The sequence below is a fragment of the Spirosoma endophyticum genome (assembly GCF_900112365.1).
In the GTDB taxonomy this organism is placed as follows: Bacteria; Bacteroidota; Bacteroidia; order Cytophagales; family Spirosomataceae; genus Spirosoma; species Spirosoma endophyticum.
The window spans coordinates 1-55,918 of the sequence record NZ_FOLQ01000016.1; the positions used below are offsets into that span (position 1 = coordinate 1).

Annotated in this window: 62 protein-coding genes (1 of these 62 cut by a window edge); 22 read left to right on the top strand and 40 right to left on the bottom strand. The window is 49.3% G+C overall.

Features of this window, described 5'->3' with window-relative positions; genetic code table 11:
• From BM202_RS26930 to BM202_RS37405, 7 genes are all read right to left on the bottom strand, one after another.
• On the bottom strand, positions 1-256 hold a 256-nt coding region (locus tag BM202_RS26930; protein ID WP_245776798.1), incomplete at its 3' end, for a transposase.
• Positions 257-282: 26 nt separating this feature from the next.
• On the bottom strand, positions 283-993 hold the full coding sequence (locus BM202_RS26935; RefSeq protein ID WP_093832056.1) for a sensor histidine kinase: 711 nt from the start codon (positions 991-993) through the stop codon (positions 283-285).
• A gap of 215 nt (positions 994-1,208) precedes the next feature.
• Positions 1,209-1,331 carry a hypothetical protein gene (locus tag BM202_RS38780; RefSeq protein WP_262507711.1) on the bottom strand — a complete coding sequence of 41 codons (123 nt, stop codon included), beginning with the start codon at positions 1,329-1,331 and terminating at the stop codon, positions 1,209-1,211.
• A 12-nt stretch (positions 1,332-1,343) separates the two neighbouring features.
• On the bottom strand, positions 1,344-1,532 hold the full coding sequence (locus BM202_RS36780) for a hypothetical protein (protein ID WP_143100766.1): 189 nt from the start codon (positions 1,530-1,532) through the stop codon (positions 1,344-1,346).
• 29 nt (positions 1,533-1,561) lie between these two features.
• Positions 1,562-1,768 carry a hypothetical protein gene (locus BM202_RS26940; protein ID WP_093832058.1) on the bottom strand — a complete coding sequence of 69 codons (207 nt, stop codon included), beginning with the start codon at positions 1,766-1,768 and terminating at the stop codon, positions 1,562-1,564.
• A complete protein-coding gene (locus BM202_RS26945) occupies positions 1,765-2,322 on the bottom strand; it encodes a hypothetical protein (RefSeq protein ID WP_093832060.1) in 558 nt (185 codons plus the stop codon). Before BM202_RS26945 ends, BM202_RS26940 begins: the two co-directional genes overlap by 4 nt.
• A gap of 426 nt (positions 2,323-2,748) precedes the next feature.
• Positions 2,749-2,925, bottom strand: coding sequence for a hypothetical protein (locus BM202_RS37405; RefSeq protein WP_177236694.1), 177 nt, complete (start codon positions 2,923-2,925; stop codon positions 2,749-2,751).
• Between the two features lie 339 nt (positions 2,926-3,264).
• Here BM202_RS37405 and BM202_RS26950 point away from each other — a divergent pair, with 339 nt between their 5' ends.
• Together BM202_RS26950 and BM202_RS26955 are read left to right on the top strand one after the other, a co-directional pair.
• Complete coding sequence (locus BM202_RS26950; RefSeq protein WP_093832062.1) at positions 3,265-3,852, top strand: Crp/Fnr family transcriptional regulator; 588 nt, start codon at positions 3,265-3,267, stop codon at positions 3,850-3,852.
• A 133-nt stretch (positions 3,853-3,985) separates the two neighbouring features.
• Positions 3,986-4,888 (top strand): pirin family protein, encoded by a 903-nt coding sequence (locus BM202_RS26955; protein ID WP_093832064.1) that lies wholly within the window; start codon positions 3,986-3,988, stop codon positions 4,886-4,888.
• A 6-nt stretch (positions 4,889-4,894) separates the two neighbouring features.
• Here BM202_RS26955 and BM202_RS26960 read toward each other — a convergent pair whose 3' ends face one another.
• Both BM202_RS26960 and BM202_RS26965 read right to left on the bottom strand, forming a co-directional pair.
• Entirely contained in the window at positions 4,895-5,749 is an 855-nt protein-coding gene (locus tag BM202_RS26960) for an NmrA/HSCARG family protein (protein WP_093832066.1), read from the bottom strand.
• 57 nt (positions 5,750-5,806) lie between these two features.
• Entirely contained in the window at positions 5,807-6,166 is a 360-nt protein-coding gene (locus BM202_RS26965; RefSeq protein ID WP_093832256.1) for a nuclear transport factor 2 family protein, read from the bottom strand.
• Positions 6,167-6,457: 291 nt separating this feature from the next.
• On the opposite strand from BM202_RS26965, the gene BM202_RS26970 reads away from it, so the two are divergent.
• Both BM202_RS26970 and BM202_RS26975 read left to right on the top strand, forming a co-directional pair.
• The gene (locus tag BM202_RS26970) at positions 6,458-7,060 is read left to right on the top strand and encodes a DUF305 domain-containing protein (RefSeq protein WP_093832068.1); all 603 of its coding nucleotides are present in this window, start codon (positions 6,458-6,460) and stop codon (positions 7,058-7,060) included.
• Between the two features lie 4 nt (positions 7,061-7,064).
• Complete coding sequence (locus tag BM202_RS26975; protein WP_093832070.1) at positions 7,065-8,468, top strand: YncE family protein; 1,404 nt, start codon at positions 7,065-7,067, stop codon at positions 8,466-8,468.
• Positions 8,469-8,561: 93 nt separating this feature from the next.
• On the opposite strand, the gene BM202_RS26980 is transcribed toward BM202_RS26975, so the two are convergent.
• The 8 genes from BM202_RS26980 to BM202_RS27015 form a co-directional block, all read right to left on the bottom strand.
• Complete coding sequence (locus tag BM202_RS26980) at positions 8,562-9,308, bottom strand: SDR family NAD(P)-dependent oxidoreductase (protein ID WP_093832072.1); 747 nt, start codon at positions 9,306-9,308, stop codon at positions 8,562-8,564.
• Between the two features lie 97 nt (positions 9,309-9,405).
• Positions 9,406-10,398: an alpha/beta hydrolase gene (locus BM202_RS26985; RefSeq protein ID WP_093832073.1), complete on the bottom strand. Its 993-nt coding sequence runs from the start codon at positions 10,396-10,398 to the stop codon at positions 9,406-9,408.
• 188 nt (positions 10,399-10,586) lie between these two features.
• A complete protein-coding gene (locus BM202_RS26990) occupies positions 10,587-10,802 on the bottom strand; it encodes a (4Fe-4S)-binding protein (protein WP_093832075.1) in 216 nt (71 codons plus the stop codon).
• Between the two features lie 5 nt (positions 10,803-10,807).
• Positions 10,808-11,704, bottom strand: coding sequence for an oxidoreductase (locus BM202_RS26995; protein ID WP_093832077.1), 897 nt, complete (start codon positions 11,702-11,704; stop codon positions 10,808-10,810).
• 8 nt (positions 11,705-11,712) lie between these two features.
• Positions 11,713-11,997, bottom strand: coding sequence for a GNAT family N-acetyltransferase (locus BM202_RS27000; protein WP_093832079.1), 285 nt, complete (start codon positions 11,995-11,997; stop codon positions 11,713-11,715).
• Positions 11,998-12,061: 64 nt separating this feature from the next.
• Entirely contained in the window at positions 12,062-12,673 is a 612-nt protein-coding gene (locus tag BM202_RS27005; protein WP_093832081.1) for an NADPH-dependent F420 reductase, read from the bottom strand.
• Between the two features lie 18 nt (positions 12,674-12,691).
• Entirely contained in the window at positions 12,692-13,555 is an 864-nt protein-coding gene (locus BM202_RS27010) for a pirin family protein (protein WP_093832083.1), read from the bottom strand.
• 499 nt (positions 13,556-14,054) lie between these two features.
• Positions 14,055-14,264, bottom strand: a complete 210-nt coding sequence (locus BM202_RS27015) for a hypothetical protein (protein ID WP_093832085.1) — start codon at positions 14,262-14,264, stop codon at positions 14,055-14,057.
• Positions 14,265-14,430: 166 nt separating this feature from the next.
• On the opposite strand from BM202_RS27015, the gene BM202_RS36785 reads away from it, so the two are divergent.
• Positions 14,431-14,592, top strand: a complete 162-nt coding sequence (locus tag BM202_RS36785) for a lmo0937 family membrane protein (protein WP_143100767.1) — start codon at positions 14,431-14,433, stop codon at positions 14,590-14,592.
• Between the two features lie 105 nt (positions 14,593-14,697).
• Here BM202_RS36785 and BM202_RS27020 read toward each other — a convergent pair whose 3' ends face one another.
• The 5 genes from BM202_RS27020 to BM202_RS27040 all read right to left on the bottom strand — a co-directional run bounded on the left by BM202_RS27020 (position 14,698) and on the right by BM202_RS27040 (position 17,793).
• On the bottom strand, positions 14,698-15,159 hold the full coding sequence (locus tag BM202_RS27020; protein WP_093832087.1) for a pPIWI_RE_Z domain-containing protein: 462 nt from the start codon (positions 15,157-15,159) through the stop codon (positions 14,698-14,700).
• Positions 15,160-15,339: 180 nt separating this feature from the next.
• The gene (locus BM202_RS27025) at positions 15,340-15,588 is read right to left on the bottom strand and encodes a hypothetical protein (RefSeq protein WP_093832089.1); all 249 of its coding nucleotides are present in this window, start codon (positions 15,586-15,588) and stop codon (positions 15,340-15,342) included.
• Position 15,589: 1 nt separating this feature from the next.
• Positions 15,590-16,954, bottom strand: coding sequence for a WGR domain-containing protein (locus BM202_RS27030; protein WP_093832091.1), 1,365 nt, complete (start codon positions 16,952-16,954; stop codon positions 15,590-15,592).
• Between the two features lie 112 nt (positions 16,955-17,066).
• Complete coding sequence (locus BM202_RS27035) at positions 17,067-17,315, bottom strand: hypothetical protein (protein WP_093832093.1); 249 nt, start codon at positions 17,313-17,315, stop codon at positions 17,067-17,069.
• 55 nt (positions 17,316-17,370) lie between these two features.
• Complete coding sequence (locus BM202_RS27040; RefSeq protein ID WP_093832095.1) at positions 17,371-17,793, bottom strand: pPIWI_RE_Z domain-containing protein; 423 nt, start codon at positions 17,791-17,793, stop codon at positions 17,371-17,373.
• 208 nt (positions 17,794-18,001) lie between these two features.
• Here BM202_RS27040 and BM202_RS27045 point away from each other — a divergent pair, with 208 nt between their 5' ends.
• On the top strand, positions 18,002-19,003 hold the full coding sequence (locus BM202_RS27045) for a helix-turn-helix transcriptional regulator (protein WP_093832097.1): 1,002 nt from the start codon (positions 18,002-18,004) through the stop codon (positions 19,001-19,003).
• A 21-nt stretch (positions 19,004-19,024) separates the two neighbouring features.
• Complete coding sequence (locus BM202_RS27050) at positions 19,025-19,564, top strand: YdeI/OmpD-associated family protein (RefSeq protein ID WP_093832099.1); 540 nt, start codon at positions 19,025-19,027, stop codon at positions 19,562-19,564.
• Positions 19,565-19,685: 121 nt separating this feature from the next.
• Here BM202_RS27050 and BM202_RS27055 read toward each other — a convergent pair whose 3' ends face one another.
• Positions 19,686-22,160: a TonB-dependent receptor gene (locus BM202_RS27055; protein ID WP_093832101.1), complete on the bottom strand. Its 2,475-nt coding sequence runs from the start codon at positions 22,158-22,160 to the stop codon at positions 19,686-19,688.
• 117 nt (positions 22,161-22,277) lie between these two features.
• Positions 22,278-22,646, bottom strand: a complete 369-nt coding sequence (locus BM202_RS27060) for a hypothetical protein (RefSeq protein WP_093832103.1) — start codon at positions 22,644-22,646, stop codon at positions 22,278-22,280.
• Between the two features lie 334 nt (positions 22,647-22,980).
• Here BM202_RS27060 and BM202_RS27065 point away from each other — a divergent pair, with 334 nt between their 5' ends.
• Entirely contained in the window at positions 22,981-23,700 is a 720-nt protein-coding gene (locus tag BM202_RS27065; protein WP_093832105.1) for an SDR family oxidoreductase, read from the top strand.
• Positions 23,701-23,736: 36 nt separating this feature from the next.
• On the opposite strand, the gene BM202_RS27070 is transcribed toward BM202_RS27065, so the two are convergent.
• From BM202_RS27070 to BM202_RS27090, 5 genes are all read right to left on the bottom strand, one after another.
• Complete coding sequence (locus BM202_RS27070; protein ID WP_093832107.1) at positions 23,737-25,926, bottom strand: TonB-dependent receptor; 2,190 nt, start codon at positions 25,924-25,926, stop codon at positions 23,737-23,739.
• A 108-nt stretch (positions 25,927-26,034) separates the two neighbouring features.
• Positions 26,035-27,321: a sensor histidine kinase gene (locus BM202_RS27075; protein WP_093832109.1), complete on the bottom strand. Its 1,287-nt coding sequence runs from the start codon at positions 27,319-27,321 to the stop codon at positions 26,035-26,037.
• Entirely contained in the window at positions 27,318-28,001 is a 684-nt protein-coding gene (locus BM202_RS27080) for a response regulator transcription factor (protein ID WP_093832111.1), read from the bottom strand. The genes BM202_RS27075 and BM202_RS27080 overlap by 4 nt, the downstream gene beginning before the upstream one ends.
• Before the next feature lie 132 nt (positions 28,002-28,133).
• On the bottom strand, positions 28,134-29,105 hold the full coding sequence (locus tag BM202_RS27085) for an aldo/keto reductase (protein WP_093832113.1): 972 nt from the start codon (positions 29,103-29,105) through the stop codon (positions 28,134-28,136).
• A gap of 75 nt (positions 29,106-29,180) precedes the next feature.
• A complete protein-coding gene (locus BM202_RS27090) occupies positions 29,181-29,576 on the bottom strand; it encodes a GxxExxY protein (RefSeq protein WP_093832258.1) in 396 nt (131 codons plus the stop codon).
• Positions 29,577-29,771: 195 nt separating this feature from the next.
• On the opposite strand from BM202_RS27090, the gene BM202_RS27095 reads away from it, so the two are divergent.
• A complete protein-coding gene (locus tag BM202_RS27095; RefSeq protein WP_093832115.1) occupies positions 29,772-33,338 on the top strand; it encodes a carboxypeptidase regulatory-like domain-containing protein in 3,567 nt (1,188 codons plus the stop codon).
• 6 nt (positions 33,339-33,344) lie between these two features.
• Here BM202_RS27095 and BM202_RS27100 read toward each other — a convergent pair whose 3' ends face one another.
• From BM202_RS27100 to BM202_RS27115, 4 genes are all read right to left on the bottom strand, one after another.
• Positions 33,345-33,884: a putative metallopeptidase gene (locus tag BM202_RS27100; RefSeq protein WP_093832117.1), complete on the bottom strand. Its 540-nt coding sequence runs from the start codon at positions 33,882-33,884 to the stop codon at positions 33,345-33,347.
• 30 nt (positions 33,885-33,914) lie between these two features.
• Positions 33,915-35,162, bottom strand: a complete 1,248-nt coding sequence (locus tag BM202_RS27105; RefSeq protein WP_093832119.1) for an MFS transporter — start codon at positions 35,160-35,162, stop codon at positions 33,915-33,917.
• A 67-nt stretch (positions 35,163-35,229) separates the two neighbouring features.
• Entirely contained in the window at positions 35,230-35,739 is a 510-nt protein-coding gene (locus tag BM202_RS27110) for a GNAT family N-acetyltransferase (RefSeq protein ID WP_093832121.1), read from the bottom strand.
• A 59-nt stretch (positions 35,740-35,798) separates the two neighbouring features.
• Positions 35,799-37,610: a discoidin domain-containing protein gene (locus BM202_RS27115; RefSeq protein WP_394333807.1), complete on the bottom strand. Its 1,812-nt coding sequence runs from the start codon at positions 37,608-37,610 to the stop codon at positions 35,799-35,801.
• A gap of 69 nt (positions 37,611-37,679) precedes the next feature.
• Here BM202_RS27115 and BM202_RS27120 point away from each other — a divergent pair, with 69 nt between their 5' ends.
• Positions 37,680-38,135, top strand: a complete 456-nt coding sequence (locus BM202_RS27120) for a hypothetical protein (RefSeq protein ID WP_093832125.1) — start codon at positions 37,680-37,682, stop codon at positions 38,133-38,135.
• Positions 38,136-38,323: 188 nt separating this feature from the next.
• On the opposite strand, the gene BM202_RS27125 is transcribed toward BM202_RS27120, so the two are convergent.
• The 4 genes from BM202_RS27125 to BM202_RS27140 all read right to left on the bottom strand — a co-directional run bounded on the left by BM202_RS27125 (position 38,324) and on the right by BM202_RS27140 (position 42,509).
• Entirely contained in the window at positions 38,324-39,262 is a 939-nt protein-coding gene (locus BM202_RS27125) for an NAD(P)/FAD-dependent oxidoreductase (protein WP_093832127.1), read from the bottom strand.
• Positions 39,263-39,365: 103 nt separating this feature from the next.
• On the bottom strand, positions 39,366-41,084 hold the full coding sequence (locus BM202_RS27130; RefSeq protein WP_093832129.1) for a GMC oxidoreductase: 1,719 nt from the start codon (positions 41,082-41,084) through the stop codon (positions 39,366-39,368).
• 109 nt (positions 41,085-41,193) lie between these two features.
• Complete coding sequence (locus BM202_RS27135) at positions 41,194-41,907, bottom strand: gluconate 2-dehydrogenase subunit 3 family protein (RefSeq protein ID WP_093832131.1); 714 nt, start codon at positions 41,905-41,907, stop codon at positions 41,194-41,196.
• 206 nt (positions 41,908-42,113) lie between these two features.
• On the bottom strand, positions 42,114-42,509 hold the full coding sequence (locus tag BM202_RS27140; protein ID WP_093832133.1) for a winged helix-turn-helix transcriptional regulator: 396 nt from the start codon (positions 42,507-42,509) through the stop codon (positions 42,114-42,116).
• A gap of 124 nt (positions 42,510-42,633) precedes the next feature.
• Between BM202_RS27140 and BM202_RS27145 the strand changes: the two genes are divergently transcribed.
• Positions 42,634-43,014 (top strand): DoxX family protein, encoded by a 381-nt coding sequence (locus tag BM202_RS27145; protein ID WP_093832135.1) that lies wholly within the window; start codon positions 42,634-42,636, stop codon positions 43,012-43,014.
• A gap of 97 nt (positions 43,015-43,111) precedes the next feature.
• Here BM202_RS27145 and BM202_RS27150 read toward each other — a convergent pair whose 3' ends face one another.
• Both BM202_RS27150 and BM202_RS27155 read right to left on the bottom strand, forming a co-directional pair.
• Positions 43,112-43,405: a putative quinol monooxygenase gene (locus BM202_RS27150; protein WP_093832137.1), complete on the bottom strand. Its 294-nt coding sequence runs from the start codon at positions 43,403-43,405 to the stop codon at positions 43,112-43,114.
• A gap of 118 nt (positions 43,406-43,523) precedes the next feature.
• On the bottom strand, positions 43,524-44,459 hold the full coding sequence (locus BM202_RS27155; protein WP_093832139.1) for a cation diffusion facilitator family transporter: 936 nt from the start codon (positions 44,457-44,459) through the stop codon (positions 43,524-43,526).
• 512 nt (positions 44,460-44,971) lie between these two features.
• Between BM202_RS27155 and BM202_RS27160 the strand changes: the two genes are divergently transcribed.
• From BM202_RS27160 to BM202_RS27210, 11 genes are all read left to right on the top strand, one after another.
• Positions 44,972-45,496: a PAS domain-containing protein gene (locus BM202_RS27160; protein WP_093832141.1), complete on the top strand. Its 525-nt coding sequence runs from the start codon at positions 44,972-44,974 to the stop codon at positions 45,494-45,496.
• Positions 45,474-45,722 (top strand): cysteine-rich CWC family protein, encoded by a 249-nt coding sequence (locus BM202_RS27165; protein WP_093832143.1) that lies wholly within the window; start codon positions 45,474-45,476, stop codon positions 45,720-45,722. Before BM202_RS27160 ends, BM202_RS27165 begins: the two co-directional genes overlap by 23 nt.
• On the top strand, positions 45,712-46,113 hold the full coding sequence (locus tag BM202_RS27170) for an acyl-CoA thioesterase (RefSeq protein WP_093832145.1): 402 nt from the start codon (positions 45,712-45,714) through the stop codon (positions 46,111-46,113). The genes BM202_RS27165 and BM202_RS27170 overlap by 11 nt, the downstream gene beginning before the upstream one ends.
• Before the next feature lie 86 nt (positions 46,114-46,199).
• Entirely contained in the window at positions 46,200-46,577 is a 378-nt protein-coding gene (locus tag BM202_RS27175) for a hypothetical protein (RefSeq protein WP_093832147.1), read from the top strand.
• Positions 46,578-46,686: 109 nt separating this feature from the next.
• Entirely contained in the window at positions 46,687-49,047 is a 2,361-nt protein-coding gene (locus tag BM202_RS27180; RefSeq protein WP_093832149.1) for a TonB-dependent receptor, read from the top strand.
• Between the two features lie 4 nt (positions 49,048-49,051).
• Positions 49,052-49,492, top strand: coding sequence for a hypothetical protein (locus tag BM202_RS27185; RefSeq protein WP_093832151.1), 441 nt, complete (start codon positions 49,052-49,054; stop codon positions 49,490-49,492).
• A 41-nt stretch (positions 49,493-49,533) separates the two neighbouring features.
• Positions 49,534-50,748 (top strand): sialidase family protein, encoded by a 1,215-nt coding sequence (locus BM202_RS27190; protein ID WP_093832153.1) that lies wholly within the window; start codon positions 49,534-49,536, stop codon positions 50,746-50,748.
• A gap of 168 nt (positions 50,749-50,916) precedes the next feature.
• On the top strand, positions 50,917-51,600 hold the full coding sequence (locus tag BM202_RS27195; protein ID WP_093832155.1) for a response regulator transcription factor: 684 nt from the start codon (positions 50,917-50,919) through the stop codon (positions 51,598-51,600).
• Between the two features lie 4 nt (positions 51,601-51,604).
• On the top strand, positions 51,605-52,972 hold the full coding sequence (locus BM202_RS27200) for a sensor histidine kinase (protein WP_093832157.1): 1,368 nt from the start codon (positions 51,605-51,607) through the stop codon (positions 52,970-52,972).
• A 127-nt stretch (positions 52,973-53,099) separates the two neighbouring features.
• Complete coding sequence (locus BM202_RS27205) at positions 53,100-53,399, top strand: hypothetical protein (protein ID WP_143100768.1); 300 nt, start codon at positions 53,100-53,102, stop codon at positions 53,397-53,399.
• A gap of 100 nt (positions 53,400-53,499) precedes the next feature.
• Positions 53,500-55,137, top strand: a complete 1,638-nt coding sequence (locus BM202_RS27210; RefSeq protein WP_093832161.1) for a SulP family inorganic anion transporter — start codon at positions 53,500-53,502, stop codon at positions 55,135-55,137.
• 286 nt (positions 55,138-55,423) lie between these two features.
• Here the strand turns inward: BM202_RS27210 and BM202_RS27215 are convergent, their stop codons facing one another.
• Positions 55,424-55,918 carry the 3' portion of an aldo/keto reductase gene (locus tag BM202_RS27215; RefSeq protein WP_093832163.1) on the bottom strand. The gene runs 474 nt beyond the window's last position, so the window shows 495 of its 969 coding nt (coding positions 475-969); its start codon lies beyond the right edge, outside the window; its stop codon occupies positions 55,424-55,426.

Genomic DNA, 55,918 nt, shown 5'->3' on the forward strand with positions numbered 1-55,918 from the left:
TACCCGCTTCCAGGAACTCCTTACTCCAACGGTAATAAATGTTAGTATTGAGCCCTTCTCGCCGACAGATCTCGGCTACTGACTGTTCGCCTTGTAAGCCTTCCAGGACAATGCGAATTTTTTCTTCCGCGGTGTACTGTCGTCTGGTTTGTCGCTGGATGTCTTTGATAATGGATAAAGCAGGTTTACGCTCGGCAGATGTGGGGGTTGGAGAAGCTGCACGTTTGCCTTTGGAAGTTTTGGTTGAATTGGACATAATCAAGGAGGTTTGAGTGAAACAATTTACTGAATTGTCTCTTCCCATTCCCAACCCTTTTGTCCACTTTTACTTGACGACGTACAGTCAGCCGCGATGCCGATGCCAGTGTCCGCGACAGTGAGCGTAAGACAAGGAGTGGCCTGGATGGAAATGGTAATGCGCCCGCCATTGTGGGTAAATTTTAGTGCGTTGGAGAGCAGGTTAACCAGAATCTGTTTGAGTTTGTCGGCATCAAACCAGTAGTCGCCCTGGAGCTGGCCGTTAACAGTCAGGGTGATAGTACGGCTGTCAGCTTGCCCTTGAAAGATGCCAATTACGGTACGGATAAACTCGTTCAGGTTGCCGACCGAGGTATGTCTTGGCATCATCCCGGCCTCTAGTTTGGTCAGGTCCATTAACTGATTAATTAGACCCAGTGACTGACGGGCATGGGTTTCGATCCCCGATAGCCGTCCCTGAATAGCTGTGGACTGCCCTTCCTGTAACAGTTGCTCGAAAGGGTCCAGAATCAGGGTTAGGGGCGTTCGGAATTTGTGGGTGATGTTGGTAGAAAACCGACTTTTCATCTCGTCTAACTGCCGGAGATTATAGGCCTCTATCTGCCATTGAACAAGCTGCTGGCGTAATTTATACCTACTGCGTAATGATCGATACAGTAACAGCAGATTACTGATTACGATTAAGGCCAACAACGCAAAGAACCAGCCAGTTTTCCACAAAGGAGGTTGTACCATCAGCCTGAATGTAGACTGTCGTGTCTCCCATTGTCCCGCTTTCAGCGCTCGATTAACGATAAAAGTGTAGGTGCCTGCCAGCAACTGATAATTAGCAGTAGCATCGACGCCCTCATCTACATTCCATTGCTGGTCGTAGCTCTGTAGCTGAAAGGGAAAGTCGAGGAATGCCAGTTCGAGTAGGGTGAAAGGCGGATACTCAGTTGATCGTCCTCCTAGATGGTCAAGGTAGTTCGTCCCAGACTGTCCCGCTCCAGGTGCCGGTCGTTCGAGTTGATTTCTAACCGGGTGCCGTTAATCACTACGTCCAGCAGATCCAGCGGAGGTAAGGAATGCATCTGGCCCAGATCCTACTCGTACACTGTCCGGCCCGCCGTCACCCATAGTCGATTGGTGGAACTGGGAAAGCAATCGGACGGTAGTTGCATGGGTTGATGCCCTTCAATGCGCTCAATAACGCCCCGCCTGGTATACCGACAGAGGGTTGTCTCAGTCGGAAAGTAAGTATTCCCCTGCGGATCATCGAAGCAGTCAAACACGATTTGATGGGGAAAGCGAGTGGAAGGAATCAGGTGTAACCGCCGGATCTCTGTCCGATAGCTGGGTTCAAGATATCCATTTCGTTATCCAGGCCGATCAGGATGGTGCCATCCGAGCGGATGGGCAAGCCGTATGTAAGCAGACTGCCTAGTGAGGTATCCGAATGCTGTGGGTCCAGCTTTGTTTCTGATAGGTAAACGTACTCTTTATTAGGTCGATCGATAATACAGCTCACCAGGTAATGGCTTTCAATCGTACGCCCTGTGGATTTTCAGCATCCGATAGTTTGATAGCCACCATAGCCGGTTCGACTTTATAATTCATCTGCTCAAGTTTCAACTCAGTCGGTTTGGCATCGCGGTTGATATTGCTTTTGGGTGCACAGGCATAAAAACCCCGATATCTTCCAATGGTGGGTTGAATGGAGAAGGAGTGGTTGGCTTCGTTCACGGTTACGATGCCCTTAAAATAGGTGTAGGCTTCCGTACGACAGTTGTAGCTGGTGGTTGAATTGATCACATATTCTTCGTACGTGCCATCCGCATGAAAATCAAAAACCAATGCCTGCTCGTAGGCATTGCCCGCATAGGTACCGTTGTAATTCCAGAAGTTGGTCGGCGAGAAGGTGCCATATGACCATTTGCCCACTAATTCAGCCGGAATTTTAGCGGGCGAGGCTGGCATATCGATAGGGGGTGTGGTGGTTGGATCAATTCCATTCGATCCCTCTTTTTTGCAGGCTGCCGATAGCATTCCTAGGGATAATAGGGTAATAAATAACTTTTTCATTGACCTGAGCGGCAGTGTTTACTTAGCCTTATATTTTGATTTGATACAAAACAAAGCAAGCCCACCCCTTTCCACTAGATGGATCTACATCAAAACGCCAAACGGGTGATTGAAATGCTAAAAGTAAGCGTTGAACTGGGATGAATTATTCCCTACATGAATGCGTCATTGGGTCGTTTTGTGGATCAGTGGATAATGTTATCAAGCGTCAGATTATTGAAGGGTTTTCGTGAACGAATAAAGCTGAACTGCTTTTACACTAAAGCAATAAATAGATCCGCATTGAGCCTCAAAAAATTCATTGTTAAAATGTCATATTTCTCAGATTACGCTTATTGACTCTGACGGGTCAATACGGTAAGCGATCTTAAGGTTGTATCCAGTAAAAGGTAGAGAGTCCACAATTTCTGTGATCTCAATTTTCGACTAGTCGCCATTCACATACGCGAATTGTTCGTAGAAATCACCCAAAACCCGTTGGTGCTGGTGTTGAATGTGAAGTTTAGTTAGCAAAATATGGCCTACCAGTTCGCCGGTATCCGTTTGGGCTACCAGTGAAAGTTGGGGGATGAACGCATCGGATTTTCGTAATCTGTCCACCATCAGTTGCTCTTTTTTGTCCCTGTAAGACAACTGGACATAGCTGTCTGGATCAGTGCCGAAACGTCGGCGTAGTCGGCTGGGGTTTCTTGTCTAACATGCATGTTCATTTGTTTGGGTTATGCGGCTGATCGCGTTTGATTACCTGGTAAAACTGACTGGTCAGCATGTTCTGCAATTTATTCTCAGCCAGGGTTTTATGAGGCCAGTCATGGCGGTTTTTACCTTCTCTTTTCCCAGTAAACGCTGTCGAGCCAGCCATTATCTTTACAAAGCCAAACGCTTGAAACGGACGTATCAGGTAAGTACTTTTGTACTATTCTGTTTTACAACCCCGTTTCGATGTTCACTTCGCTAATACACTATATACAGGAACGATCATCTATTCCCTTATCCGAAGCAGATATCAGTCTGATCGAGGAAGCGTTCATTCCCAGAAAATTAAGGAAAAGACAGTTTCTGTTACAGGAAGGCGAAGTCTGCAAATACATCGCCTTTATTGTTAAGGGAGCTACACGCCAATACACTGTCGACCATAAAGGGTATGAGCATGTACTTAATCTATGCATCGAAAACTGGTGGACCTCCGACCGCGAGAGCTTTCATAAAGAAATACCATCTATTTACAATATAGATGCCTGGGAAGAAACCGAGTTGCTGTTATTGCCAAAGGCAAATGGCTATTACGAACGAGTCAATACTATTCCTGCCTTCAACGAAATGCGAATAAAGCTTGATGATAATCAGCACATGGCTGCTCAAAAACGCTTGAATATGGCCCAAAACTATACGGCTGATTATCGCTATGAAGAATTGATCAAGCTATATCCTGAATTCTTGCAGCGTTTCCCTCAACATATTATCGCGTCTTACCTGGGAATAACCAAAGAAACACTAAGCCGCATTCGCCATCAGTACATAAAAAAATAAGTTGATTACGTATGTGTAAAAGCGTTGATGTACATCAACGCTTTTTTTTGCGCCATATCATCGTTCTGCCAATCGGCGTAGTGCAATTTTGTATTGATAAATGAATAATACACGACCCTAAATATGAAGAAGCATGTCGCCGAACGTCAGAAATAAAATTCAGTTCGTTTCGCAGGGGAAACGAGCCGATATTGGTTTATATAAAATTGACCGGTTATTGCCTAATCGGTACGTCGAGGCTATTGGCCCTTTTGTGTTTCTCGATCACCTGTTACCGGCTAAACACGACAAACAGAGTCTTCAGCAGAAAGTAGAAGGGACAGGACCACATCCCCACCGGGGCATTGCTACGTTAACGTACGTGTTAAATGGGGAAGCCGAGCATTACGACAGCAAAGGGCACCACGCCAACGTTCGTTCGGGTGGGGTACAATGGATGAAAGCGGGGAACGGCATTATCCATGATGAAAGTATGAAAGCCGATGATTTATCCGATGAACTGATAACGCACAGCTTTCAATTCTGGATTAATCTGCCCGCTAAAAATAAAGCCGAAGAGGCCGACTATTTACCCCTACAAGCGTATGAAATACCCCGGAAAGAACTGCCCAACGGAAGCGGCTGGATCAAGGTTATTGCCGGCGACTATGAAGAACTAACATCAAAAATTCCATCGTATACCAGTCAATTTATTTATCACCTGCATCTGGAAGGGGGCCACTTTTTTACATTGAAAACCAGCGATCTGGTAGAATACGCTGCTTTTCTTCCCCAACAAGACGCTGTCGTTAATGATACTGATTATCAAACGGGAGAGTTACTTGTCTTTGACCGGGCCAGCGGTGAAATCGATATAAAGAACGTTTCACTACGCCCCATCGACGTTATTTTATTTGGCGGGGAGCCTTATACCGAACCCATTGTTGCGGCCGGGCCATTTGTGATGAATACGGAGTATGAAATTTCACTGGCCTACAACGATTATTACAAAGGCAACTATGGGAAGATCGAGTATGATGAAAAAAATCTGCCCTAGACCCCATCAGTTAGTACCCCAATTTTGGGCTAGATACCTATCAACAGATGAGAGCGGGAAGAACATCGTTTCCAATTCCGTTAAATCGGCACTGTAGCCAACCGTTTCAAACCAGGTAAACATTCGGGCTGTTTCTTCACCGGCCTGTTCGCGAAAGCTATCAAACGAAATTTGCCGATACTGTACGGGCTTATTGGCTACATGGCTGAAACTTTCAGCCAGTTCTGTCATCGATATATCAACACTGGCAACGTCGATCTCTTTTCCTAAAAATCGGTCTCTGTCGGCGAATACAGCAGCCACCATGTTGCCATAATCCTGCTCGGACAGTTGCTGTAATGTTGTTTGGGGGCTTAGTGGTAGCTCAATAATGCCTTGATTAATCATATCCCGCATACCCCTGTAGTTATACATAAAGTAGACAGGCCGCAAAATGGTATAAGGCAAATCAATCCCTCGGATATGCCCTTCTATGGTATGCTTACTCTCAAAATGCGGAATACCCGTCTGGCGATTGGCACTGCCGACCGACGAATAGACGAAGTGATTGACGCCCGCTTTTTTAGCCAGGTCAGCCACTGTTTTCCCCTGTTTAACTTCCGTATCGACACCTCGGGCAAAGTCCTGCATGGAAAAGACACCATGGACGCCCTGTAGCGCATTATCCAACGATTTAATATTCTCAAAATCACCTTCTACCAGCTCGGCGCCCAGTGTTTCCAGCGTTTTTGCTTTCTCACCCGCCCTATCTCTGACCAGCGTACGAACCGTAAATGTTCCTTGTCCTACCAAGCTTTTCGTTACAGCACTACCCTGATTGCCGGTAGCCCCCGTAACCAGAATAACGGGCTTCACAGTCATATTGTCGATGTGTTTTGATGACGGGAAAATGGCTTTGCGCTAGCCTGTTGTAACCCTTTACTGAGCATCCATAAAAACATACAGATGCGCTACTTTTTCATTTTCTACAACGAAAAAATCCATGCCGGTCAAGACATTCGGCTGGGGACCGGTCCGAATATCCCAGTATAGCCGGGCTCCATGTTGTGTACTTTCCATGGGTTTTGTTGGCGAAAAGGTAAAATTGGCATCACCCGCAAACAGCTTGTCAATAAAGTCAGAAACGGCGGTAGTGCCGGTAAGGATAAAATCCTTGTCGTACATTTTTATATCGTCGGCATAGATGGTTTGCATCAGTGCATCACGCGTTGTACGGTCTTTTTCATTCCAGACAGCGGTATGTGTTTGCTGGAGAGTATGCATTGACTGGGCATCCATAGATAGACTGATTAGTTTGTTTCCTAAAACGATACGATTTTGCTGCCCAAAAGTAAGCCTCGCCTTTGGTGCCAAACGTTGATGTATATCAATAAAGATGACTGGCTGCTGCCAGTTGCTAACTGTCAAGCTAGTACTCCGAATGTACATTGTGCCTGGTAAGACGCTTAGTTATCATATATCAACAAGTGGCTGCGACGCCCACATTACTTTTGTAGGAGCAATGAGTTGCCACAGCACTGTTCAGTTTGAGAACACTTGACGCATCGTGAAACGCAATGATACGTACGAATGAAAAAATACAGGTTTCTTATCGCCTTCCTGGTGTATGCGCCACGTTTACAGGCGCAACACCCTCATCACGTAACGCCAGAGCAGACCCCGAAACAGGTTTACCTGACCATGATGGATACGATGATGGTACGCATGGCAGACGCACCGGTTGGCAACAGTCCGGCCACTATTTTTCTGAACCAAATGATCCTTCATCATCAGGGCGCTATTGCCATGGCGAACTACGAAATTATTCATGGCAAAAATGGGGAGATGATTCAGCTAGCCAAAAGCATCCGGGTCGAACAAAAAAGCGAAATAGAACAGATGCAGCTCTGGCTGAAACAAGCCAGTGCCAACGGAACGCCCATTCCCCTTATGTTCCAACCGGCAATGGACCAAACGATGAACGTTATGATGAAAACGATGCCGCTAACTAATGCGCTGACGGACATCGACAAAGCATTTGCTGCCGTCATGAAGCCACACCATCAGGCGGCTATTGATATGGCTAAGGTATTATTGCAATACAGCGGTAATGGGTCTGTAAACGCGTATGCCAGACAACTCATGGCCAACCAGCAAATTGACATTGACCAGATGTCAGATTTTTTAAAGTAATACCATGTACCAGAAACGTTTTCTTATAAGCCTACTGCTGGTAGGCAGCATTACTGCTCGCGCCCAATCACGCTACGCGCACGACCGGGTATATACGGCCAATCAGGTATCCAACACGGTATCGGTTGTGGACCCCTCGACCAATGCCTTTTTGGGCGAAATCGACTTGGGCAAACCATACCCCAACGTACTGTCGCCCTTGTACCGGGGGCAGGCGCTGGTACATGGCCTGCGCTATCTGCCTGCCAGAAAGCTACTGGCGGTGGTATCCATCGGCTCCAACGCTGTTACGTTTATTTCTACCGAAACTAACAAGGTGCTGAAAACGGTCTATGTTGGGCGCTCACCCCACGAGCCGACCTTCACACCCGACGGCAAACATCTGTGGGTCTCGGTGCGGGGCGAAGCCTATATTAGTGTGATCGACGTAGCCACCATGACCGAAGTAAAGCAAGTACCAGTGGCTGACGGTCCGGGAATGGTGTCTTTTTCGCCCGATGGTAAGCTGGCCTACGTGTGTTCCAGTTTCACGCCCGAACTCGACATAATCAATACTACTACGTATAAGCCCGTCAAAAAGATACCTGTGGTAAGTCCGTTTTCACCCAATATCTTCACCAGCCCCAAAGGCGAATGGGTTGCTTTTACACACAAAGATGTCGGGAAGGTAACGGTATTGAATACTAGCACCCAGACCATCGCTAATGTGCTGAACACGGGGGCCATCACCAATCATGTAACGTTTACGTACGTCGACAAAAAACTGCTGATGCTGGCAACGGTGGGTGGCGAAAATAAAGTACGTGTGTTTGACCCGGCGCAGAATTTTAAACAAACCGATTCGGTCACAGTGGGTACCTTGCCGCATGGCATCTGGGCGGCACCTGATGGGAAGCTCGCGTACGTGGGGTTGGAGTATGCCGACGAAGTACAAGGCATTAACCTGGAAACCATGCAGCCGCTGCCGCCGGTGAAAATTGGGCAAAGTCCGCAGGCGTTGGTGTATGCCGACAATGCCGTAACCGATGCCCGGACCAAGGCCAACCTGACAGCACTAAGCGATTCGGCCGCTACCCAGCTTATCATGCTTGCCCCGGCAGGCAATAACGACCATGGACTGGGCAGGCTGGCTGTGCGCCCGGTTGGCTTGGCCGATCTGGTGGAACAGATTTTTTCAAACCTGCAACCCAATGGCTCATACACGCTGGCGTTTACGCGCTCTAAAACAGCCCCTTACGCGGTCGATTATGAGGTCAACCAATTCAAGGCGGATGATAAAGGGAAATACATGGGCCAGTCTACCGGCCTGGTACGGTCAACCGGAAAAAAGGCAACTACGAACGAATATACCCACATCATCTTGGTTGACAATACAACCCAGGAAGTGGTTTTGGTTGATAAACGCTGATTAAAAAATAGACTATAAACTAAAAGAGCACCTTAGCTAGGTGCTCTTTTAGTTTATATAATCGGTTGTGCCTTCAGAAGTAACGCGCTTGCCTTATGTAGTCTGCCCGCCATCTACATTCAGCGTTACACCGGTAATGTATTGCGCGTCATCACTAGCCAGGAACGCCACCGCAGCGCCGATGTCGGTCGGGTTTCCATACCGACCCAGGGCAACAGATTGCAGCATGGCCGAACTATGCAGACCATCAGCCGGGTTCATGTCGGTGTCAATCAGCCCCGGCTGTATAATATTTGCGGTTATGTTTTTGCTTCCCAGATCTCTGGCCCAGCTTCGGGTGTAGGCGGCAAGAGTCGCTTTAGTAGCCGCATAATCGCCAATACCCGGATAAGGCGAGTGACTGCCGCCCGTAGAGCCAATGCTGATGATCCGGCCACCGGTACCCATGTAGGGCAAGGCCGTTCGAACGGTATGAACCACACCATGCACATTGACCTCCCACTGTTTTTTAAAGGCGACCAAATCGGTATCGGAGGCATCGATGGTTCCGGTGATAAATAAGCCCGCGCTGTTGACAATAATGTCGATACGACCAAACGTCTGCACTACTACTTGGATGGCCCTATCGATCTCCTCGTCGCTTCCGGTATCCGCTTTGATCGCCAGCGCCTTGACGGCCAGGTTTTCAAGCTTACTGACCAGTTTTTCCGCCTTTTCGCCAGAACTGACGTATGTAAAGGCGACACTAGCTCCGTCTTCGGCTAATCGTTGAACGATGCCCGCACCAATTCCCCGGCTACCGCCGGTAACAAAAGCGACCTTCCCCTGAAGTTTGGCCATTATAATTTGTTCTTATCTATTATGAATGGATCAGTTGACGATTACCCGTTGTCTATTCCGGGATGAGCCGTAACGAACCGGTTGTTTTTTGAGACGGTTAGGCCTTTAAAGCCGCTTTGATTACCGCAGCCGCCTGCAACAGGGCCGTTTGTACCGCCGGTACATTGGCAATGGGGTTTAGCAGCCCGTAGTCGTGAATCAGACCGCTGTACCGGGTGTGGGTTACGGGTACACCCGCTTCGTTCAGCTTCCGGGCGTAGGCTTCGCCTTCATCCCGCAATACATCATTTTCGGCGGTCTGCACCAGCGCCGGGGGTAAGCCTTTCAACTCATCAAGGGTAGCCTGTAGGGGCGATGCATAAATATCGTTCCGCTTGCTGGTGTCAGGCAGGTAGTTATCCCAAAACCACGTCATCATGTTTTTGGTGAGAAACCGGCCGCTGGCAAACAAGTTATAGGAGTCGGTATTAAAATCAGCATTCGTGACGGGCCACAGCAACACCTGTAGCTTGAGTTTGGGACCGTTGTTATGTTTAGCCATCAAGGATACAACCGCCGACATGTTACCACCGACGCTATTACCCACAATCGCCAGATTGCGGCCATCCACACCTATTTCGCTGCCATTTTTGGCTACCCATTGCAGCGTTGCATAAATTTCGTTGATGGCCGTTGGGTATTGCGCTTCGGGCGAAGGCGTATAATCGGGAAAGACGGCCACGGCCCCACTGTTCACCACCAGATCACGCACGAGTCGACGGTGCGTGGGGTAGTCGCCCAGCACCCAGCCACCCCCGTGGATGAAGAGGAATGCCGGTGCCCCATCCTGGATATGTTCGGGTTTTACGATGTGGATGTTTACGCGATAGCCGTTTTGCGAAATTGTCTTTTCAGTTTCGGTAATACCGGAATAATCGACTTCAACCGATTGCTGGGCGCCGGTCAATACCTGTCGGGCATCGGCGGGGCTTAATGCTTCTACGGGCTTGCCATCGCCTGCGTTTAGGGCCTGCAAAAACGTTCTAACCTCCGAAAATATTTGTGGGTCCTCCTCGCCTTTGAAGGGACGCTCCTGTGCCGTGCTGCTCATGAGTAAAGCCGTTAAGTTTTAAAGTGATAAATCCTGAGTGTTCCTTCAGGGACGAGACAAAACTAGCGTTCAGGAAATCGGAAGGCATTGAGGTATGATAAAAAACACCGTTGATGTACATCAACGAAACTTGGCAATGTAGCCCGGATTCACGGATTCGAAACCAAGGGCAACTACCTTGACTGACCTTAGTTGGCTGTATTGACCCGGTAACTAAGTGCACCGGATGGGCACTGATTGATCTGGTCGACAAGCTGCTGGGTGGTGGCGTTTTCGGGTTTAACCCACGGTGCTTCTTTGGGGTGATACACGTCGGGCAACAGTCGTACGCAATTGGCGGAATGAATGCATTTTTCCGCCTGCCATATGATGGTTATTTCGCCGTTGCTGTATTCTTTTGTCATGTGTGTTATTCGTTTTCGAAAGAAACTCCGGTTTCTTTTTCGGCGTAGGCCCACAACGTTTCGGCTTCCGCTCTATTGGCAGCCGTTTCGTTGATGAAGGCAGGGGCCGGATACCCCGTCAGTTCTTTTTCGCCATCGGGACCGTAATATCCCCCTTTGACAGCCTCGGGCGACGTAGCGGCAAACAGGGCTGGTAAAGCGCCCTGCCAGGGTTCCATTACGTCATTGTAGGTGTTCAGGGCTGTGGCGTCAATATGCCGCTGCAATCCTGTCCGAACAATACCCGGATGAGCCGCCAGAGAATACAGATCTGCGCCGACATGGTCCATTTTTCGTTGCAGCTCCAGCGCAAACAACATATCCGCCAGTTTACTGATCCCGTATTCACGAACGGGGTCGTACGATTTTTTAGAACGCAGATTGTCGTAGTCAATGCCCGTTGCCCATTTGTAGGCACCGCTGCTCAGGGTGACTACCCGGGCGCCTTTCGTCTGTTTCAGCAACGTATAGAGATGCCCCGTCAAGGCAAAATGCCCTAAAAAATTAGTGCCAAATTGCAGCTCATACCCATCATCGGTAAGGCTTTGTGGCGGCATCATCACCCCGGCATTATTGATCAGGATATCCAGACGGGCATGCGTGCTGATGTAATCTTGCGCAAACTGCTTCACCTGCGCCAGATTGGCCAGGTTCAGGACCGCCGTTTCTATAGTGCCTTTGTCCGCCACCTCCTTTATTGCTTTGGCAGCCTGGCTTAGCTTCCGGTCATCACGTCCGGCAATGGTCACGGTGGCCCCGGCCTTGTACAAAGCTAGCCCCATTTCGTAGCCTATACCCGAATTGCCGCCGGTTACCAAGACCTGTTTCCCGTCCAGATCAGGAATGTTTTGGGTTGTCCACATGGTTTCGATTAATAAAAGAGCACGTCCTGGTAATCAGGCACTTTATTAAATACCGCTCTGGCGAAAGGGCAAAGCGGCAGTATTTTGAGTTGTTTTTCGCGGGCAAAAAGGACAGCAGCATGCACCAGTTGTTTGCCAACATTCCGACCTTTTAGGGCTTCACTTACGCCGGTGTGGTCGATGATGATTCGTTGGTCACCTGACCAGACGTAGGTCATTTCGGCTTCTGTTTTACCGTCTACCGCTACATAAAAAAGCCCTTTTTGTCCGTTGTCTTTATGCTGAATGTCCATGTACGATTCGTGTTCGTCTGCGCGTTACAAGTGGCAATGGGCTACGCAGAAAGTAGCCCAACACTTACCGATTTACCTTAATAAGTTCAATTCCGGACAATGCCCCGCCTACATCCTGAAGGTGGCCGCCCTGCCTGAATGTGCCAATGTCAATCGGCTCGAACCCCATGGCTCTCGTGATGTCGGCTACTTCTTTTTTTGCTTCGGCATCATCACCACTGATGATAATGACCGAATTGCCCAGGCTGGTTTGCGATGGCTGGACAAGGGTAGCAGCCGCGAGCGTATTAAACGCTTTGACTACCCGCTGCCCCGGGAATAGGGCCGCTACGTACTCACCCGTTGGTTTGCCTCCTGTATCGGCCAGTTGGAAAGGGCTGACCGAGACAATATTGTTGGTAGCATCGACAAGGATCTTCCCGTTATACCCCTGTAATTGGTTGGCCAGATCTGGTACTTGTGCCCAGGGAACGGCGATAAATAAAACGTCGGCCTGGGCAATGGTTTGGCTAAAGTCAGCGGCCTGTAACGATCCGCCAATGGAAGCTACCAGGTCTGTCAATGAGGCTGGGCCCCGGCTGTTGGTGATCAATACCGGATACGTTGTTTTGGCCAGATGTGTAGCCAATCCACGGCCAATATGGCCTGAACCGATAATACCGATTGTGTAACTCATGCTCGTTCTGTTTAGAAGTTAATAGGTCAGTTTTTGGGCTTCAGGGGCGGTAGCGATGTGTTTCATCGTTCCGCTTCTGTATTGTTTGTACAAGTCGGCAATCTCTGCCTGGGTGTCGGCAATGAAAGGCCCGTAGGAAACGATGTTTTCGTGGGTTGGCTTGGCCGCATACAGCACGAAGCGCACACCGTTTTCGCCCGCCTGCATCGTCAGGTTGCTGTCTTCTTCGGTGTCGAATACATCCAGCCAGGCTACCTGATCCTGGTGTATATCTTTACCAGCGATTTGGACCGAACCGCTGATGATATACAGAAACGCGTTGAAACTGGCCGGAAACTGAACGTTGGTGTCAACGCCTGCTTTCATGGTGAACTCGGCGGCAATCAGGGGTGTGTAATTTTTTACCGGTGAGTGAAGGCCGGCCAGTGTCCCGCTGTACAGCCGCATGTTGACACCCTCTTTGTTTAATACCGGTACCTGTTCGGCTGGCAACAGCTGAATCCGGGGAGTAACCCAGCGATCCTTCCGGGGGAGGTTCAACCACATTTGGAATAAACGCCCTTTGGTAGGACCATCAATGGTTTCGGTGTGAACCGTACCGCTACCGGCCGTCATGAGCTGGAAGTCGCCCTTTTTCATAGACTCCAGCTGCTCCTTTATTTCCCCATCGACCAGAAGAGAGACCGTCTCAAAGCCTGCATGAGGATGAGGCCCACCGGCGGGTTCGTTATCTTTTTTGTCTAGTATATCGTCCATCAGGAAAATGAACGGATCTGTTTTTTTGAAGCCACCTGTTAAAACGGTACGTGCCACATGACCAGCGCCCAGAAAGCCCTGTTCGTTGTGCGGTGTATATAGACTGGAAACAGTTCGTTGTCTCATCACATTTGCTCTTTTTATTCAGGAGCAAATTTACTAGTACCTGACACGACAACCTGATGAGGTATGGTAACTAAAAGTGTTGATGTAGATCAATTTGTTACGCTATACGAGTATGTATTGCAGAGTGCTTTTAGGTAAAACTGATTTAATTCGACTAGCTCTCTACCTCTGGTACGGCAGATTATTTCGTTTAATAAAAGGTAGGATGCCGGGCTTTAATGAACTTCGTAAAATCCTGTCAATGAGTGAATATCATCAAGATTATGCATTAGCCATTGAAGTCCTTATGACCAGAGTAATAACGAGAGCAGTGCCGAACGTTTAGCCCTTCTTCTGAGAGCCATTCTACCCCTCGTTTGTCTAATTCATCATTATCCAATGAAGCATTCACTGTATCCTACTTGGATAGGATTGGCAGTGCATTATGTAAAAACGACAGGGAGTTTAAAAGGATCGTTGGGTTATTGAGCCGTTGGTTTGTCCTGCTTACTTTCGTCATCTACAAAAAAGGTATTTTCCTGTTTAAAAAACGCATGGCTAGGTAGGTATAGATTACCAGCGCAGATGTCTCCAGAACAGCTTCTGTATAATTGCTTTCATAAACCCCTGTTCTGGCGTCCTGTACCCAATCAATAAGCGCCATACAGTATCCACTGAAACAAATAATACCAGCCACAATGAAAAGAAGAATTGATGAGGCCTGGCGCATGAGCGTTTATTTGTTAAGTAAGGGGCCTGATTGATAGCCCGTTATAAAGACAGTTATCTCCTTAAATAGTTTAACCCGAAAAAACCGTTCGCTCATATTTATTAAACGTTTTGCGATGTTTATAGTTTTACTTATTACATCACTAATCCCTATATCACTAACAACCATGGGCAACATATTGTATACTATTGCAGTAGTACTTATTATCATCTGGCTACTGGGTTTTTTAGGATTTGGTAGCTTTGGAATGGGTGGCCTCATTCACGTATTGCTTGTAATTGCCGTAATTATGATCATACTTCGGTTAATTCAAGGGCGAAGCGTCTAATAATCCCATTACGTAATAAGTGAAATGTTGAAAGGGCCAGTAGCGACATATATGTCATTACTGGCCCTTTTGCGATATGTGAAGAGGCTGTTTTACTGGTTGATCTTACGCCAGCACTTCCTGAAATAGATTTAGCCGCTCGCGCAAGGTGTAACTACTGATTTCAGAGTTCCAGCCGCCCCGGCCACTTACCGAAAAAGTCCGCATCTCGGGCGCTAACGTAGCATATTTGTCCAGCGCTTTGAGCCAGACCGTGCGGTCGCGGTAAGGAGCCAGCAATGTCCGGGCCTGGTTTAGTGTGCGGTGTTGTTGTGGTGTCCAGATGGGCCGCAACCGATAAACGGTTCCCTGGCCGTTAAGCAAATCGGGCAAAAACTGGGGTGGAATTAATGGCAGCAACTCGGCCATCAGGTATATGCCTAGTTCGACATTGAGCAGGCGATTGGCGACCATGCCCGGCAGTGCGTGACGGTAGCGAAGTCGGGTAACGAGGGGTTCCTGCCAACGTAGCAGATTCGTCAGGCCTGGGCGAGCAGTTGGATATGCGGAGGTTAGCGAAGTATTCATTAGTGTTGTTGTTTACTGTTCTATTCAAAGATCGCACCCTGTGAACGTAATGTTTTTACGGTCTTATATTTATTTTGAAAATATTTTTAAACACGGAGCACAAAGACCACAGATTTCTAATTTTCTGGCAGTGAATCATTTAAACTCTGTATGATCTCTGTGGCTCTGTGTTTAAAAATATTACTGTGGTAGTGCAGCAAGCCGTGGAAAGTAGTAGACTCTAAAGGCTCCATTGTCATTGATAGCCCAGCCTTCTTGTTGCGCTACGGCAAAAAGTCCTTTCGATACGTCTGCCTGATATGCCCGGTAGCCACGGTGGCGAAGGAACGTTTTGACATTCAGGGTTGTGGTACAACCTTCGGCTAAAATCAGGGTTGTAGCGGCCAGACGGAGTGCCTGCCGGTTGATTTTCTTCTGTCCTGCTTTCATGCTATGCCTTGATTTTGACGACGTACCGAACAGTACACTGCGCCGGATGATACACGATGAATTCGTTTTTTTGCAGACTGACACCCCGGCAAGCAAACACCGAGTCATAGGTTGGCCTAACGTTTTCTAATCCCTTTTTATCCAGCGACATATGCCAGCCTTCGTGTTGTTTTATGACGAATTGTTCGCCTACATGTACTTCGTAAATCGCCAGATAGGCTTCCTGCTGACTACCCTTCGCCCACACGGAACCATGTAGAGATGTGTAATTCAGTGATTTGCTGAACTGGTCGGCGAAGTAGATCCCGTAACCAAACATTTTACCCGTAATGATGGCGTTGGCAGGACGTAACAACAGACCCGTTTTTAAAATAGACATCCAGTTTTCGCTACGGCTGCCGTGCCACAGCAACTGCGTTTTGGGGTTGGGGCGTTGCTGAACGTAGCGGTCGAATGCAATTTCCGTTGCGGCCTGTTTAACGCTAAATGCTGCGTCGAATTTGTCTACGTCCGGCCCCATCATCTGTTTAATAAGGGTAAGGACACGTTTATCGGTAACGGGCTCAACTGTCAGGTTCATGCTGTCGAGCAGGCTGACGGGTGTTTCTTCCGGCGTAAGTTGTGATTGAGCCAGTTCAACCTGGCCGCGCATAACATCAAGCGTATCCTGCTCGCTGGCCAACTGGTCGTGCAGCGCCTGAAGATCATCCGCCGATTGCGGTGTCTTGAGAACCAGATGGTCGTGTACTTTCCCCATTTTTCGGGGAATAGTTTTAAAAAGGTCGAGCAATTTATTGTTGAAAACTGCCGTATCGAGGTTAAGGGTGACCAAGGCTGCCAGTTCATCGAGTACTTGCTGGGCCGTTTCAACCTGTTTGCGCGTCACTTGCTGCGCCGTCACTACGTAGTTCTGGAAAATGGATAGATTGGCTAGCTCCATGAGTCGAGCCATCAGGGTGCGCACGGCTGGGTTTGTAATGGTGCTGGCATCGGGTGTTGCAGTACTATCGGCATACAAATGCGTCTGGTCTACGTATCCCTTTGATACTTTCTCGCGAAACTTTTTGTCCCAACTTGCCACAGGATAAGTAGCCGTGCTATACGTACCGCCGACCCGACCATACTGCACAGTGAACGTATCAGTATCGTTCTCGCGCATTTCATAATATTTGTTGTTGTTCTCCGCCGTCACCATAATGAGTTTCAGCGTGCGGAGGTGTTTATCTGTAGTAGTAGAGGTAGGTGATACGGAAACCGTTAAGGTATTAGAGGTCGTTGACGTCGTAATGGACGTTGGCTTAATTTGTTGTAACGTAGTGGATGGAGCACCCCAATTTTTCAATCGCCGAAGCAGATTCATGAGCATAATTCAGGGAATAAGTAGTTGGGTGAATGTAGAATCCACAGAATCATCGGTAGATTCTTTTTATGCTTTCGATTCTAACGAATACGCCTGATCGATAAAATCCAGTCTGTACTTATTGCGATATAGCACCGAGGGTCGGGAAATTATACACCCGGAATAAGCCATCGTCGTTGATAGCCCAGCCTTCGGCCAGCGCGACTACGCCTAACCATTTCGATACCTCGGCCTGATTGGCCCGATAGCCCCGGTTACGTAGTGATTGCTGAACGATAAGCGTAGAGGTGCTGCCCTCCGCCAGGATTAATGTGGTAGCCGCCAGACAGACGGCAGAAGGAGTGATTTGCTTCAGGGTTGCGTTCATTATAGCCAGCTTTGAGGGTTAAAACTTAAAACCATGTTGTGCAAATGAGCTTACCTTAGCTCGCCATCTGCCGTAACGTAATGATGCGATTGCGGAAAAATCCGACGGTCTTCTCACTGAACCGGCAGCGATCGTTACTAATGTCGTAAGCCTGTAACCGGTCGGGGATGGTGGTATAGGCATCCAGCAAAGCTGACCATACATGGCTCTGTTGAATATGACTCAGCAACATCCGGCCCCGATTCAGGAGTTTATGCTGTTTAGGCGTCCAGGTCGGGCGATCCAGGAACGTGGAGCCGTTGTCATGCAGGAGGTTCGGCAGAATATCGGGCGGGGCCGTTGGCAGCAGTTGAGATAATAGGAATAAGCCCAATTCGATGTCTAACAATTGTCCGGCCGATAACGTAGCACGTTTGGCTGGGCGGGGAGTATCAACCGGTGTTGACCATTGTGCTGAGGATTGAAAGAGAGTGTTCATTAGTATCGTTGTTTAAAATTCACAGAACAAAGTTCTACCCGGATGCACGTAATCTTTTTACGGTCTTCTTTTTTTGTGCAAAATATTTTCTCTTTTTTGTGGGAAGGTTGTGACACATAGAAAATAGAAATACACAAAGCATTTAGTCTATTTTCTCTGTGTATCTCTGTTTTCCTCCGTGTATCTCCGTGTTATAAATTAAAGAAACATGCCAATAACCCGTTCTGCCTTCCAGCGCTACCGTCTGATCGACGAAGTAATCAGTCGCTACCCGCGCCAGTATTCCAAACAACGGTTGTTTGAGCTTTGCCGCGAGCAATACGGCATTCGGTCGCTGTCGTCGCTAGAGAAAGACATTCAACGGCTGCGGGAAGATCACGACGCGCCCATTGCCTACGACAAACGTAAAAACGGCTACTACTATACCGATCCGCAATTCCGCCTGCTTCGGCTCATGCTTTCGCCCGATGACATGGAGGCTCTCGATTATGCCCGCGAGGTGTTGACCGCTACGCAGGGGGCGTCGGTGGCGGGGGAACTGGCCAATGCCCTCCAGAAAGTGCGGCAAAGTCTCGACATCATTCGGGAGGTAAAAACCGAAGGACTAACCCGTCGGGTGGTGTATGTCGAAGAAAAGATTCTGGGTGGTAATCGCCACTACGTACCGATGTTGATCCGGGCGGTCAATCAGAATCGGCAAATCGAGTTTCGATACAGTAAGCACGACAGCCCCGAACCTGATCCTAAACTCCGCACCCTGCACCCGATTTTGTTGCGGGAAGTGGGCGATAGCTGGTACGTAATTGGCTACGACGAAAACACGGGCAAAGAACGAACCTTCGCCCTCGACCGAATGATCGGCCTGGAACTCCTACCGGATCAATGTGCTATTCCGCCCGCCGTGCTGACCAGCGTGAGTGAACTGTTCGAGCATATTTACGGCATTACGGACAGCAGTGGCCCGGTTGAGGAGATTGTGTTATCATTTACGCCACTCTTTGGGCGCTACGTGAAAGCCAAACCGATTCACCAGACGCAGGAAGTCCTGAGCGATACCGATACCGAATGCGTCGTGCGGTTGCGCCTGGCTCCCAACCGCGACCTGCTCATGCACCTGCGTAGTTATGGCGAAAATCTGAAAGTGCTGAAACCTGCCAGTTTAGTACAGGACATGAAAGAGTCACTTGCCGCTACGTTGGCTGGGTATTGATTTTATTCGAACGAACGTACCATGCCCACTTTCACAACCATCCTTCAGAAATTCGGCGAAAAAGGCGATAAAACTCGCTGGACCTACATCGAAATTCCGGTTGCCATTACCGACACACTGAAACCCGGTCAGAAAACATCATTCCGGGTAAAGGGAACGCTGGACAATCATCCGATTAAATTGATTGCCCTTCTTCCCATGGGCAAATCGGTGGAACGTATCACCGACGGTTTAGAAGGTGGATTCATGATGCCCATCAATGCCGACATGCGCCGGGGAACTGGGAAATCCGAAGAAGGCGAAACGGTACGCGTTAGCCTGGAGGTTGATACTGATCCAGTTCCGCAATCGATTGATTTGCTGGTTTGTCTAGAAGATGACCCTGACGCACTCAAGCATTTTAATTCACTGAGCAAAAGCCATCAGAACTATTTCAGCAAATGGATTGAAGAGGCCAGAACCCCCGAAACCAAAGCCGACCGCATTGCTAAATCACTACGTGGTCTGGCGATGGGTCTGGACTATGGCGGGATGATCCGTTATTTTAAGAAGAAGGAGTGAACCGGGATTTATGGGATTTTTCTGACCGACTATGATTTTGCTTTCAGAGAAAGCCAGTCCATAAAATCATAGTCAGTCAATTAAATCCCATAAATCCTGCGGGGCCGCCTGGCGGTTCAGACTAGTTAAACGGAAGAATCACTTTCACGCACAGATTACGGCCCATACCGTACATACCCAGATGACCATTTGGCGATTGGGTGAAATACTCAAAATACTTTAACCGGCTTAAGTTCGACTGATAAGCCACGTCGAACAGGTTATTTACCTGAAAGATAAGCCGCATGCCGGGGCTATTCTGGCTGAAGCGGATGAGGCCATCCACACCGGCATTAACGAGCGTATAGGCGGGTGTAAACGTTTCGGTACTGTTCAGGGCCAGATACCGATCCTGCTTGGCGTTATGGTCCACGTCGGCTTTTACCGTGATGTCCGATAGCCAGTTACGTTTGAAGCCCAGTGTCTGGCTTACGCCCGTCGAAACCCGAAAGGGGGGAATAAACGGTAAATATTCGCCCTGCAGGCCCGCATCAGAAAACCGGCTTCCCCGGTTATAGCCATATACCACCGCCACACTATTATCGAAACTAAAGCCCCGCCAGCCGGTTGGGTGCAGACTAAACTGGGTCTCAAAGCCATACAGTTGTGCTGACGATTGCTGGTATTGATACGTTTTATTGCCCGGTATCAGGATAATCGACTCGCCGTTAGCGTCGACTAACTGAGCGAGCGAGATGTAGTTCTGGATGTAATTATTGAAAACACTGACGCCAATATTCACGTCAGGCAGCGTGAGGGTCAGGCCAATATCTTCCTGCAAACTAAACTCGGGTTTGAAATTCCGGTCGCCGATGTAATAAATGTGCGCTCCTGGATCCAGGCCGTTGGAGGCAATCTCGGTGATACTCGGTGCCCGATACCCGCGCGCGATGTTGGCTTTCAGCGCCAGTTTATCGGAGAATTCGTAAGCCATCCCCAGACTCATCGAAATGCCGGTGAACGACTGTCGTAATTGCGGAAACTGAAGGGTTGCTCCGGCGGTATCGGGCAACGTAACGTGCGTGTCAAAACCGGTTTTGGGATTGTTGCGCACGTAAAAATCATCACCACGTAACGAACGCTGATCGTAGCGCGCCCCACCACTCAGGGTCAGTTTATCGGCCTGCCATTTCAGGAAAACGAACGTACCAACATCGAAAAGTGAGTAATCTGGGATGGGATAATCCGTCCCATTTTTGTTCCTGTTGGACTGGTACATACCATTCACCCCCACGGTGGCCGCGATGTGCGCTACTTCCGGCAGGTTATAGCGCACCCCGTAATTGAACGTATTGAGTCGGACAAATAAGCCTGGCTGATCAGGTTGCGTGGGGTGATTGTACTCCCGGCGCACGTTCTGCTGGAAGGCCATCAATACGTCGATTTCTCCGTTGCCGACCTGATAATGGTTGTTGGTGTGAAGCCGGTAATGCTGAATGCGCTGATGCAGCGGCCCCAGTTTGTACAATGAAAGTTCACTAGCTGGAACAATTGGGCGACGCTGGATATCGTCACGATCGGATTCGTAAACCTGCTTCGTAAACTGGCGGGTGAGTGAATCCCGGCTACCATCGGGAATGCCCTGTAAATTGTCGTAAAGCGCAGCGCCGAAGCGGGAATACCCACGAGGTCCCGAATAGCCCACCATGGCCGTTAGTGTTTTCTCCGAAAAGCCGGTGTTGTAGACCCGGCCATCCACTTTGTTCTGATAATTTGTAGCCGCCCGCAGCGAACCACGCATATTCCAGGCCCAGCGTGCTCCACCCGATGCCAAACTGATCGACTCACCCAGCAGCCGATTGTTCGACTGGTATTCTGACACAAGACCCACCTTGATTTTGCCTTCTGTGTCTTTCGGATACGTAGGAATCATACTCACGACACCCGCCAGCGCATCGGAACCGTACATCAGACTGGCTGGCCCTTTAATGACTTCGGCCCGGTCGATGTTGTAATTATCGACCTCGATGCCGTGCTCATCGCCCCACTGCTGGCCTTCCTGCCGAATGCCGTCGTAAAGCGTCAGAACCCGGTTATAGCCCAATCCCCGAATAAACGGTTTTGAGATGTTAGGTCCGGTTTTAACGGCATTCAGCCCCGGTGCATTTTTAACCAGTACGTCGATGATGTTGCTGCTGGTGGTATTTTCGATGGCCCGACGCGAAATAGCCAGAATCGCCACCGGATTCTGTCGTAGCAGCGTACCCCGTGTTACGCCCGTTACCACGACCTCGTTGAGGGCATTGACAATGGGCAATAGGGTGATGGCAAACGTAGTGGTTTCGGGCTGAATCTGTACCGTATCGGATTTATAACCGATATACGATGTGATCAGATTGTGCGGTAATGAATCCGCTTTTATGGATATGGAAAACTGGCCCCGCGCATCCGTAAGAGCACCTTTGTTGAGACCTACTACGCTTACAGTTGCATAGGAAATTGGTTTATGGCTGTCGATATCGGTGACAGATCCACGAATAATTCGGGTAGGAGATGGCTGCGCATAGGCAAATTCCCCCGTTAGCCCGAGGCTAATCAGTAGAAGAAGTAATTTCATGAAAGAGGTTGTCGTTTGGTTTGGCGTACCAGCAGAAGCGTGTACCAGGAATTGGACGCTCTGATGGCATACAGGATTGATCACCAGCGTGTGCGCCAGTGTAAGCAAATCAGGAAATTACCAAACGACGGGCGGGCCGCGGTGCGAGAAGCAGCGGAAAGGGGAAACAGCCCGAAAAGGCCGCTCAGTGAACCGGAAAACGGCTTGCTGACGACTACGTAGCAGAAAAAGAAACGCAAAAAAAGCACTGACAACAACAGGTACATGAGCCGCTAAGTCCAGCAGCAAAATCTCCTGAGCGGTGTGATTATTAGGGAGAATGGGACCTTTGCCGAAAGGCCAGTAGGGGTGAGCGTGAACAATCAGTCGACCATCTACCAAGCGGTGGGCATGGCGAAATACAACTCCGTTGAGCCACATAGCCAGGAATAGGCCAAGCAGCACACGAGCCAACCGAAGTCGATGTATTTGAAGCCAATCAATCATCTTTTTGTTTGCTACTGGTTGATTATCAGGACGCAAACATTTTTACAAAAGTACTACGTATTTGTCAGCACAAGTTGCGTGTTTTTAGGTAAATCTAAAAATCTATTTACTGTAAGCTGATAATTGTACTAATCATGAATTGAATAATACAATAATGGAAAGCCAAAACTAGGTTTTAGTATGTAAAGGCCCACAAGAGCAGGGATAATATAGTTTTAGGATGGAAGTAATGCCAGTACATCGAAGGTCACGAACCCTCAACTTCTTTGCGAACATTACGCTATCCTTTGCGAACTTTGTGCAGGACCGATAATTCGGTTTTCAAAATAATGCCATGACTGTAGAAAACAAAACTATTATAATTTCCGGCGCATCGCGTGGTATTGGCCGGGCAACCGCTTTGCTTCTGGCCGGCCATGGCGCCAACGTCGTCGTTACAGCCCGCAACGCTGACGAGCTGACACAGCTCGAAAAGGAAGCCACCGAAGGACACACGCGCGGAAAAATTGTAGCCGTATCGGGCGACGTTACCAGCGAATCGGACGTAGCAACCGTCGTGCGAACCGCCCTCGATCAATTCAAACGTATCGATGTAGTGATCAACAATGCGGGGTTCGGCATCTTCAAAAACGTAGAAGATATATCGGTTTCTGAGTGGGATGACGTAATGGCCACCAACGTGAAAGGTACGTTTTTACTGACCAAAGCGGCACTGCCAACGCTGAAAGCCCAAGGTTCGGGACACATTGTTGTCGTGGCCTCCGACGTAGCGAAGCGCACCTTCGCGGGCGGGTCGCTCTACACGGCCAGCAAGTACGCGCAGGAAGCGTTCATGGGGGCGCTACGTAAAGAAGTCCGGCCATTCGGCATCAAAGTGACGGGCGTCTATTCCGGGCTGGTCGATTCCCATTTTCATAATAAACCCGGTGCTGAATCCTCCCGAAACTGGCTTAAAAACGAAGACATGGCCGAATCCATGCTCTTCATCGTCAGCCGCCCCGCCCACGTCGTGATTGATGAGTTCATGGTACATCCGCTGGAACAGGAGTATTGATTGAATGATTACGAATCCGTAATCATTCATCATTCTTTACAATGTGTACTTCAACGCTACGTTCACAATGCGTCCTTCCAATGGCGCCCAGATCGGGCGGAAAGATGGTTGGGTGACTGGACCGCTTACGACGGTTTCGTAGTTGGCCTGTTTGACGTTGAACAGGTTTTCGGCGTTCAGCACCAATCGCCAGTGGTCGTTGTAGTGGTATTCGGCAGCTCCGGCGAAGAACCAGTAATTAGCTACCTTCTGGTTGTTGTAGAGGTATTGCGTGCCTACGTAACTGGTTTCGATCCCAAAGCGGAAATGGTCGTTTTCCCAGGCCACGGTGGTTGAAAATTTATCCTGGGGAGCAAGTGGCAGATACGTATTATCAGTCGGTCCGTCTCGCCGGGCGAGGGTATGGTTGTAGCCAAAATACAATTCGTAAGCTTTGTATTCGAGTCGAACGTAGGTGTCTGTTCCAATGCTGAACAAATTATAGGGGGCGTTGATCAATTGCGTATAGGCCCCCAGGTTACTCGACGTACTGGCAAAGGCTGATAGAATCGGCGTGTTGACATAGGTATAATAAAACGCTTGATCGACCTGAACGGAGAAGCCACTTTCAAACGATTTAGCGAACGCAATGTCGACGTTCGCGCCCACTGATTTTTCAGCCTTTACGGTGGCTACGTCGATGGGCAGCAGACGCGGGAAAATCAGGCTGACGTTTAAGGCGCCGGGCGTCTGGTTCACAAATAGATTCGGAGTTTTGTAACCCGTGCCAACGCTTAGTCGCACTGTCCAGGGTTCGGACGGTTTGAGTTTTACTGACAATCGGGGTAGCAGGAAGTTGCCGAACGTATTGTGGTGATCAACGCGCAATCCGGCTTGTATGGCCACTTTTTCTCCCACCTGCCAGTCGTCCTGCACAAAGGCACCCATTGTGCTATAAGTGTAATCCACCAGTCGGGTACTGTCAGGATTTTTACGGAATGCTTCGACTGTTAGGTTCGCACCGACGATGAGCTGTTGTTTCCCGAACCGGGTTAGATCATTGGCTTCCAGATAAACCGACGATTGGCGTCCGTCGGATAGTTTTTGATAATCGGTATTCTGGCGATGGAACGTACTGACAGCGCCTTTAAACGTTACTGCATTAGTTTCTGACGTATTATGGCTCGCGTTGAAATCAATGGTATGACGTTGAAGGTCAGTGATGTTTCGATAGGCGTTTGGCTGCGATCCTTCGAGGGCCGGCAAGTAGCCACCCTCGCGATGCTCGTTTGTGAAGGCATACCCGATGTCAAGTTTGGTATGATCCGTAGGATTCCAGAAAAAACGCGGGTGAAAGTTGAACTGCTTAATTTGAGGGCTATCCGTAAAGCCATCCCCTGTTACATCTACCGCCTGCTGGTTTGTATAACCACTGAACAAGGTCAAGCCCGTTTTGCCGTATCGCTGTGAATAGTAGGCGTTCAGATTGGTTTCTTTCAGATTCGAGTGGTTGAGCAGTGCCGTAAACTCGGGCTTTTCAGACGTTGGTGATTTGGATACAATATTGATCATTCCGCCGATGGCGCCACCGCCGTAGAGCGTTGAAACGGAGCCTTTAACGATTTCAATCTGCTTCAAATCCAGTGGTGGAATTTGCAACACGCCCAGATTACCCGAAAAACCTTCGTAGAGTGGCAATCCATCCCGCAAAATCTGTGTGTATTTTGGATCTAGCCCCTGCATCCGGATGGCCTGGTTGCCGTTCACCGCCGACGTTCGCTGGATGTGAATAATTGAAATATCCCCCAGAATACTGCTCACATTGCCTGGCACAACGGCACTTTCTTCGTCCATATCTTCCTGACCCAATACCTCAACTTTGATGGGTAAATCGTCAATTCGGGAATTGGTACGGGTAGCCGTTACCGTCACTTCGTCAATGACCTCATTTGCTGACTTAAGCCGAAAAACCAGCGTGTCGGACGTAACGGTTATGGGAAATGATTCGGTTTCGTAACCCACGGCGCTAACTGTTAAGGATTTAACATCACCAGGCAGATTGTTAAGTCTAGCCACACCGTTGACGTCGGTAACGGCTCCTATAATTGGTTTGATAGATGTACGGATTGTAGCCCCAATAATGGATTCGTGCGTCAGGCTGTCCTCAACCCGAATGATACGATTGGTTTGGCCGAACACTGGCGCGATAACCAGCATGAACAGACTAACGAGAAACAGATTTTTCATCACTTACAGCATTTGTCAGCAAGTTTCGGGATGAATTATGGAGAGAATTTGAAGAAGTAGTTTTCGGCCAAGAAATGTGCTCAGCTACGGAAAATTCTTCCTGGCGAGTTACACCCTTTGCTGAAGTAAACCAACCTGAAACGAGTGGTTTCCCTGGTCAGCATCATATTGATACGTTAGTGGTAGTCTGTAGCGATCACAGATTTGCCTGACCAGCGCCAGGCCTAAACCCGTTGAGTCGGGACGGGCGGGATCTTTTACAAAGCGATTAAATAATAGGTTATCAGCAAACGGTAATGGGTTGCCTGTATTTTGAATGGTAAGTGCATCAGCCGTTAACTCGATACTAACGAAGCCTTCATTTATTTTATGCCGGGCACCTCCATGCCGGGCCGCATTTTTTAATAAGTTAGTCAGTAGTACGATGGCCAGTTGCCGATTCATTGGAAGGTGTACATCAGGCGCAATATTTCGCCTGACAGTCATGTTCTTATGCTCAAAAAAGGACTCGTACTCATCTGTATAACTATTGAGCAACTCACTTAAATCCAGTACGTCATCCCTGGCGAATTGATCGTTTTCGACCTGAGTAAGCAGAAGTAATGAGCGATTCAGTTGACTCATTCGGCCGAGCGCATCCGTAATGTGTTGCAGATGTGTGTGATCAGCTTCGGTTAGGTGTTCAGATTGCAGGAGCAGTTCCAATTCGGCCGATGCTACCGCTAGTGGCGTTTGCAGCTCGTGCGACGCATTTTCGGTAAACTGTTTCTGCAATGAAAACTGTCGACCTAGTTTCTGCGTCAATTCATTCAGTGAGCGCCCCAGCAAACGGAATTCCTTGATGCTACTTTCCGGAAATGCATACCCACTTGCCTCATCGAGCCGGAAACTCCCGAGTTGATCAATCGTTGAGTAAAATGGTCGCCATAGCCTACGTGATAACCCTAAACCAATGGTAACCGACAACGCCATCAGTAGTAAAAAGCCAACAATGACGCCCACGGACATTTCCCGGGTCAGTTCATTAAATTCGTAATAGGGCAGTTGTACGGTGATCAGGTAAATCTGCCCTTTAGCTGATACCGTTGCTTGCAGTTGACGTATTGGGATTAGCTCATTAGACCCTAGTGAATCCCGTACCGTTATGTCGGTGAATGTTGGACTTATCGGCGTCATCACACGCTCAATACGTGGGTTGTTGTCCCAATCCGATACGTTGTTGACCGGTAATTTTTGTAGCCGAAGTTCCGTTTGTTTAACCTGACTTGTCAGAATTTCGTCTACCTCGTGTCGAATTTTTTGGTGAATGAGCGTGTAAAAGCCAACAGCGCCTACCAATGCGATGGCAAATGCCGTTAGCAAAAGATAGCGGGCTGTCTGACTAAACAGGCTCATGGCGTTCGAGTCGAAAAAACGTATCCTGCTCCATAACGGGTCTGAATATAATCGGGACAACCGGCCCCGATAAGTTTCCTGCGCAGATTTTTGACGTGCGTATATAGAAACTCGTGCGAGTCGGCGGCATCCATCGCATCCCCCCAAACGTGTTCGGCAATGGCCGATTTGGAGAGTAATCGTTCAGCGTTGATAATAAGGAACAGCAGCAATTCATACTCCTTACCCGTCAGTTTAATATCATTGTCGCTTATGCTCACCCGCTGCTGATCGGGCCAGAGCGTAAGCGCACCCGCGATCACTTGGGCCTGTCCGCCAAAAAGCCGCCGACGTAGTACCGACCGGAGCCGGGCGTTGAGTTCGGGCAAGTGAAAGGGCTTTGTCAGATAGTCGTCGGCTCCAGCGTCGAGACCGGTAAGTTTGTCGGAAAGGGCATCTTTCGCCGTCACAACAATAATGCCCACCGTTGACTGCCGACGTTTCAAGTCCCGAACCAGATCAAGCCCGTTACCGTCGGGCAGCATTAAGTCGATCACTACGCAATCGTAGTCGTAATCATGCGCTTTTTCGGCTCCTTGCTGATACGTATCCGCTGGTGTAACGGTGTAACCTTCACCTTCCAGGTATTTCCTGACGGCCGTTTGCAACGCAGGTTCGTCTTCGATTAAGAGAATTTTCATTGGTTTATAGTTTACGGTTTACGGCGGTCCGTCGCTACGTTGGGCTGGCGCGTCAGCACCCTAATGCTGCACCGGTCAGCTCAACGTAGCGACGGACCGCCGTAAACCATAAACCGTGTATCATACATTAACCTATTGGCTCCACTCGGTGGGTGTTCGGTCCCAACGGTGGTCTTTTAATTCGTGTAGTAATTCGGGCAATAAACCGCTTCCATCACTGGCGGCAATATTCGCTTCAACGTTACGTATCTGACGCATGCCAGGAATGGTCGTGTGAACATCGGGGTTACTCAGAATAAACCGTAACGCCATTTCGGCCATCGTCATACCAGCGGGGACGAGCGGACGTAGTGTTTCGGCGTGATCAACGCTGCTGTTAAGGTTTTCGGGCACAAAATAAGTTGAACGCCAGTCGCTGGCCGGGAAGGTCGTCTCTTTGGTGAGCGTACCGGTGAGCGTTCCTTCATCGAATGGTACACGGGCAATGATGCCCAGATTCAGTTTGTGGCACAGTGGGAACAGATGGTCTTCGGGATTCTGGTCGAAGATGTTGTAGATCACCTGCACGGCATCGATCAGGCCAGTACGTAGCGTATTCAGGCTATTGTCTGGCTCCCAGCGATTTACCGAGATCCCCCAGGCGCGTACTTTGCCTTGTTGCGTTAGTTTCGTCACGGCTTCCTGCCACTCATCCTGATCGGCCCAGGCATCTTCCCATACGTGAAACTGTTGCAAATCAATCGTTTCGACGCCGAGATTTTTCAGACTTTTTTCAGTGTATTCCACAATGTAATCTGCTGGAAATACGTCGGCCAACTTAGACGCTGATTTCGACGGCCACTGCCGGTTTTTTGGCGGAATTTTAGTGGCTGCATATAATTGCTTGTCGCTGTTGTCTTTTAGTAGTTGATTCAAAATTTCCTCGCTGACGCCATCGCCGTAAGCCCAGGCGGTGTCGAAAAAATTGCAGCCCAGTTCAACGGAGCGTTGGAGGGCACGTAGCACTTCCTGTTTGTCGGAGCCGGTCCAGCCAGCCAGCCCCCACATACCGTAACCAATTTCAGAGACTTCCCAGCCTGTGCGGCCAAATGTGCGATAATTCATAATTGAGATTTTTTAATTGTCCACAGAGCGGTTCGCCGTTGCGACACGGAGAATTGCTCTGTGGACAATCTGTTACTATTCAGTTAGTTTTCCATTGATTTTACGATGAATGCCATCACGCAGGAGTTCAACGTTGAAGTTGATCAGAAGGCCCAGTTTCATTTGAGCCATCCGAAGATAAGTCATAGTTTGTATATGGTTAAGCGGAATCAGCGTTTGTACCGCTTTTAACTCAAGTACGATCAGCTCTTCAACTACTATATCCATGACAAATGTTTTGTTTAGCATTTGACCTTTATAGATAACAGGCAATTCAACCTGCCGTTCAACATAAAGTCCTAACGTTGTCAATTCAAATGCCAGACATTCTTCATATACACTTTCTAAAAGTCCTGCTCCCAATTCACGATGCACTTCAATGCAAGCACCTATAATTTTGCGGCTGAGCGTGTTGTAAATATCTTCATTCATAGCCATCAGAGTTCTATTACACAAAAATGTATAATTATTTTAATTTACGGTGACTTATTTTTAATTGTCCACAGAGAACACGGAGAAAAAGTAAAAAAACTCTGTGTTCTCTGTGCCTCTGTGGACAATTAAAAAGCATGAGTAAAATCACTTACATTGTGCCTTTTGAAATAGCGAACTAACGGCTGATTATCAATGAACTGTCGGCATGCTATCGGTTGGTTGATTGCCTGCCTTGTAGGCTGGTTACTGCCAATTGCGCATGCCCAGACGACAACCGTTACGCTATCTGGCTACGTTGCCGATGCTGCAACCGGAAAGCCAATGCCGTTTGCCAACGTCTATCTGAACGGCAGTACGCACGGCACGACGACAAATGAACAGGGGCATTATTCGTTGGTGGGTGTTCCGCTTGGTACCGTCGAAGTCGTTGCGTCATTTGTAGGCTATCAACCACAGCGGCTTACTTTGCGAATAGATGATGCACAGGCCAAAACCGCCAATTTTCGCCTGAAGCCCGGCGATCAGACGCTGGCTACCGTAACGGTTCGCGGAAACCCCAAGAAATGGCAGCAACACCTCAAGCAGTTTAAAAAACAACTGCTCGGCGAGCCATTTGGTGGACAGTGCGAAATTATGAATAGTGATGCCCTTAGTTTTCATGAGGAGAAAGGGCATCTGACCGCAACGGCTACCGAACCGATCATTATTGACAATCATGCGTTGGGCTACAAAGTCTGGTATGACCTCCTGTATTTCGATGGGACATTTCAGAAAGTGTATTACGCGGGCACAACGCGTTTTGAGGAGCTAAAACCGGCCGATGATCGGCAGGCTAACCGATTTCGGCGGAATCGCCTGGCAGCTTACAAGGGATCAACCCGGCATTTGATGGCCAGTTTGATCGACAGTACGTATGAGCGCGAGGGATTTCTGGTCTATCAGGAAAATATGGCTGTGCCAATCGCCCGAAGTGTTACTAATCGCGCAACCCTGGCAGGCTCCTTAAATGGGCATTTGCTGCCGCTTAAGGTTAAGGAATTGATTCAACCGGGGCGATTGCCCTTCGAACGACGGCTCGTGTCGGAACGGCCATTGGTGGTTTTTTACACCAATGGCGTGTCGAATTACTCTCCCTATACAGATGCCCGGTACGCCTATTCGCAGATTCAATTACCCAACAAGCAAATGCAGCTTACGGTTGACGGTACCATTACGCTCCCGTTTGGTGTCGAAATACAGGGTTCGCTGGCCGATGATCGCCTGTCAACCATGCTACCCGCCGACTGGAAACCTACTCAGCTTGAAGCTAGTCCAACCGTTAATGCACCCGTAGCGACGCAGGGTAAACTCCTGCCGCCCGATGCCCGGCTGGGTCGGATTACAATGGCTTTCAACGATCGATTTCATGACCTGGCACCGGTTTTATTTGTTCATATCGATAAACCATTCTACGCTACGGGTGATCGCCTGTGGCTTAGTACGTACTTGCTCGATGCTGCTACGAATCGTCGGCCAGTTGGGGAAACCGCTATCCACGTAGATTTACTAACATCCGCCGGAAATCTTGTTCAGCACCAGTGGTTGCGATTAACGGACGGTCGCGCAACGGGTAATTTCCGGCTGTCGGATTCGCTGGCTTCTGGTACGTATCGGTTGCGTGCCTACACAGATGAGGACGATGGACAGCACCGTCCCGCTTTTGAGCGATCTATATCGGTATATAACCTGCTTCGCGGTACGTCTAATATCTTGCCTGACACCACCCGGAAACCATTGGATGTGCAGATATTGCCCGAAGGGGGTCGTTGGGTAGCGGGTTTGCCATCTCGCTTAGGAGTCAAAGTCATAGCATCGGATGGACATGGCCGATCTGCGATTGGTAGTATTCTTGATGACGCAGGCATGGAGGTCGCGCGTTTTACAACCAGCCCGTATGGCATGGCTAGTGTCGTGATGACGCCCGTATCAGGCCATACGTATCGTGCAAAGGTACTGAGCGTTCACCCCGAACATAGTCACCGCTTGTCGGGAATGGCTCAATTGCCCCCAGCCGAAACCGAAGGATTATTGCTATCGGCCGACGTGGTCAGTGACACCAACCAACTGGCATTAACCATTATGGGAACCAATCGTCCTGTGAAAGATTCGGCTTATGTGCTGATTCAACAGCAGGGTCGGTTGGCTGGTCAGCATAAAATTCTGTTACAGAATGGCATAGCCCGTATTAGTTTGCCTGTTGCCACCCTACCTTCCGGCCTCCATCAACTAACGTTATACGATGCCGCTGCCCGCCCGCAGGCCGAACGGCTGGTATTTTTGCCAGAGCGCCTGCCGCCCGTTCGGGTGCTGATGGCGGTTAATAGGACGCGTTATCAACCGCGCGGGCAGGTCGTCATGAGTTTCAATCTGAACGATGATGGCCAACCAACTGTAGCAGCGCTGTCGGCCTCCATTACCGATGCTGAACAAGTTCCTGAGGATACCGCTGAAGCTACCATTCAGACACATCTATTGCTGACGGGCGAACTTAGAGGGCGTGTTGAGCAGCCTGGCGTTTACTTCAGAAACAGCCTGCCCGAAACGCGCCGGGCGCTGGATGACCTGCTACTGACGCAGGGCTGGCGACGGGTGCGAGGAACGCCCGCTACTGAGCTGCTCGGGGGCGTGTCGCTGATGGGACGCGTGCTGAATCCAAAAAATCAACCGATTGCCGGCGCGCAGCTTATTGTGGCCTCTACCGCGCCCGGTCAGTCCTTTGTGCGGTCGGCGGGGACCGATGAAAAAGGACGGTTTCGATTGGCGGGCCTCACCATTGCCGATACCCTGAGCCTGATGACGCAACTCGCTGATCGGCAATTGAAAGATATGCAGGACAAAGACGCGCACTACGTTCTGGAAGGCCCGGGGAGTTCATGGGACCCGGATACAATCAATGGTTTACCGAACTGGACGGCTTTGCAGGCGCAACTGGAGGCCGTTAAAGTGCGTCAGGAGGCTGATGCTGATTTGTATCGCGACAAAACTGCCAAACTCTTGAAAGAAGTTACGGTTCGTGCCAGGAAATATGACGAACGGCCAGACGACATTCGGCAAAGAAGTCTCCATAATGGAGCCGATGCTACGTTAATGTTTGATGATAGATCCCCCCGCTTTACTAATCTCTACGAAATGGTTCGGGGCCGGGTGGCGGGGGTAAGCGTATCTCAGATGATAACCGGTGGTTATCAGGTGGTTATTCGTGGAATGGGTACCCTGGTTGGTAGTCCACAAGCGCTGTTTCTGCTAGATGGCGTACCCATTCAGGACCCGGAGGGGACCGCCTTGCTGAGCTTTAATCCGGGAGATGTTGAGCGAATCGAAGTGCTGAAAAATGCGGGAACGGCCGGAATATATGGCGTTCGTGGGGGGAATGGGGTGATTGCTTTTTATTCCAAACGTTTTCGCGCAGACCAGCCGTCGACGAACCAAAAAGCAGGTATGAAGCCTGTCCAACTCATTGGTTACCCGTCAGTTCTGCGAGAGTTTTACGTACCGCGTTACGAACCCGATCAGACCAGTGAAGCGCAGGCTACTGCATCAACACGCGTCGATCGTCGGGACGTATTGTACTGGAAACCCGTTATGCAAACCGATGGACAGGGTCGTAGCCAGGTGACGTTCCCTTTGTCGGATGTGGTGAGAACACTACGTGTGACCGTGCAGGGCATCACCACAGATGGTCGGCCGGTGGTGGGCGTAAAGCTGTTTCGGGTGCAATAATGGAGCTTATTTTCCCCAGGCGGGTGTGGGTGTCGATGGATCAAAAAGCTCGTCGATATAATAGTCCCGGCGTGGGCGCTTGTCACACTCATCCCCACCAATCGGGTAGCGACACGTAGCGTATACATCCACATTATCGGGGTTCATCAGGCTAACAAAAGCGCCATGGGGAAACCGATTTATTTTATGCTCCCGCTTCAGCAGGCAATGGCCCAGTTCATGGAAAATCAGGCATTCGCGTTCGTACTGACTGGCTTGCTGCCAGCAGAATGCATCATTGTTCAAGGTAATGCGGGGTGTTTTTCCGCTCTGCAGCAGGCACTGTCCACACACATCCCCGCTTTGTGTCGTGCCAAACGTGATAATCAGATTGGTCGTTGAAACAGCGTTGTTTCGCTTCTGAGCCTCGTCTCGAAAGACTTGAATAAACGGCTCAACCTCTGCCGGTACGATGTACTGCACGGGCTCAGGTTGTGAGTCTGAATCACGTTGACAGCCGATCAATGTACTGATTGCCAATAAAGTCAATGCTAAAAACGAACGCATAAAGACTAGCTTAGGAATACCTTAAAGCTACTACGTTGGTCGAGTGTTTGCAAGCTTGGCTGGCAACCGTTCCCAGGCCAGCCACGCAACAGCTGCCAGACAAGCCGCAAACCAGCCGAATGGTAAGCGTAAGTCGAGCAGCGCCAATCCCCCGAAAATGAGCGTTGTGACGAAACTGGCCAATCCCTGAAGAGCCTGGTTGATGCCGAAAATTTCACCACGGTCCTCATCTGTTGTCAGTTTCGCCATCAGTCCTTCAATCAAACCCTGAATGAGTGAAAACGTCAGGCAATCAATCGTGATCAGGATATACAGCCAGACCATCGACGATCCCACCAGGCCATAACCAATCAGAATGGGTACACCTAGCAGCGCAAACCAGAAAATGGCCCGGCGTTGATTGATATGATCCGCGATGTAGGTATAAAACACGTAGCTGATAATGACGCCCAATGCGCCAAAATACATGAAAAAATACGAGATGGCTTTGGCATCCATTTTCAATTCACCGAAGCTGGCGAACGTAACGAAATAGAAATAGTAGCCGATGCTCAAGGTTAAGCCTAATTGCATGAGCACCAGCTGTTTCAAGCCTGGATATTGACGGTTTTTGGCTAATAAACGTGTCCAAAGAGTATGTACATTGATGGACTGTACCAGTTCAGTTTTCAGGGCAGCTGCCTCTACACCGGGTGGGTTCGGATGCGTTTCGCGAAGGGTCCAGCTCAGAATCATATTCAGGCCCGACAGCGTGACGGCCATAATAGCTACGACTTTAGCCTGATTACCCTGCACTACGTCAAACAGAGTTAATAATAGGCCCGATATCGCCGGACCGATGACAAAACCGAGCGAGAGAATGGCCCCTTCAATGCCAAGATTTTTAAACAGCTCCTCTTTAGGCGAAATGTCGGTGATGGCCGACCGAACCGTGGCATACATACCATTCGTGGTACCATCGCTGATCCGGTTCGCAAAATAATAACCGACACGAACGGGTAATAGCAGACAATCGGCCAGGAACGTACCAATGGCAGAGATGATAAAAATGGGTCGGCGTCCGTAACCATCGGAGAGTTTTCCCAGCAGGGGAGCCGAAAATAACTGCATCCCCAAAAACAGAGCCGTACCGACGGAAAGCCATAATTGAGGCCATTCCAGACCCTTTACAAATTCCGGCAAAATCGGCCCCACCGCCGAGCCAACGACCACATCAATGAAGATAATAGCATAAATATGAAGCAGACGGTAATCGCGGACGGGCCGACGGTTTGGCATGGATGAAAGGGTTGCCAGGTTAATGGGACTATGCTATAACGTTGTCCCATGCATACGGTTCGCCTTTTTAAAGCGGCAAGACATAAAATTGAGAAAGAAACGATTGGCCAAATTCCTCCATGGCTCGTTGATACGTTGGTTGGAAGCCGTGTCGCTCATAAAATTGCATAAGCTTGGGCCGCGTAGCATCGGTTTCGAGTTGCAGGGTTTTAATGCCTCGTTTCAGGCACTCGTCCCGGCTGAAGTCAAGGATAGTCGCAAACAGATTTTGCCCATTAAATGGTCGTCGAATGGCTAATTTGTGAATGAATCCGGATGTATTGGCTGGTACGTCGGGCCAGAAAAGCGGGTCCTCCCATTGTAGAATGAAAACCGCAGCGGGTTCTGGCGTTGTGCCATCCTGCTTATCAGCGTACATTACGTACAAATTATTCGTTGTGAACTGATCCAGTATATTCTTCGGGGTAAGGGTATCCACCTCCCAAAGTTCACGGTCGTTTTCTGCCAGCCATTGGCCAACCTCACGTAGTATGTCAATGGCCAGATCAGGCTGGTCGTTTCGGAAAGTAAACGTCATAGGATAACGCGATAACTCATGGGCTGTAAGCTACATAGATGATCCCTGATAGTCAACACTTATGGCTTACCCAAACCTGAACCATCGTCCACAACTTTGCTCAATACCGATACACCATTCTCGTCAAAGGCTTCGATCGCAAAGTAATACGGTACGCCGACATTTAAAGCCCGGAGCTCGAACGTGTTTGGCTCATCATTCCAGAACTGGTAGTTCTGATAGAGCTTGTCGGGCGCAATGCCCCAGCGAATATTGTAACCAACCGCGCCGGGCACTTTACTCCAGGAAAGATCGGCGTTGCGCTGATCTTTCTGTCGTTTGGCGGTTAACGTAGCAGGCGTAACGGGAACCTTACCAGACCCATTGCCAAATACACGGAAGGCGTTGATTGCCAGATGGGAACCCGCTACGTATATGTGCTCATACCGAACATAGCGCGCCCGTACAGGCTTACTCAGTTCGACATAAGCCGAGGCCCGGTCGCGTTTGGGTTCTTTAGTGAGGTCGGCCACTACGTCCCACTTTTTGTTATCGGTTGAGGTCAGGATTTTGAACTGCGTATAAACCGTCGAATCGGAGTCATAAACGGTTTGCTTGTAATCAATGTAGTCGACCTGAACGGCCCGGATTTCCCGCTCGGCACCCAGGTCAGACGTTAGCGTTTCGCCCGGTTTGTTATGAGCCGCCACCCAGAAGGTACGTGGGTTTTCATCCACAACATTGGCCGCAACCCGCATCGTATCCGTAGCAATGGATAAGGTGGATGACGCGGCAACGGGTTTTTTGTAGTTGAGCAGCATCCAGCCTGTGAAAAGCGCATCGCTATCCGTACCGCTCTGATTCGGAATTTTCTTGGTTGGTAGGTAATGCGGAAAATCGCCGAAACGAGTATTGGCAAACATCTGGTCGTCCTTATCGAAACCAGCCGGATTCATCACAATTCGCCGTTCCATGCCCCAGTTGTAGCCAATCCAGGTAGTGCCCGTATTCCAGTAGTTACCAAAATTATCCTGAAACGTATTGCCGTGGCCGCAGCCCGTAGCAAAGCCTCCCGGTTTATAAGCGACGGGATTGTAAGGCGCATACTCGAATGGTCCCAACGGATCTTTGCCGACATACGTACCGTTGCCGTAAACGTTGTATTCGGTGCCGGGCGCGCCATATTGCAGGTAATATTTTCCCTTGTATTTGGTCATCCAGGCGCCTTCGGTGAATGGTTTAAACGGGTCGGAGTGATTAGGACCGAAGCGTTCCCATCCGTGTTTGTAAGGATCAAGCCAGAGCATAGCTTTGTAGGCTTCTGCCGGGTTATTACCTGCATATGTCAGATTGCGCTTTTTGTCTAATTCAGCGCCAAAAAGTGGATAGACATTCGATGAACCCCAGTACATATACCACTTGTCGGTATCATCGTCGTGAAACAGAGCCGGGTCCCACGGGCCAATGTCTTTGGGCAGGCGTGGCAGCCAGCGGTTATAGAATTTCAGCTTCCCTTTTTCGGGTTCGGTAGAATAGAAGATAGGTCTTTGCTCAAAGGTGGATTGAAACAAGTACAACGTATCACGAACCGACAGGGCCGCCGGGGCGCACATATCTTCCATCGGCCATTTGTCGGGAACAATGTATTTCCAGTTAACCAAATTGGTTGAGTGCCACCAGCCGCCCTGAATCGTGACGAATAGATAATACTCATGCTTGTGGTTAATGATAACCGGATCGGCTCCGGAACGGTACGAAATCTTCTCGTTCAGTTGCTCAAAATTGTACCGGTAGCTGATGTCCATTGGATTACAATACGTATGGGTAGTTGCCTGTTGCTGAGCCTGAACAAAAGGCCTTTCCAGACAGATTATCAGAAGAAATAAGGTCAGGAATCTCACGGACTATCAAGGGTTAGGTGGAGTAATTAACATTTCTACAGGCTCACAAGTTAAACACCTATGGCTAATATAAACAAAACGATCCTGCAATCACTGGGCAGCGGCTTGGCTGGTGCCTGCGCCCTGAATATCCTCCATGAAACCGTCCGCCATTTTGTTGACGAGGCTCCCCGCGTTGATATTGTGGGTGAGCGGGCTATCAAAAAGATGGTGAAAAAAGTCGGTCAGGAACCACCTACCGGCGATGCCCTTTATACCTGGACATTAGGAAGCGACATTGTTTCCAACGCACTGTATTACAGTCTGGTTGGTCTGGCAAAACCGAAGCATGCCGTGCTGGCAGGAGGTGCTCTTGGATTGGCGGCCGGTGTGGGAGCCGTTGGGCTTCCCGGGCCGATGGGATTAGGAACCGCCCCCACGAAGCGAACCCCCGCTACGGCAGCCATGACAATTGGCTGGTATCTGGTCGGTGGGTTAGTAACGGCTGGCGTGTATACATGGCTGAAGCGTCGGTGAAATGATTGTTCAGCTTGCCGAGTTTCTTTGCTAGCCTGTTCAGCCTTCCCGCTGTCGTATGAACGTTTTTGGTATCCATACGATCTTTTATTGACGAATCCGGACGTATTGCCTGCCCATTTTTCCGGGCCAACAGCCTGTAAGCTGGCCGTGACAGGCTTCCAGGCTATTTATTAGAGTATAAACGGCTAGTATTGAATGCTGGCTTGTAAACGAACTGCCAAATCTTCTTCGATCAACTCACGATTTATCCAGACACCAGCCAGATTTCCTTTCAGTACGGCTAGTGAAACCTGGCGCATGGGCGAAATAGTGTCGCCCGCAGCATAGACGCTCGCTACGTTGGTTTGCCCAAATTCGGCGGTTTTAATTAAACCCGATTCGGCAAGATCGCACCCCAGTTGGTTCGCTAAATCGGAATGTTGCCGAAACGGAACCCGACTGAAAATAGCGTCTAATTCATACGCAGACCCATCCATAAAGCGCAGATTTTTTAGCTGACCGTTCTCATGCTCAATAGCCGCTATTTCGGTTTCGAGGATTGGAATATTGAGTTGGTCGATTACCTGTCGCTGATTGGAGGTAAGGGTGGCAGGCCCATTCGTGAACAGCGTCATTGTAGGGCTCCAATGCTGAATATGTCGCACCATTTCATAAGCCGTATCACCATTTGCCAGAATCCCAAGCCGCTGACCATGAACTTCGTAGCCGTGACAATATGGGCAATGCAATATCGACCGACCCCAACACTCAGGAAAGCCAGGAATAGGCGGCATCAGATCTTCGACACCGGTTGCCAGGATTAATTTCTTTGCCCTAACCTGCTGGCCTGTTGCCGTTTTTACCACAATGCCACCTGATTCAGTGTAAGCGTTGGTCGCTAAATCACTCAGGAAAGAGACGGTTGGATATTGAAGGACTTGCTCTTTGGCAATGGCCGAAATGGTAGCGGGTGTGTCACCGTCGCGCGTCAGAAAATTATGCGAATGGGGCGTCTGCCGATTGCAGGGCTTGCCGCTGTCAATAACAAGAACGTTACGTAACGAACGGCCTAATGTCATAGCCGCGCTGAGTCCGGCATAACTGCCTCCCACAATGATGACGTCGAATAGATCTTTCTGCTGCATAGTATTAATTGTTCGCAGCAAAGATACGACCTTTCTTTTAAATGCAACATTGTTGCATTTAAAAGAAAGGTCGTATCTTTAATTTATATATAGCCGGGGTCGACTACAAATTCATGCGTTTCAATTCGCCGACAGCGTGGGCGGCTGCGCGGGCAGTGAGGGCCATGTATGTCAGCGACGGGTTCACACAGGAGGAGGAAACCATGGCTGCGCCATCCGTAACAAATACGTTTTTGGCACCCCATACCTGATTCCAGGAATTGAGCACCGACGTTTTTGGATCGCGGCCCATGCGCGCGGCACCCATTTCGTGAATGCCAATCCCCTGGTTCTTGGTGTTGTCGTTACGTGTCTTAACGTTCTTCAGACCAGCCGCTTCCAGCATTTCGGCGGCATCGTTCATCATCGCTTTACGCATACCCACCGTGTTTTCGCCCCAGGCGGCATCGAACTCAATGATAGGTAAACCCCATTGGTCTTTTTTATTGGAAAGGCGCATTCGGTTGGTAGGATCAGGCAAGGTTTCGCCAAAGCCACCGATGTTAAATTCCCAGCGGCCTGGTTTTGTTAGGTTGTCTTTAAATTCCGGTCCAAAACCATCTTTAGTGGCTCCCGCCACCCAGTCCTGACGGGCGCCACGGCCCTGATAACCAAATCCCCGTACAAAATCTTTTCGTTTATCGTCACCCCAGTTGGCGAAGCGGGGAATATAAATCCCGTTGCCCCGCCGACCGAAATAGTACGTATCCTGCAAACCCTCAAACTCACCCGATGCTCCGGCGCCCAGATGGTGATCCATCAGGTTGCGGCCCAACTGGTCAGAATCGTTACCCAGGCCGTTTGGGAAACGCTTGGAGGTCGATTGCATCATAATCCAGGCCGTGTTCATTGTTGATGCATTCAGGAAGATGATTTTGGCGTGATACTCCTGCGTTTGCTTTGTGTTCTGGTCGATGACCCGAACGCCAGTGGCTTTATTTTTCTGCTCATCATAAATAACCTGATAGGCAATCTTATCCGTGATGACGGTCAGATTACCCGTTTTCACGGCAGCTGGCAACGTAGCAGATTGCGTACTAAAGTAGGCACCATACGGGCAACCGCGCACGCATAAATTCCGGAACTGGCACGACGCCCGACCCAGATCAGTGTGGACTTTCTGCGCAACTGAAATAATGGCCGGACGGCCAATCACCAGATGACGATTCTTGAAGTTCTTTTCAATGCCCGCTTTCGCCAGTAATTCAATGCTGTTCATCTGCATAGGAGGCACAAATTCGCCATCAGGCAAAACCGCCAGCCCATCGCGATTGCCCGAAACACCCGCAAATTTCTCGACGTAGGAGTACCAGGGCGCCAGATCTTTATACCGAATTGGCCAGTCGGTGCCGTGTCCGTCTTCGAGATTTGCAGTGAAATCCCGTTCGTTAAGCCGGTAACTTTGCCGCCCCCAAACAAGTGATCGGCCACCCAGGTGATACGCCCGAATCCAGTCGTAGGGCCGCTTTTCGATATACGGAACGTCCACATCTTTAGTGAACATATGCCGCTGGTCTTCGCCGGGTTTCCCACCAGAGCGTGCATTGGCCCAGTATTCTTCGGCGGCCCAAAGCTCGATTTTACCCCGGTGTGGAAACTCCCAGGGATTTTTCATGGCTGTGGGATAATCCGTTACGTGCTTAAGATCGGGCCCGCGTTCCAGCATCAGAACCTTCAATCCTTTCTGAGTCAGTTCTTTGGCGGCCCAGCCACCCGATATGCCGGAGCCCACGACGATGGCGTCGTAGGTCATTCCTTTTTTTGCGTCAAGATTGAGGTTCATGGATGATGGTCGATAGTCGTTAGTCAGGGGTCGATAGGGGTTGAACAATAGCTTTGTTAGTTTATGGCGAGTCTCTAACGACTCTTGACTAACGGCTATCGACTGAGTATTACGTTGCCCACGCTTTTTGTCCGTCTTTCAGTTTGACAACGCCTTCATAACGACCCGGAATGGGGACGTAGGCCAGCGCCTGTGTGCAGCCGATTTCAGAACTGAAATACCCCAGAATGGTCAGCTCTTTTACTAGTTTGAAAAATGGCGTCAGGGGCGCATTTTTCTCCGCATCTTTTGCGACGACTCCCGTTTCGGCATCTACCAGCTTGGCTTCGGTCTGATCGCTACCGGCTGGAGCGAACGCACCCAGATTGGTTTCAGGATCTTTGGCCAGTTTCTCCTGTCGTTTAGGATGTTCCTTCGCTTCGGTTTTTGCCATCTGCTCAAACTGCTTTAGAATGGCCGTTTTCTGCTCAATTGATAAGTCAACAAACGATTTGCTATACGTCTTCTTGCTTTCGGCATCAACGGCGTCCAGGCCTTTTCGAAAGTGTTCCTGCTGGGCTGACTTGTAGCAATCTTTAAGGATCAACTGAATAGTCGATGCAACATTGGCTGCTTTAGCGCCCGGTGTCGACGTAGCGGGCATGATCACTTCGGTGATTTCATCAAGCAAAGCTGTCTGATCCGCCCGCAAGGCGAAGGTTGATGGCATACGCTTTCCAACTCGATGGGGTTGATACCCCTCAAGAATTGACGCCATCGTTGGGGCCGACAGCGCGCTGCCCATCGTGAGGGCTACCTGAAGAATTGCTTCTCTACGTTTCATAGTAACTTGATAAAAACGCGTTGACCGGGCTACGTTCTGATAATGGAGAACCGATTTAGCCTGTAGATCGGCCTATTGGACAGATGTAGTTTGTATGAAAAAGGAAGAAAGCGGCAATCCTACTTATCCGATTCGACAGGAGTGAAGTGGCTCATAAGCAACAACGTAGCTTTTACGGTATGAGCCTACATCTACTGACTAATCGTCTATTCTTTACTTAAAATGCGCTTCCGGTGCTGGGTGCCCCACAGGCGAAGCTCGTTGATGACCTTTTCGAGCGATTGACCGTATGGCGTCATCGAATAGTCAATGACCACCGGGTACGAATCGTGAACAGTGCGTTTCACTAAGTCATTCATCTCCAGTTCTCTCAATTCCTTCGACAGCATTTTGTCAGTGATATTCGGAATTTCTTTCGCTATCTGGCCGAAACGCTTGGTGCCGAAGGAAAGGGCGATAATAATCGGCAGCTTCCACTTGCCGCTCAAAATATCCAGCGCATCCCTAACGGGAAGAATCATGCCCGTGCATTCATTATGATCGGCGGGCCTATGTGGCGTAAACTGGTCAATATCCTCTGAAAGTGTGGTCTGTGTTTCCATATGCTTCTCGGTCTGCTATACCAAAGTATAGCGCTATACAATGGTATAGTACTTTATTATGTATAGCAAATATAGATAAGTTTGCATCCGTCAACAAGAAAGTCGACAGAAAAAACGTAAACACATGAAACGAGATAAAATAATCTATTGGGTAGCGACGACCCTTATTGTCCTGAGTTTAGGATTCGCCGGATTTGCCTATTTCACAGATCCTGCTGTGAAGGCTGGGTTTAAACATTTAGGATTTCCCAACTATTTCCGGGTAGAATTAGGTATTGCCAAGATCATAGCCGCCCTGGTGCTGGCGATTCCTGCTGTACCGGCCCAAATTAAAGAATGGGCGTATGCGGGAGTGGGTATTACGTTCATTTCTGCAGCCATTGCCCACATCAGCAGCGGTGACCCCGCAGGCGTAGTGATAGCACCCGTCATTTCCTTCATTATCCTGGTCGTTTCCTATCGGTACTACCATACACAGCAGGTTGTGCGCGGTCAATTTGCGTAAGATGACATTATGGGGATTACCAGCAAAAATGAACGAACCTACGTAGTAGCCAGTCGTCTGATTACTACGTAGGTTCGTTCGCTTATAGTTTAATTACTTACTTGGCGGCCAAAATGTCGATCTGCTCAATAACTGGATCGGTTGCCAGCAGATCAGCGGCATTGGCCATCAGCGCGGCTGCTATGGGCCCTTGTAGATGTGCCGTCCGTCCCGCTTCATCAGGGAACGTATCGAAAATGCCAAATGTGGATGGTCCCAACTGGGTAGCATACCAGGTAATAGTAGCGGGTTCGTCCTGGGCGAGGGTTAAGCCACTCTTCAGAAAATCAATCACTGCCTGTTCTTTGCCAGGCTTGGCTTCCAGCCGAACCAGTAATCCTACCTTGATCATAATCGATTGATTTTTAGAACTGATTAATTCTCAGGTATATTCGGCCTGGTTACGTATATGGATTGCGTTGTCTCGATTAATTTCTTTACGTAAACGATTCGAATCAATCACGCCGGATTTAACAGACTTCCGTCTCGCAGTTATCCTGAGCTACCGTTTCGGTCTCCAGTGTAGCGTGACTGATGTTGCGGTGTTCAAGCCGGTGGCGGGCGTCGTGTTTAAGCGTCGTAATTTGTGCGTCGGAAAGTCCCGGTTGCAGCACAAGGTGGGCTGTGAGCGCATTTTCGCTGGTACTCATGGCCCATATATGAACATGATGGACGTCTTCAACACCCTTGACTGATCGAAGGTCAGCCAGTACGCCCGGAAGATCGATACCCACCGGAACACCATCCATCGAAAGGCGCAGGCTGTCGGTTAATAATCGCCAGGTCGACCCCATGATCACAACGGCGACAAGAAGGCCAATGACCGGATCTAACCAAACCCAGCCCGTATAGCTAATAATAATGCCTGACACAACCACGCCCAGCGAAACCAGCGCATCGGTAGCTAAATGCAGGTAAGCTCCTTTGACGTTCAGGTCGTGGTCTTTATCTCTAAAAAACAACAAGGCTGATGCCGCATTGACCAGCATACCCACCCCGGCCACCCAGGCTACAGGTCCACCTGCAACGGGTTCGGGATGACGAAAGCGGCCAATACTTTCCCATAAAATAGCGCCGATGGTAATCAATAAAACGACAGCATTGGTCAGCGAGGCTAACACCGTACTTTTCCGGTATCCATACGTAAAGCCCGGTGTCTGGCGTACGCGGGCCAATCGGAAAGCAAGTAGTGATAATAACAGGCTGGCTACGTCGCTCAGGTTATGGCCCGCATCGGCAACCAGAGCCAGTGAGTTATAATAAAATCCGAGAACGAACTCGACAATAACGTAGCCAGCATTTAAAACGGCGCCGATAATCAACGCCCGGTTGATGGATGTTAACACAACCGGCCCGTGACTATGACCCGCGTGTGTGTGGTCGTGTTCCTGATGAGCGTGCGCCATAATTCGGTGTAGTCTGGACGCAGGTCCACGCTACGTATCAATGGTTAATATAGTGCTATCGTAGCTGATTCTACCACCTCTGGAACGTACTGTTGGTTATGCAGGCCGATAACTATCCCACGGTTATAACTGGAAAAGTATGATTATCGATTTCTCAACCGCAAAAGTAGAGATCAGGGACATGCAACAGGTAATCAAACATAAATGCTATAGGGGCTAGTCATATAATCCCGTAAAGAGATGTAATTTAATGACGGCAGTAGCTGGTCAAAATTTATTGAGTTTAATGGGCCTAACTGACTGGGTTACTGAGCTCACCGTAATTTTGGCAAATGGATAGATAAAAGCTTCGAATAAAGTTTTACCGGAAGCAATTATTAAAAAAGATCAGACTATTTTCAACTTCTATACAGAAAAAGCTACCCAAACTGTCCGCGAATTAGTTATTGAGTCTATATAATCAATCACAGCCTTCTGTAAATACCTGACTAGAAGGCCTTACCTTCGCTGCTATGAATTTCTGCGGACCTTACGACAAACAACTTGCTGCCCAGTATCAGGCTTTTCTGCCGTCTCCTTTGCTGGCAGGCTGGGAATTTCGGCAAAAATCGACGGTAGTTGGAAACGTAGCCTGGCAATCGCTGGCGAAAACGCAGGAGTGGGTATTAACGGCGGCAATGCGTCACGATTTACTGAATGATAAATGGGCGGTAATTATCACGGATACCGATCAAATTATCCAGTATACGAATCCTAATTTTGAGGAAATGACAGGTTATACTAGTCATGAAGCCCTTGGTCGTCGGCCTACTTTTCTACAGGGGGAAAGAACCTCGCAACTCGTTCGTCAGCGAATTAAACAGGCTATTGAACGGCAAAAACCTGTGAAAGAACGAATCATGAATTACCGAAAAAACCAAACCACCTATTGGTGTCAGGTTATAATTTGGCCAATTGTTAACCGCCAGAAACAAGTAGTCAACTATATTGCCTTCGAGCAGGAGGTTCCCTTCGATGAGTCTTATATCGACCGCTAAGCATGAGCACATCGGTTGTCCGCGTTGCCAGCGTCCTTTCGAATGTCGGGTGGGCAGTATCAATCTGTGCCAGTGCCAGTCGCTCACGCTGACCGATGACCAGCAGCAGTACATTAGTTCACACTATCAGGGTTGTCTTTGTGCCGACTGCCTGCTGGCACTACGTTCGGAATACAATCAACTGACGCATCAACAATCGATTACCAAATTAGTACATGGCCATTAACGAAACGCCTTCCATAACCGACCGAATTGCAACTGCCGAAACCCGAATTTTTAAGGCTGTCTTTCCCAGCACGACTAATCACTACGATACGTTATTTGGTGGCACTGCGCTGCAACTGATGGACGAAGTGGCCTTTATCACGGCGACGCGATTTTCCCGGAAACGCATGGTCACGGTTTCGTCCGATAAAATCAATTTCACCAAGTCGATTCCGGCCGGTACAATCATTGAACTAGTTGGACGAGTGGAGCATGTAGGCAACACCAGCATTCGGATCGCCGTCGAAATTTATGTTGAAGAAATGTACTCAATGGAGCGGCACCAGGCCATTCATGGTACGTTCACATTCGTGGCACTTGACGAAGACAAAAAACCCATTCGCATTGTGTAGATGAGCGTCCAGTGGTTGGTGTTTCTCCATAAACTTTAATCAAGAGAGTCCGAAACATCACGATCGCGCCATACCTTTGTCGTGTCATGAAAAACGCATTGGTATATATTCTCCTTGTCGCGACGCTGCTGCCCAGCATCAGTCCGTGGGGAACCATTGCGTACTACCATGCCAATAAGGATTACATCGCGCGTGTCCTCTGCCAAAACAGAGATAAGCCCATGCTCCACTGCGATGGACAATGTTATTTAGCCAAGCGGCTAAAAGCCCAACAGGATAAGCAGGATAAAGAAACTACGCAACGGGTGCAGAATTCGCCCGTAGTACAGCTATTTTGTCAGGCCAACCTGTTGTTTCAATTTCGCCAGACCTGGCCAGTATTGGATTCGGTCGTGTTTTCGGCGTATCGTTTCCCTTCTTATGCAGCTCCAGTAACGGGCTTGTTTCATCCTCCGCAAGTTTAAGTCGAATGTGTTTGTAGATCTGTAAGCCGGGCCGCCGTCGCGGCTTTTAGAGCTTTACAGGTCTGAAAGACGCTGTTAATTCATTTCTCGACTTAAAACTAAATTTCCTGTGAACATTTATAAGGTTCTCATAACCTGTTGGTTATGGGCTATTTCTGCATGCTACGCATTTGCGCAGTTTGCGGGTCAGGGGCTTGTTTTCGACGCCCAGACCAAAGAACCATTGCCCGGCGTAACGCTGGTGTTTTCTGATGGGAAATCGGGTGTGATTTCCGATGCAAACGGGCGATTCTCACTGGCGAATAAGGCAACTAAAGTCAACGTATCGTCTGTTGGCTATCGGAAACAGGACGTTCTAGTAACGCCTGGCCAGCCGCTACGTATCGCGCTCGAACCAGCAACTGAAGATCTGCAAACGGTGGTTGTAACGGGAAATCGTGAAGCCGCGCTACGTACCGAAACGCCGATTGCGATCTCGAAACTATCCGCCAAACTGATTAATGAGACCAAGCCCACCAGCATTTACGAGGTGGTCAATAAAACGCCGGGTGTGCTCATGGTTAATCTCAATAATGAGCAACATATGATGGCGATTCGGCAGCCGATGACCACCAACGCTTATTTTCTGTACATGGAAGATGGCGTGCCCATTCGGCCGATGGGCGTGTTCAACCACAACGCGCTGCTGGAAATGAATCAGTTTACGGTTAGCTCTATTGAAGTAGTCAAAGGGCCGGTATCGTCGATTTATGGGCCAGAGGCCGTGGGTGGCGCGGTGAATTTTATCACTCAGCGTCCAACCGCCGTGCCAACGGCTCGTATTGGAATTCAGGCCGATCAATGGGGGTATCAGCGCATGCAGGTTGGGGCAGGGGCTACACAGGGGAAGTTTGGTATCTACGTGGGTGGCTTTGTATCCCGGCAGCGAAACTCGTGGCTGGCCAGTTCGGACTATGATAAATCTTCCTACTTTACCCGGCTTGAATATGCATTTAGTGCCCGAACCCGCCTGACAGGTACACTTTCGTATAACGACTATAGTTCGCAAACCAGCGGTAGCGTCGACAGCACGGCCTTTTTTGCCCGGCAATACGTTAGCACAACCGATTTTACGTATCGAAAAACTACCTCATTGCGTAGTCGACTGACGCTGGAACATGATTGGACTAATGGCCGGTCCGACGCATCGGCACAAACATTTGTGACGGCCTTCGTTCGAAACAACAGTGTCGGGCAAAATCCGGCCTATTCCATTCGGTGGACAACGGGTGCCGCAACCGCTACGGGCCAGATCAATAGCAACGATTTTAAAAGCTATGGCTTCATTGCCCAGCACACGCAAAAACTGAATTTCCTGAATAGTAAGCTCATTGTCGGTGCTACGCTCGATTTGTCGCCCAATACGTATCTGGCGTATCAAACTAATTTGACGGCGCAGCTTCGGGCCGACAAAAAATCGGTTGAGAAATACACGCAGGTAGAGGAACGCCCTGAAATTCAGTTGGCTAATTACCAGGCTGATATTCATAACGTAGCAGCTTATGGGCAGTATGATTTCGAGCCGTTGCCCAAACTTCGGGTGTCGGCGGGATTGCGATACGACCGGATGGCGTTCGATTACACCAACGCGCTGGACAAGAGTTCGGGTGGAAAGTCGTACAGCCAGGTGACACCCAAAATCGGGGCGACGTATGATCTGGGCCACGGAAAAGGCTTATATCTCAATTACGCCAAAGGATTTTCGCCCCCCGCGCTCACGGCGATTTTTCTCAAGCGAACCAACCCAACAGCCACGGGAGATCTGTTCTACTACAACCTGCAACCCGCCAAATTCGATAACCTGGAAATTGGCGGCTGGGCGTCGCTGCTGAACAACAAGATCTATCTGGATGCGGCTCTGTATCAGATGAATGGCACGAACGAGTTACTCAATATCCGCCAGCCGGACAACTCAACCGACTACCAATCGGCGGGTAAGACGCTGCATCGGGGTGTTGAGCTAGGCGTTACGTATCGTCCTTCGAAACAGGTGTTTTTTCGATTTGGCGGTACGCACGCGGTGCATCAGTTTGTGGAGTTTACGCTCAGCCAGCGGGCGTCTGACGTAGTACAGAACGTCAATGGAAGGGACATGCCATCGGCTCCGAGAACGCTCTGGAATACCGAGATCAGCTATTATCCGGCCTGGTTCAGGAACTTCCGGGCCTCGGCCGAATGGCAGCATGTAGCCAGCTGGTATCAGAATCAGACCAACACCGTTCGTTACGGCGGCTACGATTTTGCGAACGTTCGCGTGGGCTATGAATGGAAAGGCATTGAGGTTTTCTCGAACATCCTGAACGTAACAAATGCGCTTTTCGCCAGTAACGCAACGCGTGGGAACAACGTCACCGACCGCACTACGTATACCCCGGCGGCTCCGCGCACATTCGTATTTGGGGTTCAATATGGTTTCACAGGTAAACGCTAAGCCAATGAAAATAATAACTGGAGTACTGCTTGTATTTAGCCTGTTGGCGGGGAGTTGCCAATCAGAAACGAAAGAACATAGCCATCCTGATGGGACTACAAACGCAGCAGGTCCGGTGGCTGAGCTGGAAAAACAGGTACTAGCTACCCACGACAGTGTGATGACGCAAATGAGCGAACTGATGCGACTTAAAAAAGTCGTATCAACTCAGTTGGAAAAGGCGACCGATGCTGCTACAAAGCAAAGAGGATTGGCCGTTCGTGAGCAGCTAGATGGGGCGGATCAACTGATGATGGACTGGATGCATGAATACAACGGCGATACGCTTAAAAAACTCGACCAGGCTCAGGGACTTGTCTATTTGAAAGATCAACAGACGAAAGTCAACACGGTGCGCGAGGCAATGCAGAAAAGTCTGGCTGACGCTAAAAGATATGTGGACTAACGTAGAGACCGGCGGACCGGTTTCTACAAAACATAAAAAACATGACGTACTCATTTCTATTTCCAATTCTAGGTTGGGTTTTAACACTAACAGCCCCCGTTGAAACGGCTGTTTCGAACCCTCAATTTGTGGGCGCTGTTCCGCGTCTGACTACCGATGCCGCAGGTAATCCGCTGCTAAGCTGGGTCGAGAAAGAGGGTGACAAAGGGGCTGCTTTTTACTTTGCTACATCGGCGGATGGTGGTCAGACGTTTGGCGAGAAAACCATGGTAAAAGCCCCCGCGACTATAGCTGTTCATGCCGAAGGAATGCCCAAAATTGAGGAAAAGGCCGACGGTACGTTGCTGGCTGTTTTTGAAGTGCCGAAACCTACCGAACAGTCGCGATTTGCAGGCGATCTGCTCTACACACTGTCTACCGATCAGGGTAAAACCTGGACCGATGCAAAGCCTGTTCATCAGGATGCATCGCCGGGGAAAAGCCACTCGTTCAGCGATATAACGCGCTTGCCCAATGGCGAAATTGGCATTGCCTGGCTTGATGAAAAACTACCCGGACGAGAGGGGCGACCGGTGGTATTTGCCCAGACGACGAAAGGAAAAGGTTTTGGAGCAGCTGTGCTGGTTGATGACAATGCCTGCCAGTGCTGCCGGACGAATGTCTTTGTCGACGCAAAGAGAAACATTCACCTAACGTACCGCGATTTACTACCACCGGCCAAAACGGGCAACATCGCTTCCCGCGACATCAGTACGGCTGTTTCGGCGGATGGTGGCAAAACATTCAGTAAGCCTCAGGTTGTATTTCCCGACCACTGGCAGGTGAATGCCTGTCCACATGCGGGTCCGGTGGTGACGCAATTGGGCAATGATATGCTGATAACGTGGTTTTCGGGAAAGGAAAATGCGGTTGGACTACGGCTTGCCCGGCTGGGTTCGGATAGATTAGCGTCGAGCGTGTTATCAAACCGGGCGAAACACCCGCAAGTAGCAACGGCTGGTAATCAACTCGTTTGGGTTTGGGATGAATCGATTTCCAAAGATGGCTCAGGCGAAATGGGTTCTTTCGTGCAGCGCATTGGGATGCGGACGTTTGACGGCAAGGCGAGCAGTACCACTACGTATATCACCCCAGAGTCTGTTGATGCTACGTATCCCGCCGTGATGGCGACGAAACAGGGTGTGCTGGTTGCGTATGAGCAAACCAAAGGAAAAGAGAATACCATGATTGTCGCCCGGTTGCTGGAGGTTCAGTAAACACGCAGGTATTTCCACTGATTCACTACGTACTAAATCCCCAGCCAACAATGGTTGGGGATTTCACGTTCTACAAATAGGAACACTGTTGCTGAGTGCCATAGAAGTGGTTTCGACGGGCTTACTTAATTTAGCTGCTGTTTTGAGGAACCGCTATCGGAAGACACCATGCGAATTTTGATTGTTGAAGATGAATGGGAAGTTGCCTCACTCATTAAAAGTGGTTTGGAGGAATATGACTTCGAAGTCGATATTGCCGGACATGCCGTAGAGGCACAACAGCAATTGGCTGAACATGAGTATGATACCATAATTCTGGATGTAAATCTGCCGGTAATCAATGGCTTTGATCTGTGTCGGATGATTCGGAATAAGTTCGAGACACTGCCGATCCTGATGCTGACGGCCTTTGGGACTACCGATAGCAAAGTGAATGGCTTCGACGCTGGTGCTGATGATTATTTGGTAAAACCCTTCGAGTTTCGTGAACTGGTTGCCCGGCTGCGGGCGCTCAATCGACGGAGTGGAGCTGCACAACAGGAGGCCTCGGTCCTTAAAATTGCTGATCTTGAATTCAACCAGCAAAGCAAATCCGTAAAGCGCGGCAATCAGAAAATTATTCTAACGGCCCGCGAACTGGCGCTGCTTGAGTTTTTTATGAAGAATCAGAACCGGGCTCTTACCCGGAACGAGATTATTGAGCACGTTTGGGACCTCAATTTCGATACGGGTACCAACGTAGTGGACGTGTACGTAAATTACCTGCGCAAAAAAATAGATAAGGATTATCCGCTTAAACTGATTCATACCATCAGCGGCATCGGCTACATCATGCAGGCTACCGACGACTAAACCCATGAAGATACGCACCCGCCTTTCGTTTACATTCGTGGGGGTAGTTGCGGCCATCCTGCTGCTGTTCTCGTTTGTGGTGTATGCTACCGCTGAATATTTCCGCCAGCGGGATTTTTATTTCCGGCTGAGCGACAAGGTGAAAAATACGGCCCGGCTTCTGCTGGAGGAAGATGAGATCGATGCCCGTCTGTTTCGGATAATTGAACGGAATAACCTTACGGCGCTGCCCGAAGAACAAATCAATGTCTATAACTCGAACAACCGAATCGTCTATTCGACGCGCGATAGTTCGATTGTGAAACCCGACGTACTGGCGCTGATTCGTCGGAAAAAAGAGGTGTTTTTCCGACAGAACAAGGCCGAAATCGTTGGGTTTACCTATCCCTATGAGAACCAGGAATATGTACTGGTCGCTTCGGCTTATGACCAATATGGGATTGAGGAAATCGAGCACCTCGGTACGATTATGATCGTGGGACTGGTTTGTAGTCTGGCGTTGGTAGGCGCGGTTGGGTGGGCCTATGCCGGGCGATTCCTGCGTCCCATCTCCGACGTAGTGCAGCAGGTCGATCAGGTTACGACTTCCAATCTTAATCAGCGGGTTACGGCAGGCAACGATCATGACGAACTCGCCCAACTGGCGCACACCTTCAACCTGATGCTCGATCGGGTGCAGGAAGGTTTTGAGGTGCAGCGAAATTTTGTGGCTAATGCCTCGCATGAGCTACGTACACCCCTCACCATCATCACGGGGCAGATTGAGGTCACGCTGCTAAAACGGCGTACCGTCGAAGAGCACGAAGCCAAGTGGAAAGCCGCTCTGGAAGTGATTCAGCGGATGAACAAATTAACCAATAACCTGCTGGATCTGACGCTCGTAAGTCTTGAGTCGGCTCCATTGAAATTTAGCGAAGTGGCTGTTGATGAGGTTATTTACCAGGCTGCCCAAATGCTTATGAACCGGCAACCCGACTATTCGGTGGTCTTCGCGTTTGAGGGAGAGATGGAGAAAATTCACCCCTCCTTAACAATAGAAGGAAATAAATCGCTGCTATATTCGGCCTTTTTCAACCTCATGGAAAATGGCTGCAAGTTTTCCGAAAAGAAACGGGTGAATGTAACACTCGGTGCCAACGACCGATGGACGACAATTGAATTTAAGGACGAGGGCGTTGGCATTGCCGAAGATGATATTAAAAAGATTTACGAGCCTTTCTTCCGGGCGCAAAACGTCAAGCGTATCCACGGGCATGGCGTAGGCCTTCCGCTAACGTATCGAATCATTCAACTTCACCGGGGTCAAATCAGTGTTGCGTCTCAGATTGGCGAAGGAACCACGTTTGTCGTTCGGTTGCCCAAGACGTTCTAATCGATTTCTAATCAACTTCTAATCGATCTCTCATTACCTTCTAACGAGGTCTTAATTAACGCTACGCTTGATTGTCGGAACTTTGTTGCCTACTATGCTAAGTGGGCAATACAAACCATTTCAAGCTATGGGCAACAGAAACAATGTCAACGGAAAGACTGGTACGTTTATCAACTGGATCACTGTCTGGGGCTTCATTTTTGGGTGCATCGCATTCAATTTATATATCGATAATCGCCAGACTGTACTGAAGAAAAATCATTATCGGACCCGCTATGAGGCCGCAAGCCAACGAGCTGATTCGCTGTATCGGGAAACGATACGGTTGGAACGGCATCTCCAGAAAATAGAAGCCAGCACTGTACAGAGAACATCCGCCGGATTATCCGGAAAGACGCAAAAATCACTCGCATCCAGCGAATTATAAAGAGACAAAGCCCTGCTGCAGGAACGTTTTCGTGGGCATCGTCGTGTGGGATGGCTTCCTGTTGCAGGCACAAACTAACAGTACACAACAAGAAATTGTAATGAACACAAAGCAATCTAGTAGCCAAGCCCTTGATTCCAGTAATCTCCAGGGCGACATTCGGGGTGGAGCCATTTCGTTCCTGGTTGCCGTGCCTCTATGTCTGGGCATTGCGCTGGCGTCGGGGGCTCCGCTTTTTGCCGGCATTATTGCCGGTATTGTGGGCGGTGTGATAGTGGGTATTTTTAGCCGCTCTGCCCTAAGCATTTCGGGTCCGGAAGCAGGCCTGATTGTTGTTACATTAAGTGCTATTCAGGCGCTGGGTTCATTTCCGGCATTTTTGCTGGCTATGTGTATCGCCGGGCTTATTCAGATAGGCTTAGGTTTTGCCCGGGCGGGAATCGTCAGTAATTTCTTTCCATCGTCGGTCATTAAAGGCATGCTGGCGGGGATTGGTATCATCCTGATCCTGAAGCAACTGCCACACCTGGTTGGTTACGATGCCGATGCTGCTGAAGGATTTGCACTGTTCCAGCCGGGGGGCTTCAATATTATTGAGCAACTCCATATGGCAGTGGGGCAGTTCAGCGGGGTCGCTATCCTGATTGCACTGGCGTCGCTTGGTATATTCTACCTCTGGGAGAAGCCTGCTTTCAAAAAGCAGGCGATCATCAAAAATATTCCGGCTGCATTGGTAGTAGTCGTGCTGGGTATCTGCATCAACGAACTTGTCCGCGCTACGTTCCCTCAGTGGGTATTGAAGGGTAATCACGTTGTGCAATTGCCCGTTCCCGAGAATGCAATGGCATTTTTTCAACTATTTACGCTACCCGATTTCTCCCAGTGGACTAACCCGCTGGTCTACACATCGGCCGTAGCGATTGCGCTCGTAGCGAGTCTGGAAGCCCTTTTGGCGATCGAAGCGTCGGATGAACTGGACCCGCTGAAACGCAAAACCCCGGCTAACCATGAGTTAAAAGCGCAGGGTATTGGTAATCTGGTGAGTGGGTTGATTGGTGGTATTCCGCTGACGTCGGTTATTGTGCGGAGTTCGGTAAGTATCAACGCGGGAGCACGTACCAAACTGGCTGCACTGATTCACGGAACCCTATTGCTGGTTTGCGTGATCACGTTGCCTACGTTGCTGAACAAAATCCCGTGGGCCAGTCTGGCGGCTATTTTGCTGGTGACCGGGTACAAACTGGCACGTATCGAGATCGTTAAAGCCGTTTTTGCGGAAGGTATCTCAAAATTCATTCCTTTTGTCGTTACCGTTCTGGCCATTCTCCTGACTGATTTACTTACGGGCATTGGCATTGGCATGGTTACCGGAATTTTCTTTGTTCTGCGCGACCATTACCAGAATACGCACCGGGTTCGGACGGAGTGGGATCGCGATAGAAAGCGGATTCACGTGAGTTTAGGCGAGCATGTGTCGTTTTTGAGCAAAGCCAAGTTGATGAAACTGCTGAAAAGTGTTCCTGATGATGCCATCGTTGAAATTGACGGGAGCGGGTCTTCTTACATTGACAGCGACGTGATTACGGCTATTCAGAATTTCGGTACGTCGGCTAAGCAGCGGAATATCCAGCTTATTTTTCTGCCTGGAAAAGTTACTGACCAATCTCCCGTTTTACCGTCGAAGGAGTTCATCAATACCTACCGACGTAACGGTTCACAGCTTCACCTGCAGAGTTGAGTAAACGCTACGTCCATTGGCGGGGAGGATGCCGGGACAAGCGTATAATGGTAGAGAGGCTGAAAAACAAAAGCCACTTTAATCGACACAGCCAAATTGGCTTTGATTAAAGTGGCTTTTGTTTTTCAGCCTGTTTCTGTTGGACTAAAGACATAATCTGCGTTGCTTTTTCGATTTTCTCAGGAAATGGAGGTGACTGACCACAACGCTGTTTTTAGTGTGTCGTCCGTTAACAGATAGTTTCTGAAGCTACTAACCCGTCCCCAAACGGGTCATCCGCAATTGCTTAATATTTTTTCTGCACCGTAGCAAGTACCTCTCGAGGATAACCCATCGCAATGGAGCTAATTTCATTCAGGTGCCTTGTCTGATCGGCAGTTAATTGAATATCAACCGCTTTCAAGCTGTGCTCAAGTTGGGCCAGTGTCCGTGCGCCGATAATCGGAAATACGTTTTTACTCAATACCCAGGCCAATGCTACCTGGCTGGAAGTTGTGTCAAGTTCTCTGGCGATCAGCTCCAGTTGATCGATTACTGTCTTTGTTCGCTCGTCTTCCTGATAATCGTTAGCCAAAGAAAGGGTCAACCGCCCAGATGATCCCTGCCGGTATTTCCCGGTCAGCAATCCCCCAGCCAAAGGAGAATAGCCCATCACACCCAAACCAAAGTGTTCTGCCATGGGCGTCAATTCTCGTTCTGGAGTTCGTTGCAGCAGGTTATATTCGATCTGTATAGCTGCCAGCGGAATAGACGTAGCAATGGCTGCCGCTTTCCAGGCCGG

What these genes read in the sequence shown, in the direction of transcription:
- BM202_RS26935 (WP_093832056.1), bottom strand. Translation starts at nt 993, where the DNA reads ATGGTACAACCTCCTTTGTGGAAAACTGGCTGGTTCTTTGCGTTGTTG.
- BM202_RS38780 (WP_262507711.1), bottom strand. Translation starts at nt 1,331, where the DNA reads ATGCATTCCTTACCTCCGCTGGATCTGCTGGACGTAGTGATTAACGGC.
- BM202_RS26945 (WP_093832060.1), bottom strand. Translation starts at nt 2,322, where the DNA reads ATGAAAAAGTTATTTATTACCCTATTATCCCTAGGAATGCTATCGGCA.
- BM202_RS37405 (WP_177236694.1), bottom strand. Translation starts at nt 2,925, where the DNA reads ATGGTGGACAGATTACGAAAATCCGATGCGTTCATCCCCCAACTTTCA.
- BM202_RS26950 (WP_093832062.1), top strand. Translation starts at nt 3,265, where the DNA reads ATGTTCACTTCGCTAATACACTATATACAGGAACGATCATCTATTCCC.
- BM202_RS26955 (WP_093832064.1), top strand. Translation starts at nt 3,986, where the DNA reads ATGTCGCCGAACGTCAGAAATAAAATTCAGTTCGTTTCGCAGGGGAAA.
- BM202_RS26960 (WP_093832066.1), bottom strand. Translation starts at nt 5,749, where the DNA reads ATGACTGTGAAGCCCGTTATTCTGGTTACGGGGGCTACCGGCAATCAG.
- BM202_RS26965 (WP_093832256.1), bottom strand. Translation starts at nt 6,166, where the DNA reads ATGGATGCCCAGTCAATGCATACTCTCCAGCAAACACATACCGCTGTC.
- BM202_RS26970 (WP_093832068.1), top strand. Translation starts at nt 6,458, where the DNA reads ATGAAAAAATACAGGTTTCTTATCGCCTTCCTGGTGTATGCGCCACGT.
- BM202_RS26975 (WP_093832070.1), top strand. Translation starts at nt 7,065, where the DNA reads ATGTACCAGAAACGTTTTCTTATAAGCCTACTGCTGGTAGGCAGCATT.
- BM202_RS26980 (WP_093832072.1), bottom strand. Translation starts at nt 9,308, where the DNA reads ATGGCCAAACTTCAGGGGAAGGTCGCTTTTGTTACCGGCGGTAGCCGG.
- BM202_RS26985 (WP_093832073.1), bottom strand. Translation starts at nt 10,398, where the DNA reads ATGAGCAGCACGGCACAGGAGCGTCCCTTCAAAGGCGAGGAGGACCCA.
- BM202_RS26990 (WP_093832075.1), bottom strand. Translation starts at nt 10,802, where the DNA reads ATGACAAAAGAATACAGCAACGGCGAAATAACCATCATATGGCAGGCG.
- BM202_RS26995 (WP_093832077.1), bottom strand. Translation starts at nt 11,704, where the DNA reads ATGTGGACAACCCAAAACATTCCTGATCTGGACGGGAAACAGGTCTTG.
- BM202_RS27000 (WP_093832079.1), bottom strand. Translation starts at nt 11,997, where the DNA reads ATGGACATTCAGCATAAAGACAACGGACAAAAAGGGCTTTTTTATGTA.
- BM202_RS27005 (WP_093832081.1), bottom strand. Translation starts at nt 12,673, where the DNA reads ATGAGTTACACAATCGGTATTATCGGTTCAGGCCATATTGGCCGTGGA.
- BM202_RS27010 (WP_093832083.1), bottom strand. Translation starts at nt 13,555, where the DNA reads ATGAGACAACGAACTGTTTCCAGTCTATATACACCGCACAACGAACAG.
- BM202_RS27015 (WP_093832085.1), bottom strand. Translation starts at nt 14,264, where the DNA reads ATGCGCCAGGCCTCATCAATTCTTCTTTTCATTGTGGCTGGTATTATT.
- BM202_RS36785 (WP_143100767.1), top strand. Translation starts at nt 14,431, where the DNA reads ATGGGCAACATATTGTATACTATTGCAGTAGTACTTATTATCATCTGG.
- BM202_RS27020 (WP_093832087.1), bottom strand. Translation starts at nt 15,159, where the DNA reads ATGAATACTTCGCTAACCTCCGCATATCCAACTGCTCGCCCAGGCCTG.
- BM202_RS27025 (WP_093832089.1), bottom strand. Translation starts at nt 15,588, where the DNA reads ATGAAAGCAGGACAGAAGAAAATCAACCGGCAGGCACTCCGTCTGGCC.
- BM202_RS27030 (WP_093832091.1), bottom strand. Translation starts at nt 16,954, where the DNA reads ATGCTCATGAATCTGCTTCGGCGATTGAAAAATTGGGGTGCTCCATCC.
- BM202_RS27035 (WP_093832093.1), bottom strand. Translation starts at nt 17,315, where the DNA reads ATGAACGCAACCCTGAAGCAAATCACTCCTTCTGCCGTCTGTCTGGCG.
- BM202_RS27040 (WP_093832095.1), bottom strand. Translation starts at nt 17,793, where the DNA reads ATGAACACTCTCTTTCAATCCTCAGCACAATGGTCAACACCGGTTGAT.
- BM202_RS27045 (WP_093832097.1), top strand. Translation starts at nt 18,002, where the DNA reads ATGCCAATAACCCGTTCTGCCTTCCAGCGCTACCGTCTGATCGACGAA.
- BM202_RS27050 (WP_093832099.1), top strand. Translation starts at nt 19,025, where the DNA reads ATGCCCACTTTCACAACCATCCTTCAGAAATTCGGCGAAAAAGGCGAT.
- BM202_RS27055 (WP_093832101.1), bottom strand. Translation starts at nt 22,160, where the DNA reads ATGAAATTACTTCTTCTACTGATTAGCCTCGGGCTAACGGGGGAATTT.
- BM202_RS27060 (WP_093832103.1), bottom strand. Translation starts at nt 22,646, where the DNA reads ATGATTGATTGGCTTCAAATACATCGACTTCGGTTGGCTCGTGTGCTG.
- BM202_RS27065 (WP_093832105.1), top strand. Translation starts at nt 22,981, where the DNA reads ATGACTGTAGAAAACAAAACTATTATAATTTCCGGCGCATCGCGTGGT.
- BM202_RS27070 (WP_093832107.1), bottom strand. Translation starts at nt 25,926, where the DNA reads ATGAAAAATCTGTTTCTCGTTAGTCTGTTCATGCTGGTTATCGCGCCA.
- BM202_RS27075 (WP_093832109.1), bottom strand. Translation starts at nt 27,321, where the DNA reads ATGAGCCTGTTTAGTCAGACAGCCCGCTATCTTTTGCTAACGGCATTT.
- BM202_RS27080 (WP_093832111.1), bottom strand. Translation starts at nt 28,001, where the DNA reads ATGAAAATTCTCTTAATCGAAGACGAACCTGCGTTGCAAACGGCCGTC.
- BM202_RS27085 (WP_093832113.1), bottom strand. Translation starts at nt 29,105, where the DNA reads ATGAATTATCGCACATTTGGCCGCACAGGCTGGGAAGTCTCTGAAATT.
- BM202_RS27090 (WP_093832258.1), bottom strand. Translation starts at nt 29,576, where the DNA reads ATGAATGAAGATATTTACAACACGCTCAGCCGCAAAATTATAGGTGCT.
- BM202_RS27095 (WP_093832115.1), top strand. Translation starts at nt 29,772, where the DNA reads ATGAACTGTCGGCATGCTATCGGTTGGTTGATTGCCTGCCTTGTAGGC.
- BM202_RS27100 (WP_093832117.1), bottom strand. Translation starts at nt 33,884, where the DNA reads ATGCGTTCGTTTTTAGCATTGACTTTATTGGCAATCAGTACATTGATC.
- BM202_RS27105 (WP_093832119.1), bottom strand. Translation starts at nt 35,162, where the DNA reads ATGCCAAACCGTCGGCCCGTCCGCGATTACCGTCTGCTTCATATTTAT.
- BM202_RS27110 (WP_093832121.1), bottom strand. Translation starts at nt 35,739, where the DNA reads ATGACGTTTACTTTCCGAAACGACCAGCCTGATCTGGCCATTGACATA.
- BM202_RS27120 (WP_093832125.1), top strand. Translation starts at nt 37,680, where the DNA reads ATGGCTAATATAAACAAAACGATCCTGCAATCACTGGGCAGCGGCTTG.
- BM202_RS27125 (WP_093832127.1), bottom strand. Translation starts at nt 39,262, where the DNA reads ATGCAGCAGAAAGATCTATTCGACGTCATCATTGTGGGAGGCAGTTAT.
- BM202_RS27130 (WP_093832129.1), bottom strand. Translation starts at nt 41,084, where the DNA reads ATGAACCTCAATCTTGACGCAAAAAAAGGAATGACCTACGACGCCATC.
- BM202_RS27135 (WP_093832131.1), bottom strand. Translation starts at nt 41,907, where the DNA reads ATGAAACGTAGAGAAGCAATTCTTCAGGTAGCCCTCACGATGGGCAGC.
- BM202_RS27140 (WP_093832133.1), bottom strand. Translation starts at nt 42,509, where the DNA reads ATGGAAACACAGACCACACTTTCAGAGGATATTGACCAGTTTACGCCA.
- BM202_RS27145 (WP_093832135.1), top strand. Translation starts at nt 42,634, where the DNA reads ATGAAACGAGATAAAATAATCTATTGGGTAGCGACGACCCTTATTGTC.
- BM202_RS27150 (WP_093832137.1), bottom strand. Translation starts at nt 43,405, where the DNA reads ATGATCAAGGTAGGATTACTGGTTCGGCTGGAAGCCAAGCCTGGCAAA.
- BM202_RS27155 (WP_093832139.1), bottom strand. Translation starts at nt 44,459, where the DNA reads ATGGCGCACGCTCATCAGGAACACGACCACACACACGCGGGTCATAGT.
- BM202_RS27160 (WP_093832141.1), top strand. Translation starts at nt 44,972, where the DNA reads ATGAATTTCTGCGGACCTTACGACAAACAACTTGCTGCCCAGTATCAG.
- BM202_RS27165 (WP_093832143.1), top strand. Translation starts at nt 45,474, where the DNA reads ATGAGTCTTATATCGACCGCTAAGCATGAGCACATCGGTTGTCCGCGT.
- BM202_RS27170 (WP_093832145.1), top strand. Translation starts at nt 45,712, where the DNA reads ATGGCCATTAACGAAACGCCTTCCATAACCGACCGAATTGCAACTGCC.
- BM202_RS27175 (WP_093832147.1), top strand. Translation starts at nt 46,200, where the DNA reads ATGAAAAACGCATTGGTATATATTCTCCTTGTCGCGACGCTGCTGCCC.
- BM202_RS27185 (WP_093832151.1), top strand. Translation starts at nt 49,052, where the DNA reads ATGAAAATAATAACTGGAGTACTGCTTGTATTTAGCCTGTTGGCGGGG.
- BM202_RS27190 (WP_093832153.1), top strand. Translation starts at nt 49,534, where the DNA reads ATGACGTACTCATTTCTATTTCCAATTCTAGGTTGGGTTTTAACACTA.
- BM202_RS27195 (WP_093832155.1), top strand. Translation starts at nt 50,917, where the DNA reads ATGCGAATTTTGATTGTTGAAGATGAATGGGAAGTTGCCTCACTCATT.
- BM202_RS27200 (WP_093832157.1), top strand. Translation starts at nt 51,605, where the DNA reads ATGAAGATACGCACCCGCCTTTCGTTTACATTCGTGGGGGTAGTTGCG.
- BM202_RS27205 (WP_143100768.1), top strand. Translation starts at nt 53,100, where the DNA reads ATGGGCAACAGAAACAATGTCAACGGAAAGACTGGTACGTTTATCAAC.
- BM202_RS27210 (WP_093832161.1), top strand. Translation starts at nt 53,500, where the DNA reads ATGAACACAAAGCAATCTAGTAGCCAAGCCCTTGATTCCAGTAATCTC.